The sequence below is a fragment of the Alishewanella sp. HH-ZS genome (assembly GCF_001704375.1).
GTDB lineage: Bacteria > Pseudomonadota > Gammaproteobacteria > Enterobacterales > Alteromonadaceae > Alishewanella > Alishewanella aestuarii.
In genome coordinates, this window is record NZ_LZEJ01000021.1 from 1 (window position 1) to 55,783 (window position 55,783).

Genomic DNA, 55,783 nt, shown 5'->3' on the forward strand with positions numbered 1-55,783 from the left:
CCCGTCTGTGGATGCGCATTATAGGGAGTTTAGAACAGCCTGCAAGCAGTATTTTTGAAAATGCGTTTGTTCGACTGTTTTTTGCACAAAAGCTTGATTTGGATCGTCTGGCGGCCGTTAACAGCCGCTGTTAAACGGCCAAATCGTAGCAACCTGCAGCGGAACGGCGGTTATTATAGTCAGTAACCATTTGCTGCATCAGACTTTCATCATAAGGTTGCAGGTTACTTAGGATCATTTTCTTGGCTCCCTGCCCGATAACGACGCCTTGCTCGGATAGTGTAAAGCTTAATGTCACATTGCCGCGTTTACCTTCGACCTCTAATTTACTGCCTGACAGCGCCAACTTAACTGGAGAGGTTGGCAGTTGTTGAAAAGACAGCGACATACTTTCATAAATGACTAAAGGTCGCTGCGGGTTAATCATCACGCCCTGCTCCGCCATCAGCGGTTGCAGAATGTCGGGAAAGTTCTTACCGGAAAATCGGACATAGTCCTGAAACAATGGCTCGATAACGCTCAGGTCGTGGCGATGCTCGCCGCTAAATTGAATGGTCAGATAAACCCGGTCCTGCTCGTCACAGACCTGGATTTGACCTGCAATGATCTTACAGTGCAGTAACACATCCGCGCTGACCATACCCGAGAACTGGCAATTTAATTGTTGGCTTACACCATACCGGCTCAGCAGATAACTGAACAACAGATCGCCTGGCACACAGAAACGCTTGGCGTCGACATCATGAATAGGATTAAAGTCTCCTGCGACTTGCTTGGCGAAGGTACAGGAATGTTGCCGGCTAAAGCTAAAAGCCTCTCCCTGCCGACTGACAAAAGCATCTAACAACATCTATTGCTCTCTGTTGCTGGTAAAAAGGCTATATTAACGTAAATCAGGCAACAGATGGTCCAGCCAGTACATTTATATGTTGCCGCTCAGGTCCGCGACGGCGTGAAATAAACACCGTATTGCCGCCGAGACGCTTTGCTTCCTGCTTTGCGGCAGCAGACAGCGCCGCGACATCGTGATGGCTAAAGCATTGCGCCGGATCAGGAAGGGCGATACCAACTGCGAGAGATAATAGTGGATAAAAGCGGGAATCACCGTTACGGCTTAACGCCGTGATACCCCCCAGACGCAGATCCTCTTGCCGATAGTACAACGCGATACGCTTAGCAAAAAGCTGCACAACTTGCCGGCAAAGCGTTTCGCATTCGTCAGGCTCAGCAATCAGCACAAAATCATCACCACCAATATGACCAACAAAGGATTGCGACGAAATATGCTGTTGTAATAGCTCGGCGACCAGTAATAACACCGCATCGCCTTTACTGTAACCGTAGATATCGTTGTAAGGTTTAAAATGATTCAGATCCAGATAAGCAACCGCAAAATTGGCTTTTTGTCGCAGCAATTTATCAATACGCTGGTAAATAGGCACATTACCCGGTAATAACGTTAACGGGTTGGCATAGCGAGCTAATTGTAGCTTGCGTTCACTGATTTGTTTAAGCAGAGCCCTTACTGAACCCAGACCACGATATTCACCCTGACGGCAAATAATAAAAAACCAGCTGGCGGCATTGTGCTCATCGTCAGCGACACGCTGGCTTACCTCCTCGAGCGTGGCACTGATCTCAACCACTACCGGTTGCCGGTTCATCACACTGGCTAAAGATTTCTTTTCATAGAGTGCCCGGCCAAAAGGCTGCGCCAGCAAGGCTTGCAGATCAGTGCGGCAAATCAAACCAACAGGTCGGCCCTGTTCAACTACCGGTAAACTTTGCAACTGACTATCTGATTGAAATAGGGCTGCTGCCTGGGCAACCGTCTGCTGTGGACTGACAGCGGCCACCTCAAGCAACAAGGCTTCGACTTGTTCAGAACTGATTTCACTGTGAAGTTCAGTGCTAAACAGCGTCCGACAACGTTGCGGATCGGCAAAACTGGCTTGAGGCCGTCCTAACAAATAGCCCTGTCCCAAATCGGCGCCCAGTTCACGACACCATCTTAACTCTTCAGCGGTTTCTATTCCTTCAGCCACTACGGTTGCGCCAATCGCTTTGGCCAGACTAACAATATTGCGCACGAAAGCTTGTTTGGTAAGGTCTTTGTCCAGTTCGCTAATAAAATGCCGATCAATCTTCACAATATCAGGCTGTAATTCAGACCACAGTTTCAAACCTGAAAAGCCGCTGCCTAAATCATCAATCGCAATTTGAAAGCCCAGCTCCCGATAATGCTGCACAGCTTTAACCAGTAAACCGGCATCTTCCACCTGATACTGTTCGGAAATTTCGATCACCACTTCCGAGGGGTCAATCTGTGCCGCCTTTAACAGTTGTTTGGTCAAACCGCTGGGATGGTCTGCCGTCAGTAAGATAAGTGGATTGACGTTAAGAAAGAGTTTGCTATTCAGTTCTGCTTTAGCAAAGCTCTCTATACTCAGCTCACGGCACAGCATCTCTAATTGCTCCAGCTGACCACAGCCCAGAGCAGTTTTAAATAATTGTAGTGGCGAATGTAACGGGCTATCAGAGGGGCCACGGATCAGCGCTTCATAGGCAATGACAGTACCGTCCTGCAAATTCAGAATGGGTTGAAACACTGGCTGTAACGCCCGTTTATGTAAAATTTTATCCAGTTCTGTGCAACAGAGTTCAGAAACCGCCATCTTTTGGCTCCGCCAGCAATAACTGGCGAATAGTAGAACCTTAAAATGACAGTTGCATGACAGGCGACTGCAAAATTGCCTGCAGAAAAGCACTTGCTTTTTATTTAAACAGCAACTACTGTATATGCATACACTGTACAAATACACAGATAGAGGTTGCCATGTTTGTATCTAACCATTCTTACCAAACTGAATCGAGTCAGCATCAAGCTGCCAGCAGCACAGCAAATCACTGGCAGCAATTGCAACAACACAGCAGCGAGTTGCAATTACTTAAGCTGTTACAACAGTATCGCCAAGCGAGCGGCTGGATTGTTCTAATCGCCCCTGGTTTTAAACCGGCAAAAGCATTCTGGCAAGCTTGTCAGTTGCCATTACAGCATATTCTCGTGGTTCATACTCAAGCAACAGCCGACTTGTCACAGCTGATCCAAGCGACATTACAGAACCCGGATTGCCAGGCGGTGATCTGTTGCCAGAAATTACCGTCTCAGCAACAGCAGCTACTGCAGACTTTTGCCATACAGCAACAATGTAGCTTGCATATACTGCCTACAGATACGACGGCGGCTCACTAATAACAGCCGCTGCCCCTGGGCTATCAGCATTGCAGCAAAGTCGTTAAACTAATAGCGTAATACCCTCGCAACCAATGACATGAAGAGTACGGTAACGCGTGCGGAACAGGTCGGCCCGGAGAGATAAGATGTTATGCTATTGCTGTTCAGGTAAGGCTTTTGCAGAATGCTGCCAACCCTATTTAAGTGGGCAGGCTCAACCTGATAGTTGTGAACGCCTGATGCGTTCTCGGTATAGTGCCTTTTGTGTTGCCGACAGTCAGTATCTGCTTGCCACCCTTGCCGCAGAGCAACGGGCCAGCGAATCTGCTGCCGCGCTGGAAGCTTTTGCCAAAGCGGTACATTTTTGCAAACTAGAAGTGAAACACACCATATCCGAGCCGAAGCAGGGACAGGTTAGTTTTATTGCCAGCTTTATTCAGCACAACAAGCTGGAGTTTATCGCGGAAGTCTCGGACTTTATCTTTCAGGATCGTTGGTATTATACCAGCGGTAAGCTTACTGCGTTGCCGGCGATTAAATTGGGCGCTAATGATCCCTGCCCCTGTGGTAGCGGTAAAAAATTTAAGCGCTGCCAAACTCATTTGCCTAGTGGTCAATTGCGATAGAACGGCAGTAGGATAAAGGATGCACTAGAGAAAGGGCAGGATCGAGCATGCTGTGCTTTATCGGGTGATTTTGTGGTTATCAGCACGGGTCGCTACAGCTCATCAAACCTGCGTCGCTGATAACTGTTCCAGGATCTCGTAAAGTGCAGTTTCATCACTGACAGAGGGGGTCATTTTATCCCCAGCCAACCGACGGCGACAGTGCAAATCCAGGTCGGCAACCACCTGAGGTTCGAGTTTACGCTTATCTTCCTGCCACACCCAGGGCTGTTCCTGTAGATAACTGTACAGCTTTAATTGCGCCAAACCTTGCTGCGCGGCCTGGCTCTGTTGCAATAAGGCCAGCTCGTCTGTGGTTTGATAAGCGAACGGGCGACGTCTACTGACCGCTAACTGCTGGTACAGATCATGTTTGGGTTGCTCAGCCTGATTTACTGGCGTTTGAAATTCTGCCATCTCCTCAACTGCAGGAGACAAGAACGCTAACCACAGGGCAAAATCAGCCCGTTGCTGATGCTGCAGCGCCTTACCTAAACGATCCCCTAACTGCCATTCATTGATAATAGGCTGCATACTGATGCCATCAGACAACGACTGTTGAGTTAATCGGCAAACGGTCAAAAAACTTTAGCAAAATGCTTTACATCAAACTTCAGTTTGATAAGATGCGCGCACTCGTGGAGGGGTTCCCGAGTGGCCAAAGGGATCAGACTGTAAATCTGCCGGCACTGCCTTCGAAGGTTCGAATCCTTCCCCCTCCACCATTCTTCTTCTGAGCACCAAATTCCTAAGTTAAACCACTCTTAGCAAATACTACTCAGGGGAAGGTGAGAACCTTCGTCAGGTTCGACAATGCGTAGCATTGAACAGCGGAACATAGTGACGCTGGCCTGTAAGGCGAGCGCAGCGAGTAATCCTTCCCCCTCCACCATTCTCCTTCTCAGCGTCAAATTCCTACGTTAAACCACTCTTAGCAAATACGACTTAGGGGAAGGTGAGAACCTTCGTCAGGTTTGACAATGCGTAGCATTGAACAGCGGAACGCAGTGACCAATACTATTGATTCTGGAACAGCACCGCACGGCAAGCCGAACGGAGCTGCCCTACTTCACTTAACGGGGTAACAGCTGTAATAATTCAGTTAATAAGCTGCTGGCACCAATGCGCATACCTTGCCTGGTCGCCGTCAGTCCGGTGATCTCTTCATACAGTTCCAGTAATTGCAATGCCTGTTCAACTGTCTTAACACCACCGGAGGCTTTAAAGCCCACCGGGCGCTCTGCTGCCGCAATACTGGTCAAAATGATCCTGGCCGCTTCCAGTGTACATCCCACTGGTACCTTACCGGTTGAGGTTTTAACGAAGTCGGCGCCACTGGCAATAACCAGTTCGGTAGCCTTAGTCACTTGCTGCGCCGTCAGTAACTCACCTGATTCAATAATTATTTTCAGCCCCAACCCCAGGCTGGCCTCTCTGACCGCGGTCAGAAAAGCACTCACCTCAGACTCGTTACCTGCCAGTAATTGTGAGTACGGCAACACACAATCAATTTCGGTGGCGCCCAAGGCCCGGCAGCGTGCAATATCAGCCAGAACCTGTGCCAGCGGCTGGTCACCGCCGGGAAAATTAACAACTGTCGCCAACTCGGTTGCCTTAGCGGCTGCGGCCAGATAGTCCGCCGTCTGAGACAAAAACTCCGGATAAACACAGAGCGCGGCAACAGGTGCAGGCAAAGCCGGGATGGCATTCAGCCAGGCGGCCATCTCAGCCTGACTATCTGCTTCAGTCAGCCGGGTGAGATCAAGTAGTTTCAACAGTTGTAATAAACGTAACGGATTGGTCATTGTCGGGTACTCTGTCTGAGCTTATTATTGAGTTTTGTTGCTGTAGTGACACGGTTTAGGCGCTAGTGCTCTTTCCAGTTAATTATGAATGATTCAGTCGGAATTAAAATGCCCTCAGGCAAGGCGCTTGTTTGCAGGTTTAGTGGCGCTAAATCAAAAACAAGCAACGACGTCTGAGGGCATTTTAAACCGACCCTACGGGCGTTTGCCAGGACTTCCAATGCCGCGTTGTCTCGTCTCGACAGAGCGCCACTATGCCTTCAACGAGTCGCCTTGCCTTGAAAGCCCTGGCAAACGCTGAACACGTCATAATTAACTGGAAAGAGCACTAGTTTAAACCAGAACTGGTAGCCTAATGCCAAAATGTTTTAAAAAAAATCGCTACCAGCGGGAATTTTTTGCTGCGCGCAGAGTCTGATTAGGTGAAGTAAAGCTGGTGAACATCTCTCCTTTAATCGATGTCCTTATGTTGCCGACCTGATGGTCGGCTTTTTTTACCCCTAATTCAACAGTTCGGCTTGGTGTTGTTTAAGCCAGGCTTTCGCTTCTCTATACTGTGGACAATGTTGCTGCACCAACTGCCAGAATGCGGGTGAATGATTCATATGCTGCAAATGCGCCAGCTCGTGGATCACTACATAGCGCCGGACCCAGAGCGGCACTTGCATTAACCGCCAGTTAAAGCCCAGCTCGCCGTTTTGTTTACAATGCCCCCACCGGCTGCGCCAGTTACCGACAACAACCGGACCTAATGTCTGCCGTAACCGCGCGGCAAGCTCGTTTGCCAACACGGGCAACTCCAGTAAGGCTTGCTCAGTAAAATGCTGTTGTATCAATTTTCGCGCATAATGTTCATGTCGCTCCGCGGCGATCTTTGTTGATAGCCTGAGCTCAAGCCCGTTTGCGTCAACATTGACGCTACTTTTTGCCGCCAGTTGCCAGCGAAATGGCACTGCCTGTCCCGAGACCAGGATCCTATCCCGCTGTAACCACGGCAGTATCGGCGGTGTTGTAATGCGCGCCAGCGTTTGCTGAACCCAGAGTTCTTTCTGCTGCAGCCAGGCACTTAGCCAGTGCCGGCAGATCGTGGCCGGAGCTCTGACATAAACCTCACCATTACGGATCGCCAGCTGCACCGTACGCCGCCGCTGACTATAGGAAATCTGGTATTTAATGTGCTGCATGTTGTCTACTTAGTCGTCACTATTACGGAACTAACGGTCACGGCGTTTCGCCGCTTGTCTGATGCGTGCTATTATCGAGCCAGCCTATTCGCGCAACGAAAAAATTATCTGGAATAACAATGAAGATCATCTCTTTTAATATTAACGGCATTCGCGCACGCCTGCATCAGCTGCAAGCGCTGATCGACAAACATCAGCCCGACATTATCGGCTTGCAGGAAATAAAAGTACAGGATAGCGAGTTTCCGCTGGCCGAGGTACAGGCCATGGGATATCAGGTATATCACTTTGGTCAGAAAGGGCATTATGGCGTTGCCATCTTAAGCAAAGTGCCAGCATTGTCGATGCAGTATGGCTTCCCTACTGACAGTGAGGACGCGCAGCGGCGCATGCTGATTGGCCAGTTCGCACTGGCTGACGGTAAACAGCTCACGGTATTAAACGGCTATTTCCCACAGGGAGAGAACCGTAGCCATGAAACCAAGTTTCCCGCTAAAACCAAATTTTATGCCGACCTACAGGCATATCTTGAGCAATACCATGACAGCAGTAAAGACTATCTGGCGGTGATTGGTGATATTAATATTTCACCAATTGACCTTGATATCGGCATTGGTGAAGCCAATGCCAAACGCTGGTTACGGGAAGGCAAAACATCCTTCTTACCGGAAGAGCGGGCCTGGTTACAACAATTGAAAGACTGGGGTCTGGTCGATACGTTCCGCGCGCTACACCCAACGCGTGACGCCCAATATAGCTGGTTCGATTATCGCTCTAAGGGTTTTGATGACAATCGTGGCCTGCGCATCGATGTCGTCATGGCCACGCCCCCCTTGGCTGCGCTTTGTACCGAAGCTGAAATCGATTATCAGATCCGCGGTTTGGAACGCCCTTCAGATCACGCACCGGTCTGGTCTGTATTTGCACTCTAACCAAGATCTGAACAGCACGCAGTAACGTCAACCTCGACCACCGGGCCTTTTTTAACGGCCCGGGTGATGTTAAATCCAGCGCCGCATCACAGTTTTATCGAGCTGCTGATAAGCTAACTGCAACAAACGGGCAAGATCGAAGTAATTCTTAGGGCTGCCCGGCAAAGCGGTGGTTTTTGCGTGTTGCTGGATCTGTTCACGGATCTCATTACCCCAGTTGATTAGTGCCGGCGGTAATGCGCTGTTAGCTCTGATCCCAAGCCAGTACCAGCCTTGCAGTGGCATTGAAGCCAACAGCAACATCATCGCCACTGCCGGCCCAAGAAAGCTAACACCTAATAATTTAATCTGCAGTATCGCAGTGACTATCGCCAGCACCGGCAAGTAGCGGGCAGCTTGCTTAGTCAGAAAAATAACTTTGTTTTCCGGGAAGATAGCATTAAGCTCAGGTTTCGCCGGCCAGGTATGGCTGTACTTCCAGCCGGTATTCAGAGTTGCAAACCAGGTAATCCGCATTACATCTCCCCTCTCTAACGACCATTACTCAGGATTAGACTCTCTTTACTCTAGCATAGTTGCCAGCTGATAGCTGCCGGCTTTTTCGGTCATGCGTTCCCGCCAGCGCATTAAACCAGATACATTTTTGTTACAACGGCATTTGCTACTATTCAGAAATCGAAAGCTTCATTTTTGTCGCTTTTTTACAGAATTCTTGCCCACTAACAGGCTATCAAAATTCATGCCATCGAATAATACAGATTAAATACAATAACATGGCGATTAACAGCAGAGGTTTTCAACAAAGTTATCCACAGAAACTGTGGACAACCTTTGCAGGATAAATTCAGACCCCGCTAGCCTCTGGTCTATTTTTAACTATCAAAAACAACCTATTTCGACGCTAATTTTTATCAAAGCGTTGAAACACTCTATTTTCGCTAAAACACCTTACCTTGACTCACGGATTTCAGCACAAACTACTGCATCTGTTGATCCTTTACGTTATTATCAGCACATCAGATTGATGGAGTTACGGTGATACTGTGATCAGTTGGCAGCAAGACTGGCGAAAAATAACAGGCGCCCCGATCAAAAGCCCGTTCACCGGGGCTGTGTTGCCGGCAGAGCAACATCCCGAACCATTATACCAGCAGAACCTGTTACCGGTTGCGATTACGGCAAAGCTACAGCATGGCCTGATCGTCGCCCCCTTTGCCGGTCTGTTCACCACCCAGCTTGATACCGAACGCCGCTTAGTATTGCGCCATGCTTCCGGGCTGCGGTTATTATTAGAGTTACCGTCAAATATCATTGATTTGCACGGTCGCGGCTTGCATTGGCTAAGCAATCGGCAATTGCAGGTGAATGCCGGCCAACCATTACTGCAGCTGGATCTGGCATTTCTGGAATTAGAACTGGAACTGGATGCTCTGTACTGTGCGCTGGTGCTCGATTTGCCCAAACCGGCAGAGAGCAAAGTATTTTGCCGGCAAGCCAAGGTCAACGCTGCCCAAGACCCTCTTTTTATTATTCAAACGAGCAGAACCTCAGCATGATGACATTATATGGTATTAAAAATTGTGACACCGTAAAAAAAGCCCGCCGCTTTCTCGAACAACGCAGCCAACCCTATCAGTTTCACGATTACCGGCAGGATGGGTTAACTGCAGAACTGTTAGAACAGTTTGCTGCCCAGCTTGGTTGGCAATCGTTGCTGAATACCCGCGGTACCACCTGGCGCGCCCTGGACGACGCTGACAAAGCGGAGCTGGACGAGCAAAAAGCGCTAAGTCTGATGCTGGCACAGCCCGCCTTAATCAAAAGACCACTGCTGGTAGCGGGCGAGCGCTATTTACTCGGTTTTTCCGAGCAGAGTTATCAAGATATTACTAACTAATCCTAAGGCAGCAGTATGAGTAATCTAGTAGATCCAGCCGCAAATCCAACCTTAGCGCTGGCAATGGATCTGATGGCCCGGCCGTCAGTCACCCCGGAGGATGCGGGATGCCAACCGTTAATGGCAGCGCGCCTGCAACAACTTGGTTTTCAGATTGAGATGTTGCCCTTTCACGATACGTTAAATATGTGGGCTCGCCGCGGCCAGGGTAAGCCGCTGTTCTGTTTTGCCGGACATACTGATGTGGTTCCTGCTGGCCCGCTGGAACAATGGCATACTCCTCCTTTTACGCCAACCATTATCGGTGACACCCTGTTTGGGCGGGGCGCGGCCGATATGAAAGGCAGCTTAGCGGCGATGGTGGTCGCAACAGAGCGTTTTATCGATGAATATCCGGAGCCTGCCTTTGATCTGGCCTATCTGATCACCAGTGACGAAGAAGGCCCCTTTATCAATGGTACCGTGAAAGTAGTGGAAACGCTGGAAGCGCGACAGGAGAAAATCCGCTGGTGTCTGGTCGGTGAGCCGTCCAGTGGTAAGCAACTTGGCGATGTCATTAAAAATGGCCGCCGCGGCTCCTTAACCGGCCATTTAACGGTTAAGGGTATTCAAGGCCATGTTGCCTATCCGCAACTGGCGGATAATCCGGTGCATAAAGCCGCTCCCGCTTTAGCGGCACTGGCGGCAGAGATCTGGGATCAGGGTAATGCCTTCTTTCCGGCTACCAGTTTCCAGATTGCCAACATTCATGCCGGTACCGGTGCGTCAAATGTGATCCCGGGTGAACTTAAGGTGATGTTTAACTTTCGCTACAGCACTGAGGTCACGGCCGATATTTTACAACAGCGGGTCTACGCCATTTTGGATCGCTTCGGCCTGAACTATCAGCTGGACTGGACGCTGAACGGTCTGCCATTTTTAACTGCCAGCGGTGATTTAGTCGCGGCGACCGTCGCGGCGGTAGAACAGGTTCGTGGTATAACACCACGTTTGGAAACCACTGGCGGTACCTCGGATGGCCGCTTTATTGCACCTACCGGGGCTCAGGTAATAGAACTCGGCCCAATTAATGCCACTATTCATAAAATCAATGAATGCGTGGCTATAGCCGATCTGACGCAGCTGACGGATATTTATCACGCCCTGCTGGTTAACCTGCAACAACGGCTCAGCCATGCAGTTAACTGAACTGAGCCCGGCGCTTCTGACCGGGCAGGATGCCGGCCCGATGCAACTGGTCGAACATAACCAGCAATTGCATCAGGCCGTGATACCCGCTTACCGGCAAATGCAGCAGGCAGCCGCGCAGCAGGGGATCGCAATCAGATTGGTATCCGGTTGGCGCAGCTTTGAACGCCAGGCCGCGATCTGGCAAGCCAAATGCGAAGGTCGCCGCCCGGTATTTGACCGCTGGCAGCGTCTGCTAAAGATTGAACACTATCAGGGTCTGGCGAAGCTGGAAGCCATTATGCTGTACTCTGCACTGCCCGGCGCCAGTCGTCATCATTGGGGCAGTGACCTGGATATTTATGATGCCGCTGCGGTCAGTAACGACTACCAGGTACAACTGCAACAGAGTGAATATAGCGCCGGCGGCCCCTTCTATCGCTTAAGTCAATGGCTGACGCAGCATGCTGCGCAGTATGGTTTTTTTTTACCGTATCGCGAGTTTCAAGGCGGGGTCGCGGCTGAACCCTGGCATCTGAGCTATCAACCGCTGGCGGCACGCTGCCAACAGGCACTGACGCTGGAACAACTGCGCTTAGTGCTGCAACAGCACCCTATTGCCGAACAACAGACTGTACTGGCACATTTACCTGAGCTGTACCGGCGCTTTATCTGTAACATTTGCGAGGCACTACCATGAATTGGCCATTATTCTGGGCGCTGTTACTGGCCTTTGGTTTTATTATCGGCAATGTGCTGTTGGTTAAGCACTCGGCCAAAATGAAAATGCCGGCGTTAAAAGCCCTGCCAGAAGCCTTACCGAAACAACCGACGCCAGCCGATACCACAGCGGCGGCATCAGACTCAGCCACCTCTGCTACAGCACCGGCGGCAGCCGCTACGACTGCTCAAAAGCCGAATAGCCCTGAAGAAAGCGCTGCAGCTGATCGCGCAGATTAGGCGGAGTGCCTTTGATCACCAGGGTATCGGTTCTCAGATCATAACTCACCCGCTCACCGAGCAGCTTTTCATCAAAGCTGAGCGATAAGCCACCGCCGGTACCGTTAAACTTTACCAGCTTTTTAAGCTCTTTAACTTCTACCGGGAACTGCTCCGCTACTGCCAGCTGTTGCTCGGCACAATAGTGTAGGAAGCCGTTTTCCTGCTCCGGATCGACCACGGCAGACAGCTCAGCTAACACTACTTCTTGTCCGGCTTTCGCACGCTCTTCACAATAATCAAATACCTGGCGCCTTGCTGCGGTTTTTTCTTCCGGCGCAAATTCTGCCGCCCCCAGATATTCCTCCACCGAAGCTAATACCAGTTGACTGTTTGCTTTGGCATCAGTGCCTTCGGCACAACCCAGAAAATCCAGAAAGAAATCCGCGACCTTACGTCCGGCGCGGCCGCGGATAAAACTGATGTAATGCCCCTGCTCACGGTTTACCGCATATTCGGTCAGATCCAACCGCGCTGCCAGCTGCATCCGGCTGATATCCAAATGGCGGGAAGTTGCCAGCTCCAGCTGCTCAGTTAATTCAAAGTGATCTTTGCTGCCCAGCAGGCAGATCAATAAAAATTCGCTGGCCAGGTAGCGGTAATGTGCCAGCAATAAATAACCGGTCTCCGGCAGTTGATGCTGGGATAACTCCTGCACCAGCGCGTCGGTGGTAGCACGGCTAAACCCCAGATAATCACTGTTGCCGCTCTGCCAGTCAGCCAGCGCCAAAGCCACCTTGGGTGACTTTTCAGTTTCAAAGGCAGCGTAGCCTTTGGCCGGCTTGCCGTTATAAGCCAGGTGAAGCTGCTCGACCAAATTTGCTACGGCGCCGCTACGCCCAATCAGTGCCTCCCGATAGTGGGCCTGGTGCTCACCACTGTCTGTTAGCGCAATATAATTAATGGCCAGATGCTGCATCTCTACCGACATAAATTTTCCTGTTTATTCTGAATTCTGTTACTATTCTATCTGTTTATGCGTCTTTAATCTGAGTAATCCATGCCGATTGTATCAAAATATTCCAGTAGCCAGATTGAAAAGCTGGTCAATCAACTGCTCGACACCCTGCACCAGCAACACGCCACCACTGAGCTAAGCCTGATGTGTTTGGGTAATGCGGTTAGCCATATTATCAATACCTCTGTGCCGGCAGCGCAACGTACCGCCGTCGCCAGCAGCTTTAGCCAGGCTCTGGCTGACGCCATTCAAAGCGACAAGCATTAAGCCTTATGGTGCTGGAACAAAACCTGTCCTTAGTCAAAAAAGTTAACCGGTTACTAAACTGGGGGCACTGGTTTACCTTTTTCAATATATTGCTGGCACTGTTGATAACCAGCAGTTTCTGGTGGTCAGAGCCCCTGCCACAAACGGTGTTGGGCAGTGTGTATCTGCTGGTTAACTGGTTGGGACATACTGCATTTTTGTGCTTTATGTTCTTTATTCTGACCATATTCCCACTGTCGTTGATCTTTCCTTATCAAAAACATGTCCGCGGCCTGGGTGCAACTCTGGCCACCATTGGCATGGTACTGCTGATTTTTGATGCCTATGTCTATAACCAGCTTGGTTATCATCTTGGCAGTGCGTCCTATGACCAAACGCTGGCCTTACTCAGGGCGCAGGTGGTCACCAACTTGCGCAATTTTGTATTAATTGTCACGCTGGTCGGTGCGCTGTTGCTAACGCTGCAGATCTGGTTAAGTAACTTTTGCTGGAAAAAAATCAGCCGCCTTTCCGCCTCAGGTATCGGTCAACCGGCTTTGGCTCTGTTCTTTGGTAGTTTTATGCTTAGCCATCTGCTGCACATCTACGCCGATGCCCGCTTGAATTTCGATATTACCCGCCAGGATAATGTGCTGCCTTTCTCCTACCCGGCCACAGCGAAAAGCTTACTGGCTCGCTATCAGTTGGTAGATTTAACCGCTCGCGCCAAACGCCAGGCCGATAAGCTGAGCCTGGAACATGCCAATCGCAGCAGCCAGCTGTTAAGCTGCCAGGCCGGCGCTACCGAATCGACCTTATTATTAGTTACAGCCAGCATCACAGCGGAACAATTAGCTTTGTTACAGCAACAGGGCCTGCGCAGCCATGATCAGCATTTCGCCCCAAACAATGCTGCTGAAGCGCTGTTAAACCTGCTGTACGGTCAGTTTAAAGCGACAGCAGATGCCGCCAGCGCACTGCAGATGATACCGGCCTGGCTTAACAGCGTTAACGCTACTGACATTCAAGTGGTTAACCGCACACCAGAGCTGAATTCGTTACTACCCTGGGCCAACACAGAGCTTAGCCCTGCCAGGCTAAATATCGTATTTGATGCGGACTTTTCCCGGCATTGGTCAGAATACCAGCAATTTAGCCGGCTAATCGTCGTGCCGTTACATAGTGAAAATGCCAAGTTTCAGCTGGCGCCGGTTACAGCCTATCTGCGCTGGCCGGCGCTGTTAAGTCAGGCCCGGCAACATGGTAGTCAGCAACTGGACTGGTTACCGACCTTATTGGGCAGTATTGGCTGTGAAACGGAAAACCGCTGGCTGGGAGACAATTTATTTCAGCCGGAAACCCTGCCCAAACTGAATATCAGTCAGCAGGATATTATCAGTATCCGCAAAGATAAGATGATGATCTTGCGCCAGGACGGCAGCTACGGCGTCTGGTCGGCAGGTACCCTGGTGCCACTTAACGATCCGCTCAATGTGCCTATGCTGGTTGACGCCTTAAAGCGACTCGAGGAATAAGCCGTTACTGTAACGAGGTCGGAGCCTTAATTCTTGGCCGGCGCCCCGCCAGTTCTAATTCAGCCAAGTGATACAGGTTGGTTAAGGCGATTGGCGGTGGTGGCTCGGCAAAGCATTCAATATAAGCGACTTCCGCTTCTTTGGTAATTTGCTGAAACAGTTGGTCGTAAAGGCTAAAGCCATCATAGCTATAGGGCTCATTTAGCTCCGCTACTTTCAGCTCCTGCTGGCGGCGCATAAAATAATTCATCAAAAACTCGTACTGCTTAATATCCAGCAATTGCCGACAATCCACCTTGCCACCTTTTTCTCTATTGCACGAACCTGCGCGAACTTTGCCATTTTACGCTGCCAAAGCACGAAAGATTCATCACATTTTCTGATTAACACAATTTTATTTATTCACTTTAATTAATAATGAGAACCGCTATCATTTACTTAAGCAGATGATTCGGGAGACCCGTTATGATTAAAACCATTACCTTTGCCATTATGCATTTTAGTATTGCCTTTGGCGTAACTTACCTGATCACCGGTGATTTGGTGTTAGGCGGTCTGGTGGCCATTATCGAGCCAGCCGTTAACACTGTGGGCTACTTCTTTCACGAGAAAATCTGGCAGAAGTTTGATCGGAAAAAAGCACCCGCAACGCCGTTATTGACTAAAGGTTTTATCAAGTTATAGCCCTGCTGCTGCGATTATGCAGCAGCAAAGCGTTAAAACCGCTATACTAGCCGCTATTTGATTGTAATAAGGCAAAAATAGCGATGATGTCACTGGGTACCCTTAATACCCTAACCGTAAAGAAACAGGTTAAGTTCGGTTTTTATTTGGATGGCGAAAGCTGGGGCGAAATTTTACTGCCCAACAATGTCGCACCGGCGGGTTTACAGCCTGGTCAACAACTGAATGTGTTTCTGTATCTCGACTCCGAAGATCAATTAATCGCCACTACCGAGCGTCCGAAAGTGATGGTGGGCCAGGTTGCCTATTTACCGGTCGTCGCCAGCACTAAAGTCGGTGCTTTTTTAGATTGGGGCCTGAAAAAAGATTTGTTGGTGCCCTTTAGTGAACAACAAATTCCACTAAAAGTCGGCCAGCACTATCTGGTGTATTGCTATGTTGATGTCAGTAACCGCATTGTCGCCTCAACCAAGCTGGATCGCCATCTGCATAAAACCGCGGCGCCCTATAAAGAGGGTGACAAGGTAGAAGTGATTATCAGTGAGCAGACCGATCTCGGTTACAAAGCCGTCGTTAATCATCAGCATTTTGGCGTGTTATATAACAATGAAGTATTTAAGCCGCTGCGCCGCGGTGACAAGCTGACCGCTTATGTGGTGAAGGTTCGTGATGATGGTAAGCTCGACTTACGGCTGAACAAAGCAACCTTTGAGCAAGCTAACGTGCTGGGTAACCAGATCTTAAAGCAGTTAAAAGCGAACGGCGGTAAACTGGCGTTAACCGATAAGAGCGCACCGGAGCTGATTTATCAGCAATTTGGTGCCAGCAAGAAAGCCTTTAAACAGGCTATCGGTACCTTATATAAAGAGCGCAAAATTGTGATCACTGAGCAAGGTTTGCTGTTAGTACCGGAACAACCGGCTGCTGACGCGTGACGGTATGCTGCAAACAACAACGCCGGCAAAATGCCGGCGTTGTTGTTTTGATGCTTCTTTAAAGTGGGTTAAAACACACTGCGGTTCTGTGGTTTACTGAGCACCAAATGCACCGCACTGGTGGCGCGCTCACGAAAGCCGCCTTCGCAGTAACACAGGTAAAAGTGCCACAACCGAATAAAATTATCGTCATAACCCAGCTGATGCACCGCATCACGCTGTGCCATAAAATTATCACACCAGTCTTTTAACGTTCTGGCGTAATCAAAACCAATATCCTGTACCTGACGGATCACCAGATCAGTTTTATTGGCTACAGCACTGGCCATCCGGCTAATTGAGGGTAAACAACCGCCCGGAAAAATATAGCGTTTAATAAAGTCGACCTCACGCACATACTGTTGATAACGGTGATCGACCATCGTAATCGCTTGCAGCACCATAATGCCGTCCGGCTTTAACAGGCTGCTGCACTTTTCGAAGTAGTTATCCAGAAAATCATCGCCGACGGCTTCGATCATTTCAATGGAGACTAACTTATCGTAGGTACCGGTTAGTAAGCGATAATCTTCAAATAGTAAGGTGATTTTATCCTGCAGGCCAAGCTCAGCTACCCTCGCCTTAGTATAATCATATTGTTGCTGTGAAATCGTGGTGGTGGTGACTTTACAACCATAGTGCTGGGCGGCATAGATCGCCATACTGCCCCAACCGGTACCAATTTCAATAAGATGATCAGAGGCTTTTAACTGCAAACGTTCACAGATCTGCTGCAACTTATGCTGTTGTGCCTGCTCTAGTGTACTGTCTGCTGACGGATAGACCGCACTGGAATACATCATACTCGGGTCCAGAAACAGCTGATACATGGCATTACCCAGGTCATAATGGGCAGCAATATTGCGTCTGGACTGTGAAATCGTGTTGCGGTTACGGAAATTCAGCAGCTTAAGCATTGGCCGGCTCAAGCGCGCCCAAGTCGAGTCCATCTTATCCAGCACGTCGAGGTTACGAGCGAAAATTTGCACCAGCGCGGTTAGGTTATCGCAGCGCCAGAAGCCGTGAATATAGGCCTCGCCCCCACCCACTGAACCAGCCAGAACTAGTTTTTGATAAAAGGCTGGATCGGTCACTGTAATAGTGGTTTTTAGTTCGGCATCAGCATCACCAAACTGCTGCGCTTCACCGGCTTCTATTACGGTAATACTGCCATGGCGTAACTGACTTAAAAAATTCAGGGTAAATTTGCGACACAGCCGGTCAAACCAGCCTAAATTATCAAACACCGCTTTTTCGCTTAGCGATAAACTCATGACTCAGAACCTCGGGATTTAGGGTGGGCATACACCGGAACGCGTTTTATCAAAAGCTTCAATGCCTGCCAGTAGATACGACTCATAATCTGTACGCTTTGCCACGGCTGCCGGATCAGGATCCGCCGGCGTACCGCCTGGGTCAGCGCAAAGCGTTGTAATTTAAACCAGGCGCTAAATACCGCCTGCTGCTGCTTTAAATTGGTAATACTGCAAAACAGCTGCTCAGTGGGCTCCTCAATCTGCCAGCGATATTCCATATCCAGCGGATTAAAGGGCGAGACATGAAAGGCTTTTTGATGCTGATACTGCTGCTGTTCGCTACTTAGCGTTTGCAAATAATAGTGCCGCTCATTCCACGGCGTATTGGTAACTTCACAGAGCAAATAACGCAATTCACCACTGTCGTTATAGCAGTAGTACAGCGTCAGCGGACTAAAATAAAGCCCCCAACTGGCCAGTGGTGACAGTATAAACACCTTGGCGATTGGCTCTGTACCACCCAGCAGTTGTACCTTATCGCGTACCGCCTGCGCTAAATCAGCATCACCCGCCAGATAATCGGCACGGCGAAAACTAATAGCGCCGAAACGTTCAGCCTGAATACCCACCGCGGTTAAGCTGGCAGGGGTCAGTTGGCTGCAGTCCAGCCAGTAGGCAGCATAGGGGTAATCAAAGCCATGCTGCTTTGGCAAAAAGCGCTTATGACCGACCCGGCCACAATAGACAGCGTGACCGGGCTGCATCAGTAGTCCACTCCCAACAGGGCGGCAACATCAACTGCGCTACGGGCGCCATCTTCATGAAAGCCGTTATACCAGTAGGCACCGCAGAAATAGCTATGCCGCTGACCGTTAATTTGGCTGCGTTGCTGCTGACAAGCTAAGGTCATATGGTTATACACCGGATGGGCATAGTGATAGATCCCCAAAATCTTATCCTTAGCAATACGTTGGGTATTGTTCAGCGTAACACAAAAGGTGACAGGTGCCTGCAAGCGCTGCAGCATATTCATATTGTAAGTCAGGGTGGCGCGGTCACTGTGCTGGCTGTCCAGGTTATAGTTCCAGGAGGCCCAGGCGGCTCTGCGCTCTGGCAACAAAGAGGTGTCGGTATGCAACACCACCTCATTTTCCTGATAGGCAATACCGCCGAGAATTTGCTGCTCCGCGTTACTCGGATCCTGCAACAGCTTTAATGCCTGATCGCTATGGCAAGCAAACACGACTTTGTCATACTGCTCGGTATGACCGTCCGCAAATTGAATGGTCACGCCCGTCTCGTCACGGCGTACACCGCTGATCTGCTGATTTAAGCGAATGCTATCAGTGCCCGCCTTTGCCAGCAGCGCGTCAACATAGCTTTGGGAGCCACCTTTAATGACCGCCCACTGTGGCCGTTCATTGACATTCAGCAGACCATGATTGTTAAAGAAGCGCAGGAAAAAGCGCACCGGAAATTTTGGCATTTCGGTCAAACCGGCTGACCAAATCGCCGCGCCCATCGGCATTAAATAGTTATCGCGAATACCTTTACCAAAGCCATGTTTATCCAGAAAGGTACCGAGATCCAAATCCAGATCCGCATGATCTTCGGCAACCAACTGCTTACCAAGCTTGTTAAAGCGCACAATCTCCAGCAGCATTTTCCAGAACGATGGCCGCAGGATATTTCGCTTCTGCGCAAACAACGAGGCGAAGTTATTGCCGTTATATTCCAGATTATGTTGAGTATTTTTAACGGAAAAGCTCATCTCAGTAGGCAGCGATGCCACACCCAATTCGGCAATAAACTTATTAAACACCGGATAGGTCCAGTTATTAAATACTATAAAACCGGTATCGATAGGATAGGTTTTACCCTGATATTCCACCAGCTTGGTCGCGGTATGGCCGCCCAGATAATCATTGGCTTCCAGCAAGGTCACCTGGTATTTTTGCTTCAGTAAATACCAGCTGAGCATACCGGCGATACCGCCACCTATTACTGCTATACGCATAAGATCCCTTATGAAATACTTATCATTAATTTAAGCGACATAAGCTGCGACTATTAGCTCGCAGCGATTTTTTGTTTAACCTGCCGGGTAAACCAGCCCAACAGCGGAATATGCTGATAGACCATTTCGGTCAGATCATAGTAATCGCGGTGATAACAAATCCGCCCATCCTGCCAGGCCAGCTCGGTGCTACCGTGCACCAGAATTTCCTGCCCTTTGGCAAAGGCCGGGTGACTAAAGCGCATCTGCCAGCTCAGAAAGCCCCGCTCGCCCTGACACAGGCCGCTTACCGGCGTAAAGCGGGCATAATTTAAGCGCTGATAACCATGAGCCAGATAGTGTTGTAACGCCGAGCGGCTATTAATTTCATGCACCGGATCAATAAACTGTACCTGTTCCGCATAATAGTCAGCGATGGCATCCAGACCATTCGCAGATAGACTGTTATAAAAATCTAAAAACGCTTGTAGTTTAGGGTCAAGCATCGACTGCCTCCGCCGCCTTACCTTTTACTGCTGCAAACAGCACCAGCGTCTGTTTACGGGCCTCATTATGATCAACTATTGGCTTTACGTAGCCTTTGGGGGTAACCAGCCGGTGCGGCCAATGTAAATCCTTGCCAGTTTTCGCCGAGAGCTCTGGCACAAATTGCCGGATAAAGTCACCGCTAGGGTCAAAACGCTCACTTTGGGTAACCGGATTAAAGATCCGGAAATAAGGTGCCGCATCCGTGCCGGTAGACGCGGCCCACTGCCAACCGCCATTATTGGCTGCAAAGTCACCATCGAGCAGCTTTGACATAAAATATTGCTCGCCCCAGCGCCAATCAATATGTAAGTCCTTGACCAGAAAGCTGGCAGTAATCATCCGCAGCCGGTTATGCATCCAGCCGGTTTGATTCAGCTGGCGCATGGCGGCATCCACGATCGGATAACCGGTTTCACCGCGACACCAGGCAGTAAAGCGTGCCTGCTCGTTTGGCCATTGGATCAGATCGGTCTCTGCCTGAAAGGCGCGGTGTTTGATTAAGTGAGGAAAGGCGACCAGGATATGCTTATAAAAATCACGCCAAATCAGTTCAGACAACCAGACCGCCGCGCCGCTTTTCTCCTGCCACAGTGCCTCTTTGGCCTCCAGTTGCAACCGGGCGACGCACTGCTGTGCTGATATCACGCCGATGGCTAAATAAGGCGATAACTGTGAGGTACCATCGATCGCTGGGAAATCCCTATCCTGCTGATAAGCGCTGACCCGCTGCTGACAAAAATTGCGCATCTGCGTCAGGATCTCCGCTTCGCTAACCGGCCAGTCGCCTGAGCTCTGATCCGGCGCTTGCATCGGCGCTAATGCCGGTAGCGACAATGCGTGTTCCATCTGCAGCGCTGGCTTCGGATAACACTGAATACCGTCAGACGCCAGGCGCTGTAACCAGTTGCGCTTAAAGGGGGTAAAGACCTTATAGATCTCGCCTTGCTGGGTGCGGATACTGCCAGGCGGCATAATGCAAAGCCGGTCAAACCAATGTGCGGCGACACCCTGCTGTGCTAATAAGGCGCTAACCTGCTGGTCGCGGCGCTGCTCGCGCAGTTCATATTCAACCTGCGCATACAGCGCCTTAACACCAAGTGGCAATAGCGCTGCGATTAATGGCGCGCAGCTGGCATAGTCACTGCCTTCCACCGCCAGCAGCGGAATATTCAACGCCGCCAGCTCTGTTTGCATCGCCTGCACGCGACGGCGCAGCAGATCCTGACGCAGCGGTGCCATCTGATGCGCGTTCCAGCTTAGTGGTGTGGCGATAAACAGCGCCAGCACAATGCCCTTGTCATGCGCTGCAGCACTGCAGGCGGTATAGAGTGCCTGATTATCATAGACACGCAAATCATGTCTCAGCCAGACCAGATGTACAGGTGTTTGCATCAGGCGCGTAATCCTAATTGTTCCGGATAAGGGGCAAAGTAACTTTGCTGTTGTAAGTATTGGTTTGGATAGCGCCGCAGATGATGCTGTAATAAGGTCACCGGCGCTAACAGTGGTACGAAGCCGCGGCGGTAGCGATCAATCAGTTCGCTTAATTCAGCACGGCTGGCTGGCTCCAGCACTTTCTTAAAAAAGCCCTGTAAATGTTGCAGCACATTGGTATGTTGTTTACGGCTGGCAATTTGCCGCATCGCCTGCATTAACTCCGTCAGATAGCGCAGTTGCAACTCTTGCGGCTGAAATAACTTAGCTTCAGCGACCAGACGCCCCAGCTGCCGGTATGCTTGCGGACTATGCGCCAACAGCTGGAATTTATAGCGGCTGTGAAACGCCACCAACTTACCAATACTAAAGCCATCGCGCATACTTTGCTGGTAGTCATAACAGGCAAAAATCCGGGCGATAAAATTCTCCTTTAACGCCGGATCCAGCAAGCGGCCATCTTCCTCCACCGGTAACCAGGGATAATGCTGCATCAGCTGCCGGGTATAAAGCCCGACCGCTTGTTTCCCCAGGTTATTACCTTCCGCATCATAAAGTTTTACCCGCTCCATGCCACAGCTTGGTGACTTGGCGCAAACAATATAACCACTTAAATCTGCCAGCTGCGGCAGCAGCTTAGCGGTGAAGCTCAGCATCTGCTCGGTGTAATCCAGACTATTATCGCGGGTTTGTACTAAACGGATCTGCTGCTCAGCATTATACTGCAGGCGAATTGGCGGTCGCGGCACACTCATGCCAATGGCTTGCTCCGGACACACCGGCACATACTCCACCAGGGGCTTTAACTGCTGCGTACAAAAGGTTGAAGCTTTATGCCCGCCGTCAAAGCGCACTTGCGCGCCCAGCACACAGGCACTGATGCCAATTTTTACTGCCATATTCTTTAACCCATAACTGACTTGTTTTCTTTACAGCACCGTAGTGCAAACGGATCAATCATCTTGAAAAAAAGCAAAAAAAAACGGTAGTTAGTTACCTAACTACCGTCTCTGTCGAAGATACAGCCCTACTTCTTACTGGTGCCTGTCTCAACCCGCGACTTTAATTTCTGTCCCGGGCGGAAAGTCACCACGCAGCGGGCCGAGATCGGAATGTCTTCACCGGTTTTCGGATTGCGTCCCGGTCGTTCATTCTTCACCCGCAGGTCGAAATTACCAAAGCCGGAAAGCTTAACCTGTTCGCCCGACTCCAGTGCCGTCCGGATTTCTTCAAAAAAAGCTTCCACTATCAGCTTGGCATCGCGTTTGCTCACGCCAAATTTGGTAAACAGACGTTCTGCTAAATCAGCTTTGGTAAGCGCCATCTTTAATCCCTCAACGTTGCGTCGAAATCATCTTTAAGCACGCTAACCACTTGATTTACCACTTGTTGGATATCTTTATCCTCAAGGGTACGCGCCTTATCCTGCAAGGTCAGCGCGATCGCCAGTGACTTAAAGCCGTCTGCGACACCCTGACCGGTGTATACGTCAAACAATTTTAGGTCAACTAACTGATTTACGCCAACTTTTTTTATACTAGCAACAATATCGGCAAAATGCACATCAGATTTCACGACAATCGCCAGATCGCGACGGTTCGCCGGATACTTCGACAGCTCCTGCGCCTGTACTATATGCCGCTCGCCAAGTGCAGCCAGTTCTAATTCAAACAGATAGGCTTTGCCTTTAATGCCCAGCTTGCGCTCGGCTTCCGGATGTAAGGCCCCCAGATAACCTGCCGCCAGATCATTGACCCACACTTGCGCGGTTTGCCCCGGATGAAGTGCACTGTGCTCAGCGGCGCTAAAGCGTACCTGATCATTGGCTGACAGCAAGCCCAATAAGGCTTCTACATCGCCTTTGATATCAAAGAAGTCTACTGGCCGCTCAGCGATACTCCAGTGCTCATTGGCCAGTGAACCAACAATCACACCGCCAATCACCGGTACCTGACGCACGCCACCTTCTGCTGTCGCATCCGGAATAAACTTCAGGCCATATTCAAATAAGCGTAACCGGTTTTGCTGCCGGCTTTGGTTATATTGCACCGCCTGCAGTAAACCTGGCCACAGGTTAAGCCGCATCGCCGACATATCGGCTGAAATTGGGTTAGGCAATACCAACGCATCTACGCCCGGGAACAGGCTTTGCTGGACCTTAGGATCGACAAAGCTGTAGGTGATGGCTTCCTGATAACCACGGTCAACCAGTAGCTGGCGCATGGTGTCAACACTTAAGGCTGCTTCTTTAAAGCTGCGCATTTTCAGGGCGGCTACCGGCGCGACATTCGGAATATTGTTATAGCCATACACCCGCGCCACTTCTTCAATCAGATCTTCGGCGATACTGATATCAAAGCGATAGCCCGGTACCAGAACCTGCCAGCCGTCCGCTGTTTCAGTAACCTTTAAACCCAGCCGGCTCAGAATATCGCTGACTTCTGTTTTCGCGATCTGATGCCCCAGAATACGGTCAAGCTTAGCTTCCGTTAACAGGATCGGGGCTTTTTGTGGTAAATGCTCAGGCGCCACCGCTTCGACCACCGGACCGGCTTCGCCACCGACAATTTGCAGTAACAGCGCCGTTGCCCGCTCCATAGCAGTACGTTGCAGCTCAGGATCAACACCGCGCTCATAACGATGTGACGCATCGGTGTGCAAACCGTATTGCCGTGCTTTACCAGCAATCAGCTGCGGTGCAAAGAAGGCGCTTTCGAGGAAAATATCCGTCGTTTCCGCCGTTACACCACTGTGCAGGCCACCGAAAATACCGGCCATCGCCAGTGCTTTTTGCTGGTCAGCAATCAGTAAGGTATTGTCTTGCAGCGTGACCTCGTTGCCATCGAGCAACGTCAGTTTTTCACCGCTGTGGGCAAAGCGCACCTGAATATCACCGTCCAGCTTCGCCAGATCAAAGGCATGCATCGGATGACCGAGCTCCAGCAGCACATAGTTGGTGACATCCACTACCGGATCAATACTGCGGACACCACAGCGGCGCAGTTTTTCGGTTAACCACAGCGGACTTGCGGCACTGAGATTAACGTTACGGATCACCCGGCCTAAATAACGTGGGCAAGCCGCCGGTGCCAGTAACTGAATGGCTTTGCTGTCACTAATAGTGGCTGGCACCGCGCTAATTTCCGGCTCACAGACGCTCAGTTTATTCAGTACTGCGACTTCCCGCGCCAGCCCCTTAATACCCAGGCAGTCGGCTCGGTTTGGTGTTAGGTCTACTTCGATACTCAAATCATCCAGCGCTAAATATTGGCGCAGATCCTGACCAATGGGCGCATCGGCCGGTAACTCAATAATACCGTCTGAATCATCCGCCATGCCAAGCTCAGAGAACGAACACAGCATGCCATGTGATGGCTGACCGCGTAACTTAGCCTGTTTAATTTCAAAGTTACCCGGTAACACGGCACCAACGGTAGCGACAGCCACTTTAAGACCAAGACGGCAGTTTTTGGCGCCACAAACGATATCCAGCAGCTCGGCGCCACCGATATTTACTTTAGTTACCTGCAGTTTATCCGCTTCCGGATGCTTACCACACTCGACGACTTCGCCCACTACCACACCGTGGAAATCACCAGCAACCTTGTCCATGCCGTCCACTTCCAGACCGGCCATCGACAACTGTTCAGATAAGGCTGTGCTATCCAGTGCCGGATTCACCCATTCCCGTAACCAGGATTCACTAAATTTCATTGCTTGCTACTCCGCTTATCTGAACTGCTTTAAGAAACGAACATCATTTTCGAAGAAGGCGCGCAGATCGGTCACACCGTAGCGCAACATCGTCAGCCGCTCTACACCCATACCAAAGGCAAAACCGCTATACACTTCAGGGTCGATGCCTACCGAGCGCAACACATTCGGGTGCACCATACCGCAGCCCAATACCTCCAGCCATTTGCCATTCTTACCCATCACATCCACTTCGGCGGATGGCTCAGTAAAGGGGAAGAACGACGGCCGGAAACGGATTTTTAAGTCTTCTTCGAAGAAGTTATGTAAAAAGTCATGCAGGATACCTTTGAGCTCGGTAAAGCTGACATTTTTATCCACCATCAAACCTTCCACCTGGTGGAACATCGGGGTGTGAGTCATGTCGTAATCGTTACGATACACGCGGCCGGGTGAAATAATCCGCAGTGGTGGCTGTTGCTGCTCCATAGTACGGATCTGCACACCCGAAGTCTGGGTGCGCAACATCAGCTTCGGATTAAAATAAAAGGTATCATGATCGGCCCGAGCCGGGTGATGCTCCGGAATATTCAGCGCATCAAAGTTGTGGAAATCGTCTTCAATTTCCGGGCCCTGCTTGGTTTCAAAACCCAGCTCAGCGAAAAAGCTTTCGATCCGCGCTATAGTGCGGCTGACCGGATGTAAACCACCTTGCTCCAGGGTGCGGCCTGGCAGGGTAACATCAATTTTTTCCTGTGCCAGTTTGGCCAGTAATTGGGCTTGTTGCAGCGCATCACGCTTTTCGTTCAGCGCATCCTGAACCTGCTGCTTTAGTTCGTTAATATGCTGGCCGGCCAGCTTACGCGCTTCCGGATCCATCGCGCCTAAAGATTTCAGCAGCTCAGTGATGCTGCCTTTTTTGCCCATAAAGGTTACGCGAACCTCTTCCAGAGCCGGAATATCGTTAGCCGCAGCTACTGCGGCCAGCGCTTCTTGTAATATCGCTGACAGGTTCATGGTTATCCTCAGTGTCACCAGGATTGACAAATTTTAAAGCCGCTAATCATACAATAAAAAGCGGCCGGCACGCAGTGCACGTTAAGGATTTTTTTGGACTTTTTCAGTAAAACGCGTTTAACCGGCTTGCAGGGTTTCGCGGATAAAGGGGATGGTCAGTTTACGCTGATGCACGATGGAAGCTTTATCCAGCCGATCCAGGATACTGACCAATGAGCGGATATCCCGATCATGATGATTCAGCAGATAACGCGCCGCTTCATCCGGCAACTCAATACCGCGCAAGCGGGCCTTTTGTTGCAGCAGTTTCTGTTTATCGTCATCACTTAATAACCGCAGCTGAAAGCTGGTGCAGGCATGTAAGCGCGACACCAGATCCGGCAGGGTAATCCCCAGCTGTTGTGGTGCCTGATTACCGACAATGATCAGGGCTTTGCCTTGTTCCACCAGGCGGTTGTAGAGATCAAAGATCGCGACCTGCCAGTGCAGCTCGCCGGCGATGGCCTGAATGTTATCCAGGCAGACCAAATCCAGCTGCTCCAGATTATCCAGCAACCGCGGGCTAAGCTCTGCCATATTCTCTAATGTCAGTAGCTGACTGGTTAGGCCTTGCTCCTGCGCCTGCACACAAGCGGCATACAGCAAATGCGATTTGCCGCTGCCACTGGCACCGAACAGATAGACCGGTGCCTGGCCAGCGGGTTGGCGCAGGTAATGCTTTAAAAAATTGACCGCCGGGCTCTCTGCCGCCGCATAGAAGCTATCCAGGGTTTCATCCTCTGGCAGCGTCACCGCCAGCGTAAACTGCAATGGCTGCATTCAGGGACGGGTTAGCTGATAAACGGCCAGGGGCGCATCTGTAACCACCGGCGCCGGGTTAGCCCAGTCAAAAGCTGGCGGCGCACTATTGTCGGTTAACAGCTGCAGGCTGGGTTCAAAGTTAAGCAGTTGCAGTAATTGCGCTGGTGATACCTGAATCGTCAACTGCAGCTCGGTTTGTTGCTGGCCCTGACTGAGCAGCTTTACCTGTTTAATGCCCAGGGTTGCAGCCAAGGTTCGCTCCAACAGCACTACATCTCGCAAACTGCTGGTACCCTGCACCCGGATCCGCACCTGCTGCTCGGCCGCCGGATCCAATAAAATGGCATATTGCCGCGCCAACTGCTGACTGAGCAAGGCGGCATAATCACGCAGTAAGCTCTGTTGATCGGTGCCGGTTAGCTCATCGCGCTGTTGCTGGCCAGCCTGCTGACGGATCGCTGTCAGGCGCCATTCGGTATCGCTGCTCTGCTCCAGTAATAACAGCACCACTTCATTAACCCGATAACGACTGCTGGCCAATAAAATCGGCTCCCAGAAGCCGCCCCAGACGTCATTTTCGGTTAGGTTTAATAAGTCATCGATATCATAAAGCGGCAAGGTTAAAGGTAGTGCGTGCTCAGCCATCACCTGGGTCAGGGCTTGCAGCCAGGGATCATCACTCTGCCGCACAAAACGGCGCTCGCTGCCGGCTTGCTCAACGATCCAGAACAACATTTCCGGCCGCTGACCGCCCCAGATCGGGATCTGAAGTTGCTGCAGCAAAGTACGGATCCGCTCGGCGTCCAACAGTACCCGCACCCTGTTACCGGCTTCGCCTCTTACTGCTTCAAATTGCTTAACATAGCTGCTGGCATTGTTTAATTCGGCACGTAGCTCGGCACGCTGCATAATATCCGGGTTACCAGTGACCCGCACCAGGATCTGCGTCAGTGCTTCCCGTTGCCATTGTTGCTGAGTTTGCTCGGCACTCACTTCAGCCTGATACAGCTCAGGCTTAGCCATTACAGCGCTGCTGAACAGCAACCAACTGCTTAACAGCACACACCAAATTTTCTGCACCATGCCCACTCCTGTTTTCTTTACTTCAGCAACGGTGTTACCGACTCGCTAAAATAAAGCCACCTGACGGTGGCTTTATTCTGACGGTATTACCCGAGATTCACGCCTAAGCGTTGCGCCACTTCCTCGTAGGCTTCAACTACGCCGCCAAGGCCCTGGCGGAAGCGATCTTTATCCAGTTTTTTGCGGGTTGCTTTATCCCACAGCCGGCAACCGTCTGGTGAGAACTCATCACCCAGCACGATTTGGCCGTTAAACAAACCAAATTCCAGTTTAAAGTCAACCAACAGCATACCGGCCGCATCAAACAGCGCAGATAATACTTCGTTAGCTTTGTAGGTCAGACGCTTCATTTCTGCCAGTTGTTCCGCCGTGGCCCAACCGAAGGACACCGCCAGTGACTCATTGACCATAGGGTCGTGCAGCGCGTCGTTCTTTAAAAACAGCTCAAAAGTCGGCGGCGTCAACTGCTGCCCTTCGCTGACACCCAGACGGCGCACTAAAGAACCGGCAGCATAATTGCGGATCACGCACTCTACCGGAATCATCGTTAATTTTTTTACCAGTACTTCATCGTCACTCAGTAACTGCTCGGCTTGCGTCGGGATCCCGGCCTGCTCCAGCTTTTGCATGATAAAGAAGTTAAACTTATTGTTGATCATGCCTTTGCGATCGAGCTGCTCAATACGCTCACCATCAAAGGCTGAGGTATCGTTGCGAAAGTGTAATACCAGCAGATTCTCATCTGTGGTGTGATACACAGTCTTGGCTTTTCCACGGTACAGCTCTGTTGTCTTTTGAACCATTTTTTACTCCGGACGGCGGGCACTGAAAATCAGGCGCAAAGTATAATGGGCTTTGGCCTGTTCGCAAATGACTTTTTCACCGCAGCTTAGAATTCTAAGCCGGCAGCTCGGATTGCCGCCACCATAGGTTCATACAACGCGGAAACCAGTGCCGGCGGCAGTGGCTCGCCACTCTTATCCTGCCAGGAAATCGCCGTACCTGTGCCGTTGTGGCGACTCAGCACTAACTGATATTCGCCATCCTCCAGCGGCAGGCTCAGCGGCGCATCCCGGAAGGTAATAGTGCGCCAGATGCCGCGTGTTGGTTTGGTATAACTGACATAATAGGTCAGCACCGAGCGGTCAAAATCCGTTACCGTCAGGTTTAATTCCGGGAATAACAATTCCAGCTGCGACCAGGTCACATCTGTTGGCTGACGTGTGATCAGCGCCGGGTTACCCGCCTGATCCAAGCCCGGCTCCAGCGATACTTCCGCTACGGCCAGACGTTGCTCACGGGCCGCTTGCACTTCGGCAATCGCAACCTGGTTAATAATGCGGTTTAACACATTCACTTCGTTAGCCTTGGCGTCCTGGGCAGTTAACTGTTCACCAGCGACAAAATATTGGTGCTCAAGCAACGTTGAGGTCATACTCAATGAGCGGCCATGTGGTCGCGGTGCCAGTTCAATTTGGTAGCGAACCTGATCAACCGGATTCTCGCTCTTCCATAGCCAGAAACCTGAGCTACGTGAACGTTGGATCCAGCCGGTTTCATAACGTAAACCGGCATCGTCAAGTTGGGTCAACTCAACCTGTTGTGCTGCGAAAAAATCCCGTAACTGTTGCTGAATAAAGGGCAATAAATCGCCGGTAAGATCGTTACGCTCAAACCAAACCCGCGACAGTTTTTCTTCCTCTTCCAACCGGCTGCTGCTGGCGGTAGCCAGGATCAAGGTGGGTGGTTTCTTGTTAGCGATCTGACCCGATACCGGTGCCACCGCAGGGATATCAAAAGCAGCAGGTTGATTCGGTTTGGCTAAACCTTCAGGAATACGCAAATTAACCTGCGAGGTACTTGGGGTTTCTGTTGTTTCTTTGTCAAAAAAGGCACAGCCGCTTAACAGCACGCTGACCGCTACACATCCTTTAGCCCACTTTTGCACCTATACTACTCCTGCTTCTCAATACCGGCTTGTTGTAATGCCTGTTCGATTGTACTTTGATAAATTGGTTCCAACTGCGTCAACGGCAAGCGCAGAAAATCTGACTGGATCAGCCCCATCTGCAGCAACGCCCACTTGGTTGGGATCGGATTGGATTCGATAAAAAGATCGCGATGTAACGCCTGCAGCCGACTATCCAGTGCTTTAGCCGTTGCAGCATCACCCTGCGCAGCAGCACGGCAAATCGCCGCCATGGCCGCTGGTGCGACATTGGCAGTCACCGAGATCACGCCATGACCACCTTGTAACATAAATTCGGCGAAACTGGCATCATCACCGCTGAACAACAAAAAGTCGGCCGGACACAGGGCCTGCAACTCAGCCAAACGGGCCAGCGAGCCCGTTGCTTCTTTAATACCGACGATATTAGGCACCTTCGCCAGCTCGGCAACCGTTTCGGCTTTCAAGTCGACACCGGTCCGCCCTGGCACGTTATATAAGAAAATCGCTTTATCAGTAGCCGCAGCTACCGCCTGAAAATGCGCCAGCATGCCTTTTTGGGTTGGCTTATTATAAAAAGGCGTAACAGTAAGATAACCGTCTATCGGTAGATCAGCAAAAAACCGGGTTTTCTCAACCGCCTCTGTGGTCGCCATAGCGCCATTACCAACCAACACCGGGATCTGTCCGGCAACCTGCTGACACACCTGCTTTAATGCTGCATGTTGCTCTGTCAGACTCAGCGTCGCGGCTTCACCTGTGGTTCCCATAATGACCAGACCATCGCTACCCTGCTTCAAGTGAAAATCGACCAGTGTGTGTAAACTGTCATAATCTACCTGCCCCTGTGCGGTCATGGGGGTGATCAGTGCAACGAAACTACCTCTGAACATCTTAAGTTGGCTCCACGAATAAATTTACGGCCGCCTATGTTAAAGACAGAACCCCGGAAACACAAGGAGACTGTTTACCGGCTTGCATTGCCGCTTCGAGCAGTGACTTTAGATGACACTATGCTAAACTGCGACACCTTTATTTCCAGCGACACCATAGGAAAACTATGCCCCAACAACTGGTTGTGACCGCCATTGGCCCAGACCGCACCGGCATTGTCAGTAAACTGGCGCGACTGGTTACCGAATGTAACTGCAATATTATTGATAGCCGGATGGCGATCTTTGGTAGTGAGTTTACCTTTATTATGCTTCTGGCCGGCGATCTGGCCGCCATCAGCCGCATTGAGCATTTATTACCCGCTCTGGGTTTAGAGCTTGATCTGACTACCATGACCAAACGTACAACTGGCCGTCCGCGCACCCAGGTGGTGGCGCATTACGTGTTGGACTACAGCGGGCCAGATCGAGTTGGTACACTCGGCGCCATTACCGGTTTGCTGGCCAGCCACAATATTTATATCGGCTCACTGCAATCTGAAACCTTTACCGGGCAAGATAAAATAATGATGCACACCCAGATGACGCTGGAACTACCCGAAGGCGTGAACGCCAGCATTATCGCGACAGAATTAACCGGTTTAATGCAACAACTTGGCCTGAGTGGACACTTTCAGGCCCAACAATAAGGATACATTATGCAAACACTGACTGCCGGCCAGCAGGCGCCAGATTTTACTCTGCCCGATCAACAGCAACAACCAACCAAGCTGTCAGCCTTACTGCAACAAAGCAGAGTGTTACTGTATTTTTACCCGAAAGCGATGACCCCAGGTTGCACAGTACAAGCTTGTGCGCTGCGCGACAGCAACGCCGAACTACAGGCGCTCGGTGTCACTGTGGTCGGTATCAGCACTGATGCCCCCACCAAACTTGCCAAGTTTGCCCAGCGCGATCAGCTTAATTTTCTGCTGCTCGGCGATGAAACGCATCAGGTTGCCGCAGCCTTTGGTGTTTGGGGACCCAAGAAGTTTATGGGCAAAGAGTATGATGGCCTGCATCGTGTCAGTTTCCTGATCAATCAGGACGGCAGCATCGCTAAGGTATTTGATAATTTCAAAACCAGTAATCATCACCAGGTGGTGCTGGACTACCTGAAGTCTTAATTCGCCGCTAAACCGGGTCAAGTTACCGGATCTTGCTTGGGCAGCAGTTCACCCTGCTGCTAGTATCTGAAACGATATCAAATGGCAGCCTGGCTGCTCGCAACAGGAGCTGAATATGAACAAGACGCTACGTCTCTCACTACTCTCTTTAGGTTTACTCGTCACCTCACTAAGCGCCCTGGCGCAACAGCTGAACACCGAAAAGGCCACACTGCAAATGGATACCGTAGCAACGGGTCTGGAACATCCGTGGGGATTAGCCTTTTTACCAGACGGTCGCATGCTGGTCACCGAACGTAACGGCAATCTTCGTTATGTCAGCGCCAATGGCGAGCTGAGCAAGCCGTTAACGGGTGTTCCTACCGTACTGGCCGCTGGTCAGGGTGGTTTACTGGATGTGATTTTACATCCGGACTTTGCGACCACCCGGCAAATTTATCTTAGCTATACCGAGCCAGGCGCCGAAAACACCAGTAGCACAGCCGTAGCGCTTGCTACCCTCGGTGAGACGGGCCTGAGTGATGTTAAAGTCGTCTTTAGTGCCCAGCCAAAATTCGCCAGCCGGCATCATTTTGGCAGCCGTCTGGTGGTAACACCGGATCGTAAGCTGTTCGTGACCTTAGGTGATCGCGGTGCCCGGCGCCATGATGCCCAGACCTTTGATACCCATCACGGCAAGGTAGTACGCCTGGAACTGGATGGCCAGATCCCGGCGGATAACCCTTATGTAAAGGACAGCGCGGTGTTGGATGACATCTGGTCTTATGGTCATCGCAATATTCAGGGCGCAGCGCTGCATCCGACGACCGCCGAGCTTTGGACCCATGAGCATGGTCCTCAGGGTGGCGATGAAATTAATATCGCCCGGGCAACACTAAACTATGGCTGGCCGGTGATCACCTATGGTGAAGAATACGGTGGCGGCAAAATCGGCCAAACCGAGAAAGACGGTATGGAACAACCACTGCATAAATGGACACCCTCGATTGCACCAAGTGGTATGGCGTTCTACTTAAGCGACGCCATTCCGGGCTGGCAAAACAACCTGCTGGTAGGCTCGCTGCGTTTCGGGCAACTGGTGCGCTTAGAGCTGGATGGCGACAAAGTCAGTCATGAGGAACGTATTATGATCGGGCAGCGGATCCGCGATGTCCGTCAGGGTCCCGATGGCGCTGTTTATCTGTTAACCGATCAGGCCAATGGCCAACTGTTACGGTTACGGGCTGCCACTAACTGATGCCGGGGCCGCGTCTAAAACCTGTTACCGCCAGCATTATGCTGGCGGTATCATCTGGCGCCCTGGCTCAGACGCCTGAAGTCATTGTTATTACCGCCAATGCCCAGCAGCAACGCTGGCAGGATGCCGCAGCCAGTATCGAAGTCCGCGCTCTGCCCCGCAGTGGCCTGTTAATTGATAGTGGCCAGTTACTGCAGGGTATTCCGGGCTTACAGGTCGACAGCCGGGCGAACTTCGCGCAGGACACCCGGCTGAGTATTCGCGGTTTTGGTAGTCGCAGTGCTTTTGGCGTGCGCGGGATCTATTTGTCACAGGATGGTATTCCAATCTCCGCGCCCGATGGTCAGGGGCAATTATCCAGTGTGTTACTGGATAATATTGCCGAAATCGAGGTGTTACGCGGGCCACTGGCAGTACTTTATGGTAATGGCGCCGGAGGGGTCATTGCCTTACGCACCACAACTGAGGCCACGGCACGCGCCGGGACAGCGCTGGCAGTCAGTCAGCAGCATCAGCAATACCAGTTAGCGGGCCGACAACAGCTCGGCCAGCATCAGCTTAGCCTGGCGGCAAAGCACTTTGAAAGCGATGGCTTTCGCCCGCATTCTGCCGCCCGCAAGCAGCAACTGCAGGGACTCTGGCAAACACAGCTTTCAGACTCGCTAAGCGCCAGTCTGCGACTGGACTTCGCCTATGACCCCTTATTACAGGATCCGCTCAGCCTCACTCCGACACAGTGGCGCGCCGATCCGAAACAAACCGTGAGCCAGGCACAACAATTCGATACCACGAAAAGTACCCGGCAACGCCAGCTTAGCCTGGCACTGCAACAAAGCGGTCACAGCCCCTGGCAACTGGCGCTATGGCGCGGTGAGCGTGAAGTCACGCAACGCCTCGCCTTTACCGGGGCAGCCATTACCTCAGCTGGCGGTGATATTGCACTGGATAGGCAATATCAGGGGGTGAATGGTCAATATAGCTGGCACCTTACAGACGTCCTGCAAAGTACTGTAGGTGGTGCCTGGGTGAGTAGTGATGATGAGCGCCAGGGTTTCGTCAACAATTTTGGGCAACGTGGTGATTTGCGCCGCGATGAAACCAATCTGGCAGAGAATCGCGATCTGTTCTGGCGTTTGCACTGGCAAGCGACAGCAAAGCTAAGTGTTGATGCTGGTTTGCGTTATACCGAGCTGAGTTATCAGATCCGGGACCGTTTTATTCAGGGTGCTAACCCGGATGATAGTGGCCGTAAAAATTACTATCAACAGGCGGCCGCTATGGGCCTGAATTACCGGCTCAATGACGCCTGGTCCTGGTTTATCAGCACAGGTCTGGGGTTTGAAGCCCCGACACTGGCAGAGCTGGCATATAAACCTGAGGGGAGTGGCCTGAATCTGGCACTGCTGGCCAGCGAAAATCGCCAGTGGGAGAGCGGTGTCAAATATGCTGCCGGCAGAGCGCGTTTTAGTGTTAGTGCCTTTAGCATCCGCAGCAGCGATGAGTTACTGGTTGCCAGCTCAGACAACGGCCGTACCAGCTTTCGTAACGCCGGTGCGACCGCCCGCCAGGGACTGGAGTTTTACTGGCAGCAACAACTTACACCGGCCTTATCACAGCACGTCGCCCTAACCTATCTGGATGCACAATTCGATAGTGCCGAACTTGCCGGCAAGCGTATTCCCGGTGTCGCCCGGCTGGATAGCCACTGGCAATTAAGCTGGCAACCCTGGTTAACCAGGCCGCTGTTTCTGGAGTGGACCAGCCGTTACCGCGATCAGATCGCGATTAATGATCAAAACAGCGACTTCGCCCCGGCAAGCCTTAGCTTCGATCTGTCACTGCTCAGCACGCAGCAACTGGGGCAATGGCAAATACGCAGCTGGCTGCAACTGCAGAATCTGACCGACCGCAATAATGTCGGCGCTGTGGTGGTGAATCAGAGCAATGGCCGGGCTTTTGAAAGTGCACCTGGCAGACAGCTCAGTGCCGGTATCAATCTGGATTACTTGTGGTAAGTCGTGGCAGGTCGTGGTAAGCACTTTTTGCTAGGTCGCGTGATGAAACCTCAGGTTATGATAAGGCTTAGCAACGCATCATGAGCATAAGCAGTGCCAACGCACTGCTTATGCTGCGACAGGAGCTTGTCAGGCGGCAGATTCGGTCGGATGCAGCCGCTCAGACCAGGCTTTGGCCGTCGCTTTGACCAAAGACGCCAGCGGGATAGCAAAGAATACGCCCCAGAAGCCGAACAAGCCGCCGAAAAACAGCACCGCCACGATAATATAAACCGGATTAAGATCGACCACTTCTGAGAACAGCAAGGGCACCAGTACATTACCATCCAGCGCCTGAATAATGGCATAGGCCAGCATCAGATAGCCAAATTCCGCGGTGAAGCCCCACTGAAACAGCGCCACCACTGCCACCGGTAGGGTAACGACGGCAGCACCGATATAGGGAATAAGGACGGATAAACCAACCAGGATCCCCAGCAATAGCGCATAGTTCAGCCCAAATAAGTAAAACACCAGATAACTGACGGCGCCGACAATCAGGATCTCCAGCATCTTGCCGCGGATATAGTTCATGATCTGCACGTTCATCTCATGCCAGACCTGGCCAATCAGCTTACGCTCGTTTGGCAGAAACTGCACAAAACCGCTGATTAGCTGCGCTTTATCTTTTAACATAAAGAACACCATTACCGGCACCAGCACCAGATAAATCAGCAACGCTACCAGATTCACCAGTGACGCCAGTGACATCGACAGCATCTGACGGCCAAAAGCCATCACCCGCTCTTCAACCGAGTGCATCAGTAACAGGATTTGTTCATCACTGACCATGCCAGGCAGTAACTCTGGCAGCTCGAGCAAATAGGTCCGGCCCAGCTCAATCATCTGCGGCAAGTCTTTCAGTAAATTCCGGCCCTGATACCAGGCCAGCGGCACTATCCACATTAATACTAATGTCAGTACCCCCATAAACCCCAGCACCACAACGGATGTACTCAGAGTACGGCTAAGCCCCATGCGGCATAATTTTGAAACCGGCCACTCCAGCAGATAAGCAACAGCAATGGACACCAGCACTGGCGCCAGCATCCCGCTTAACCAGTAGATGCCAAGAAAACCCAAAACCAGGATCAGAAATAAGGTCACAACCTGCGGATCAGAAAACTTATTGGTGTACCACTTTTTTAGCCAGTCGAGCATAATCGCCAAAACCTGTAAGTTAAGTGCCTGCCAGTATAACAAGTTCCGCTAAGAATACATCGCTCAGTGTTAACAATTCAACGCAGCCATTTTGCGTTCCAACCACCAGCACTAGTAATAAAATTCGTTAGCCGCCGGCCAGCAAGTGATTGAATAAGATAAAGTAGGCAGGTTAGTATGCCCCCTGGTTTTTTGTTGCCGAAGCCGCGATTACACTGAACTTAACGCCGGTGACATTGCCAAAGCTTCAGCTTGTAGCAGCATTCTCCGGAGAAAGGGTTGCCTTATTATGCAAAACCCCGCAGTAAAAATGTTTTTTGCCATCTGTTTACTCAGTCTGAGCTCATACGCCCCTTTTGCGCAGGCGCAAAGTCAGTTGCCGGATATTGGTGGTAGCGCCTTCTCCACTCTGACTCCGGAGAAAGAAAAGCAGCTAGGTGATGTCCTGATGCGGCAAACCCGCGGCCGACTGCCGATGGTTTATGACCCGCTGCTCGATGAATATATTAATGCATTGGGTAACCGCCTGGTGGCACGGGCTAATGATGTCAAATTCCCGTTTAAGTTTTACTGGGTTAATAACCGTCAAATTAATGCTTTTGCTACGCTGGGTGGTAATATCGCCTCTCATACCGGCACCCTGGCAGTGGCGGAGAGCGAGAGTGAATTTGCCTCGGTGATGGCGCATGAAATTGCTCACGTTACCCAGCGTCATATTGCCCGCTTTGTCGAAGCACAAAATCAGCGGGCGCCGTTAACCATTGCCAGTTTGCTTGGCGCCATAGTGCTGGCAACCGTTAACCCGGAGGCGGGGATGGCAGCGATGGTAGCGTCACAGGGCGCAGCGCAACAAAGTGCCATTAACTTTACCCGCAGTAATGAACAGGAAGCGGACCGGATCGGCATGACGATCCTGGCAGAAGCGGGCTTTGATCCCAATGCGGTACCGGCATTTTTTGGCCGCCTGGCTGAGCAAAGCCGCTTTGCCAACCAACAGCTGGCATTTTTACAAACGCACCCGCTGTCGCAGGCACGGGTGGCCGATACCCGCTTACGCGCCCAGCAGTTCCCACAGCGTTTTGTACCCGATAGCATGGACTTTACGCTAAGCCAGGCCCGGGTGTTAGCCCGTTATCATCACAATACCCAGGATGCGCTGGTAATTTTCAAGCGCCGGCTGGCTGAACCTGGGGGAAATACCCGGGCGAACCGCTATGCCCTGGCCATTGCCTTACTGGACGGCAAAGACTATGCCGCCGCGCTGGAGATGCTAAAACCTTTAATGGAACAAGATCCGCATAATCTCTATTATCTGGACGTTTACACCGATATCTTAATTGGCCAACAGCGTTTTGATGAGGCGCTGGAGCGCTTACAGCAGGAGTATCTGCTGCGCCCCAACAACCAGGTTGTGACGCTAAATTACGCTAATGTCGCGGTTAAAGCCGGTAGCTATCCGCTGGCCATCCATCTGCTTCGGAATTTGTTGTATCATAAAGACGATAATATTCTGGCCTATGACTTATTAGCTGAAGCCTATAAAAAGCAGGAAGATTTCGCCCGTTACTATGAGGCACGAGCCGATCTGTTCTATCAGATGGCCAATTATCCGAAAGCGATTGACGATTTGAACGAGGCGCTAAATCATCTTAAGCCGGAAGCCCGGTTGGAGAACCGGCGCCTGGAAGCCAAAAAGCGCCAGTGGCAGGCTGAATTTGAGCGCTTACAACGGATGTGATCGCGGTTATCCCGTTAACTGTAATTTGAATAAAAAGAGTATCCTATGATTACCCTCTACCATAACCCACGCTGCTCAAAAAGCCGCGATGCCCTGGCACTGCTGGAACAAAGCGGCAAAGCCTTTACGGTGGTTGAGTATCTGAAAAACCCGCTGACGCTGGCTGAATTGACTACTTTACTGCAGAAATTGCAGCTGCCGGCCCGCGCCTTGCTGCGCAGTAAGGAAGAAGAATTCCAGGCACTGGGTCTGGCTGATCCCAGTCTCGATGATAAGGCGCTGCTTGCCGCCATCGCCGCTCATCCGCGTTTGATGGAAAGACCGGTGCTGGTCGTGGCAGAGCGTGCCGCTATCGGTCGGCCACTTGAGCAACTTCAGGCCTTGCTGCAATGAGTGCTCAGGTTCTGGTTTTGTATTATTCACGCCATGGCTCAGTCGCTGCCCTGGCAGAAAAAATCGCCATCGGCGTGCAGCAAGCCGGCGCCGAAGCGCTGCTACGCAGTATTCCTGGCTTCGGGCAGCAGGACAGTGCACGACACCCACAGGTGCAAGCCAGCGAGCTGACACTCTGTGATGGCCTGGCCTTCGGCAGCCCGGTGCGCTTTGGTAATATGGCGGCTGAAGCCAAAGCCTTTTGGGATGGCACGACCGCCAGCTGGCTGAAAGGTGAGCTGATTAATAAGCCGGCCGGTGTCTTTACATCGTCCGGCAGCTTACATGGTGGCAACGAAGCCAATTTGCTAAGTATGATGTTGCCATTATTACATCACGGTATGCTGCTAATGGGGATCCCCTATTCCGAACCCGAACTGCATAAAACGCAAAGTGGTGGCACCCCTTATGGTCCAAGCCATGTCAGCGGTATGCAACACGATACCCAACTGACCGTTGACGAGCAGCGGCTGGCTCTGGCATTTGGCAAACGCCTGGCGCAGCTGAGCCTGGCGGTAAAACAACAAGGATTAACCTTATGACAGCACCCGCTGCCATCCCGATGGCTGCTGATACGCAGCGTTATTTATTACTAGGCCGCCTGGGGTATTGGGGGCTTTGGCTGTTGATCCCGCTCTGGCAAATTTGGCTCTCCCCGGTCAGCTATGGTGACGATCAGGCATTAAAACCAAGCCTGCTTAGTACCTTACTGTTACTGTGGTTGCCGCTGTGGTTACCGATGTGGGGTATTATCAAAGGCCATGCCTATACCTTTGCCTGGGCCAATTTTATTGTCATGTTGTACTTTCTGCACAGCCTGACCAATTTATGGGTCAGCACTGGTAGTTATTTCTGGTTTTCGCTGCTGGAGCTGTTGCTGGCTTGTCTGATGTTTTATGGCTGTACTTATTATGCCCGCAATAGAGGCAAAGAACTGGGGCTGAAAATTCCGAAACTAAAAGACGATCCGGTACGGCGCAGTTAATTTAACCGGCCTGCGATCTGCAGGCTGCTGCAAAGCGTAATAGATGCAGTGTCTCATTATTAAGCTATTACGATGAACGAACAACTGGCTCTGTTTCCTTTAGGAAGTTTTCTGTTGCCACGCGGCAAAATGAAGTTGCGGGTGTTTGAGCCGCGCTATGTGCGGTTAGTAAAAGAGGCCGTCAGTGGCAAACGGCCTTTTGCCATGGCCACGCTGAATCCGCTGGTCAGTCAACAGCATCCGGATCGGATCCTGCCACTGGTCTGTAAAGTCAGCGTTGATGATTTTGAAACCCTGCCCGACGGCTTACTGGGGATCACCATCAGTGGTATCAGCCGACAGCGTATCATCCGGCGCTGGCAGGAAGAGGATAAACTGCATGTGGCCGAAGTAGCGCCGGAAACAGACTGGCACAGCGTTGAACTTAGCACTGAACTGAACCAATTATCTGCCGCCTTTGCCGAGTTGTTGCAGGAGTATCCGCAGCTAGCCGCACTCTACCCACAGCCGCTGCTGACCGATGGCGCCTGGCTGGCTGGCCGCTGGCTGGAGTTATTGCCCATGCAGCCGGCGCTGAAGCTGAAGTTGGCGACTCAGGATCCGCAAAGCTGTCTACAACAATTACAGCACTGGCTGGCTCATAACGCCTGAGTCTTACTCAATACCCAGATATTTATGGACCTGCACACTGAGCTGCCAGTTATTGGCAATGCAGCTGGCGATGGCCAGTTCAGTGGCGCGTTTTTGCTGACTAATGGGCTGCAGATAGACCAGCTTGTCCTGCAACTGATGCTCAGACAGTAAGGCTTGCAACTCCTCGATATGCTTTTGCATCGCCACCGGATGTTTAATTTCATTGGCACGCGCTAACGCACTGGCGAGTACCTTATAACCGCCCGGCATATTAATTTTCGGCGACACTGTGACCCAGGTGCTGTCAGGCGCTTTCACCTCAAAGGTGCCGCTGGTTTCAATCTGAGTGCTGTAACCAGCCTGATGCAAGGCCTCACAGAGCGGATATAAATCATAAAGACAAGGCTCACCACCGGTAATCACCACGTGCCGGGCCTGATAACCTTCAGCCGCAAACAACGCCAGCAACTGTGCCGGGCTCAGCTCAGCCCAGGCGGGTGTATCGCTGCGTTTTGCCAGCATAGCCTCAGGGCTGGTTTTCAGTTCCGGATCCAGGGTCCAGGTATGTTTGGTATCGCACCAGCTACAGCCTACCGGACAGCCCTGCAGCCGCACAAAAATCGAAGGCTTACCGGTATAGCGGCCCTCGCCCTGAATGGTCTGAAATACTTCGTTTACCTGATACACCCTACCCAACCTTGTGTTAATCCGCCACAGCTGATGCAGCCACAGCATTCTTCAGCTATACTACGCGGCCCGATTTTCCGGCATTATACAAGAGAGAGCTGCTGATGACGCAAAAAGTTGTAGTGATTTATTCCGGTGGTATGGACTCCTACACGGTGTTACATAGGGCGCTGCGGGATGGTCATGACGTCTATGCGTTGTCCTTTAACTATGGTCAGCGTCATGTCAAAGAGCTGAAATGTGCTGAACAGGTCTGCCGTGAGCTGGGCGTGAAGCATAAAATTGTCGATATTTCAGCAATTAACCAGCTATTAAGCGGCTCCTCGCTAACCAGTGATATCGAAGTTCCGGAAGGCCATTACGCCGCCGATAATATGAAGTCGACCGTGGTGCCAAACCGCAATATGATCCTGTTATCGCTGGCCGTCGGTTATGCTGACTCTATTGGTGCCCGCGCTGTTTATTATGGCGCTCATAGTGGTGACCACTTTATTTACCCGGACTGTCGGCCGGAGTTCGTGCAGAAGATGAATGATGTTTGCCAGATCGCCAACTATCAGCCGGTCGATATTGTCAGCCCGTACCTACATCAAACCAAGATCGAAATATTAAAAGACGGCTTGGCGATGGGCCTGGATTACAGCAAAACCTGGACCTGTTATAACGGCCGCGAGAAAGCCTGCGGCAAGTGCGGTTCCTGTCAGGAGCGGCTGGAAGCCTTCGCACTGAATCAGGCGACTGATCCACTTCAATATGAATAGCTTATAACTTAGAGCAAAACGGCCTTGTTAGGGCCGTTTTTCATTTTATACTGTGTCGTTTTTAGCTGACTTGAGGTCAATGATGTTTAAATTCTGGTTTGCGATCCCTTTCTGGCAACGGGTATTAGGAGCGCTGGTGCTGGGTGTACTGGCCGGCGTCGCCCTGGGCGAGCAGGCTACGCTGTTTAAACCGCTGGGAACGCTGTTTATCAACGCCATCCGGATGCTGGTCGTGCCGCTGGTGTTTTTTGCACTGATCAATAGCATTACCTCGTTAGCCGATCAGCACAAGATGCAGCGGCTGGCACTAAAAACTGTTGCCTTATTTCTGACAACGGCCTTGGTCGCCAGCTTAATTGGCCTGACAGTGGGTAGCCTGATGCAATGGGGCTCAGATCTGCAACTGACCGCGGTTGAAGTACGCGAGCGGGTGATCCCGCCGGTATCTGAAGTAATCACCAGCCTGATCCCCACTAACCCGGTAGCGGCACTGGCGGAAGCCAAGGTATTACAGATCATCGTATTTGCGGTGCTGTTTGGTATTGCCATCAATCAGGTGGGCGAAAAAGCCGAACCGATGAAAAAACTGGTTAATGCTGGTGCTGAGATTATGTACGCCATTACCCGGATGGTACTGCAACTGACTCCCTTTGGCGTCTTCGGTCTGATGGCCTGGGCCGTCGGTAGCTTTGGTTTAGCCACCCTGCTGCCACTAACCAAGTTTATTGTCGCTATCTATCTGGCCTGTCTGCTACATATGGCCATCGTTTACGGTGGTTTGGTCAAGCTATACGGCGGTATGGGCTGGCGCGCCTTTTTTAAGGCGGTTTTACCGGCGCAGCTGGTCGCGTACAGCAGTGCCAGCAGTTATGGCACCTTACCAGTGAGCTTTAAAGTCGCAACCGAAGATTTGAAAGTATCCAAAAATTACGCCAGCTTTGTACTGCCGCTGGGCGCAACCATCAATATGGATGGCTGTGGCGGTATTTTCCCGGCCATTGCCGCGATCTTTATTGCCCATCTGTATGGGATCCCGTTACAAACCACCGACTACCTGCTGATTGCCGGTACCGCAACCCTGGCATCGGTTGGTACTGCCGGCGTGCCGGGTACCGCAATGGTGATGCTGACTGTGACGCTGAGTGTGGTCGGTCTGCCACTGGAAGGCATTGCCTTTATTGCAGCTGTCGATCGGATTGTCGATATGATGCGCACCGCCACCAATGTCACCGGCGATCTGATGGTGGCCAGAGTGATTGGTCAGCAAGAAGGCCTGCTGGAAGCAGACGATGCAGCCACCAATTCCGCAGAGCCAGCCTAATGAGAGTTAGTGTTGGCATTAAGTCGCTAAGCCGACTACCGTACCAAGCCGCCGCCGTGCTACGAAACAGCAGCTACCCCGGCCTGTCTAGCCTGATCATCGACGCTGATGAAACTGAGCTGGACCAGCTGCAACAGCAACAAGAGCAACAACTGCCAGTGCTGTTAACTCTGAGTTTGTGGCAGGCTGAACTTGCTGCGACTAAAAGCTTACCTGAGGACGCCGCTACTCCGTACCAGCCACTGGCGGCGTTACCTGAAGTCTGGCTGCAAGGCCGGGTGGCCGAGCAACTCAGCGCCGACAGTGTCCTGCTGCAACTTGAGACAGAACAGACGCCGCTTATGGTCTGGTTTAGCGCGCCGATTGCGCTGGAACAAGGTAGCTGGCTTTGCGTGAAGGGCGAGCTACACGCAACACCGGTATTTGCACCAAACTAAATAACAGCACCAAACTCAATAAAAACGCCGGCACTTGCGCCGGCGCTATCTTTATTTGCGGCTAAGTTATCAGGCGGCAAATAAGCGCTGATGCAGTTGTTTCACCACACCCGGCCCATCGCTGTCCTGGACCAGAAAACACAGGTTATGTTTTGAGGCACCATGGCAAATCAGCCGCATATTAATGCGTTCCAGTGTACTGAACAGCTCACCCGACACCCCTTTGCTGCTGTGTAAATGATTGCCAATAACCGCGACCAGACTCAGGCCGGTTTCCACACTGACTTCACAAAAGGTTCTGAGCTCATCCAGAGCCGGCTCCAGATTGCTGCTAAATGCACTGGTCATGCCGCCCTGATCTAAGGTAAGCGCCACGCTGATTTCAGAGGTCGTAACCAGATCCACTGAGATCTGATGCCGGCTCAGCGTGTCAAACACCCGGGTCAGAAAACCGGGCGCATGCAGCATAGCCGGGCTTTTTACCGTAATTAAGGTTTGTGATTTACGCAGCGCTATCGCGCGGTACGGTGGTCGCTGTTGTACCTCTTTCGCGATCCAGGTGCCCCCTGCTTCCGGTTCCCGGCTGGAGCCGACAAAGACCGCGATATTCTGCCGCATCGCCGGTAACAAAGTTGCCGGATGCAGCACCTTGGCACCAAAGGTCGCCATTTCAGCTGCTTCATCAAAGCTGATTTCCGGGATACAACGGGCTTCTGCAGTTAGGCGCGGATCCGTTGTAAAGATACCAACCACATCGGTCCAAATCTGTACCGTGACTGCCTGCAAGGCTTCGGCCAGCAACGCAGCGCTATAATCAGAGCCGCCACGACCCAGGGTCGTCGTTTGTTCAAACTCGTCGGCACCAATAAAGCCCTGAGTCACGATCCGCTGCTCCTGTAACAGTGGTGCCAGATGCACCGCGGCTAAGTCAGCCAGAGCGCCGATTTGCGGCTCCGCCTTACCAAAGCGGCTATCGGTGCGCATTACCCGGCGCACGTCAAAACACAGCGCTGCCTCACCGCGCTCGATGAGAACCTGAGCAAACAGTACCGAACTTAAGCGTTCACCAAAAGACTGGATTAAGTCTTTGTGGGCACTGCTATAAACTGCACCACCGTTTTCAATCAGAGCTTTTAACTCGCCCAGTAGCAGCTCAATCTGAGCGGCAACGGCTTGCGGCTGCTGCAGGCGGTTTAATACTTTGAGCGTGATCTGTTCAATACCGGCGTAAGCATCGTAGCGCTGCTGTACCTCGGTAGTCTTGGTTATATCCACCAGTAGGTTGGTCACGCCAGAGCTGGCACTGACTACCACGACACGGATATGCTCGTTGGCAAGAATAATATCAGCACAGCGCGACATCGCTTCGAAATCAGCTACGCTGGTACCACCAAATTTGGCAATAATGAGTTTGGACACGGGGGTCTCTCCTTAACAAAACAGATAAGCAGAGCATGGCATTTGCTAACGAGCAAAACGAGAAATGAAACAGACCGTTGCTGTAACTAACAAAGGCCAGAAGCTCTCCACCAAAACATCAGGTGACAGTCCTAAGGATTCAGCCTTAGCAACCGGGTGCACAACCACTATCTGTTGCTTACCCTCGGCGCTAAACCCCCTCTTCTATGCTACGAGTGATAGTGCTCTGACATAGAATACCTGGCTAGCGCGCCTCTTCTGGTCTATCGAATACGATTGACGGTGCGTACTTTAACGCGTTCTGCAACTAAAAGCAAACAGCCTTTTAGCCATCTAAACGTAAAGATGCCTTTTATTTTGGATGCCGTCAAGTGTAATCAGTAAATAATTTGTATCCTGGCGCCAGCAGGGTTAACAACAGGCGATAAAACAAGCAAAAAAGGTTGGCGCTTTTACCTTTGTCTTTAGCAAGGGCCTGGCTCGACCTAGGTATACTGCTTTTGGATCTGTTGCAAACGCGCTAAAAAGCGCTCCATCTGCTGCTCATCTGTCGCGTCGGCATGCCATTTATTATGAAAACCCAGCGTCAGCTGCACTACGCCATCCGAGAAATAGGCTTCATAGCCGTCAAAGCCCTGGCTGACGCTAATACCATCCAACACAAAGCCGGCACCATGTGCCGTTTGCTGGGGCTGGCCATACTTTTCAATCTTGGCATACAGATTAAGTAAAAACTTTCCATCTATCTCATTTTGCATGGTCATGGTCCTGAGTCGGTCGTTGCGGTTTGAACCCAATACGCATCCGCGGTATAGTTTGGCCCGTATTATAAGGAGAATAACATGAAAAAAACCTTACTCGTGGTTGCCCTGACCACGACCTTTGGTGCACAGGCCCAGCTCGTGCAACCAGCGCCGCTGGTGTCAATTCCCACCCATGATGCCTTTTTTGACAATTTGAAAGCGCTGTGTGGTAAAGCCTTTGCTGGCAAGCTGGCGGTGGATAACCCACCGGCACCGGGTTTCGAAGGCGCATTGATTATGCATGTGCGTCGCTGTACCGACACTGAATTACAGATCCCTTTTCACGTTGGCGATAACCACTCCCGCACCTGGATTATCACCAAAACCGGTTCTGGCTTGTCATTAAAGCATGATCACCGTAATAAAGATGGTTCGCACGATGACCAAACCATGTATGGCGGCCATACCGTCGATGCCGGCTGGCCAACAGCGCAATCTTTTCCGGCCGACCAGTACTCAAAAGAGTTATTTGCCGCCCGCGGCATCCCACAATCTATCGGTAATACCTGGCAGATGTTTATCCATCCGCAGCAATTCAGTTACCGCTTGGTGCGCGAAGGCCGCGAATTTCGGGTAGACTTTGACCTGACCAAGCCGGTCGCACTGCCGCCAACGCCCTGGGGCTATGCCAACTAAGTTACCCGGCGCTGGCTAATGCCAGCGCTTTTTAACATCACACAACACCAAGGAAAAACCGATGTTGAACCTGAAACACCCTGCACTGCTGCTTGCTGTATCTGCAGCTGTTGCGCTGTCGGCCTGTGGCAAACCGGCAGAGCCGCCAACCAAGGCCGTGCAACCTACCGTCGCGGAGCTGGTCGATACCGACTTTAACCCCAAGCTGGCGGAATATATTAAAACCTTGTCTGATGATAAATTCCAGGGCCGGGCGCCCGCTACCAAGGGCGAAGAGCTCACCGTCGCTTATCTGGAAGAAAACTTTAAGCGGATCGGCTTAAAGGGTATCGATGCTGACAGCTACAAGCAGCCGGTATCCCTGGTACAGATCGATCCGAAACAGGTTTCTGCCATGACCTTAAGCGGTGGTGGTGAAGCTTTGCCTGCCAGCCTGGCCTACCGGGATGACATGTTTGCCTGGACCACCCGGGTAACGGAAAATATCAGTGTTACTGACAGTGAGATGGTATTTGTCGGTTACGGTATAGTGGCGCCGGAATATAACTGGAACGATTACGAAGGCCTGGATGTCGCCGGCAAAACCGTAGTGATGTTTGTCAACGATCCGGGCTTTGCCACCCAGAACCCGGAGCTGTTTAATGGCAACGCCATGACCTACTACGGCCGCTGGACCTATAAATTTGAAGAAGCGGCCCGTCAGGGTGCGGCGATGGCGTTAATTATCCATGAAACTGACGCCGCCAGCTATGGCTGGGGCGTCGTCGCCCACGGCTCACCAGTAAAATTTGATTTAATCAAAGAAAACAAAAATATGGACCGTGCCAAGGTTGAGGGTTGGGTAACCACCGAAACGGCGCAAAAACTGTTTGCCAATATTGGCAGCGATATTGAGACCTTGCGTAAACAGGCATTGTCTGGCGAATTTAAACCTGTGCCGTTAAACGTTAAGGCGTCAATCAGTGTTGAAAATAATCTGCGCGAGCTGCAGTCCAGCAACGTGATTGGCTATATCGAAGGCAGCAAATATCCGGATGAGTACATTCTGTATATGGCGCATTGGGATCACCTGGGCATGGACTTCTCCAACCCGACCAATAAGGTATTTAATGGCGCTCAGGATAATGCCAGTGGCACCGGTGCAGTCATTGCGCTGGCTGAGTACTTTGCCCAGCAACCGCAGCCTGAGCGTTCCGTGGTCTTTATGTTGGTGACAGCTGAAGAGCGTGGTTTACTCGGCTCGGCCTGGTATGCCGAAAACCCGGTATTCCCACTGGAGAAAACCGTCGCCGCCATTAATATGGATGTGATGAATGTGTACGGCCCAATGAAAGATATGGTGGTGGTTGGTCTGGGCAATACCGATTTAGAGGAAATCCTGGTTAAATATACCGAACAGCAAGGCCGCTATGCGGTAAAAGAGCCCAATCCGGAAGCCGGTATTGCTTACCGCTCTGATCACTTTAGCCTGTCGAAAAAAGGCGTGCCTATTCTGTATGCCAAAGGCGGTAATGATCATTACCAGCATGGCGCTGAGTGGGGCGCAAAACAGCGGGCCGAGTTTAACAGCTGTTGTTACCATAAAGTCACTGACGAATGGGACGACAACTGGGATCTGCGCGGTGCACAGCAGGACCTGTTCCTGTATTTCCGGGTCGGTCATGAACTGGCAAACAGCCGGCACTGGCCAAACTGGTATCAGGGCAATGAGTTCCGCGCCATCCGTGACGCCTCAGCGGCTGCCCGGCAATAACACCTTTATCCAGCAGGCAAAGCAGCGCAAGCTGCTTTGCTATCAGTTCAGAGCAGATTCAGTTAGCATTACCTAAAGTCTAAAGACGCCTCTGTCAGGGAGTTACTATGCGTCGTCTGCTAAAATCCGTTTTGTTGTTGCTGTTAGGGTTACCGCTGCTGGCGGCGCTGGCGTTCGCCTATCTGCAATGGCAACTGGATAAAACCGGCGTGCGAGATCTGTCTTTTCAGCTCCAGAAGGTATCGCTGCATCAGCTGCACCTGTCTGAACTTAGCTTTCGACTCGACGCCCCCCAGACCGCGACACTTCAGCTACAGGATGTGCAGCTCAGCTGGTCCTGGCCCGCTTTTTTCCGGGTGCAGGCTGAAAGTGTCCATATAGCTGAAACCCGCTTACAGCTGTTTGCCCCGGCTAGCCCCGCAACACCGCCTCAACACCCGTTTAGTCTGAATACAGATTGGCGGCTACCTGCCTGGTTACCAAAGCAGATCACCCTGCCAGATATCCAACTGCTGCTACCCTGCCCGGCGCTACAATGTGAAGTCAGTGCAGCCGCATCGCTCAGTAATACGGACAACGAACAGTATTTGCTGCAGGTACAGGCCAGCTCACCAGAGCTCGCTCAGGCGCTGCGGCTCGATGTGCAGTATCAACAGCAAGACAACCAGCAAGCACTGCAGGCTACACTGCTGTATCCCGAGGTACTGGCCCTTAGTCTGAAACAACAACTCGATAGCGCACGTCAGGCGAACACTGAACTGGCACTGGCCATCTCGCCACTGCCAACAGAGCTACAACACTGGCTGGCCAGCTGGCAACTGTTACCTCCGGCAGAATGGTTGGCCGAGTTTACCCAGCCACTGCAATTTTTTGTGAACGCAAACTGGCAATTACCACAACAGCTGCAGCGCAATAGCGGAATACCGCTGCAAGATGCACAGGTCAACGCCCTGTTAAGAGCGCCAAGTGCCTTTGCCCTGCCATTTGGCACAGTCCAGGGTGAGGCCGGGCTTGCGCTGGCTATTACGCAGGGGGAAATCGAGAATTGGCAGCTCACTGGCGATCTCCAGCTGAGTCATTATCTGCCACCGGCGCTGCAGGCTGCCCTGCCAGAAACGGCGGCACCGCTGTATATCAGGCTAAACACCTCAGGCGACTCCGCCAGCCTGGCGTCATTACCGCTGCAATTGACGCTGAGCGCTGCTGCACCGCTGGCACTTGATGCGCAGCTCACGGCAGAGCTTAGTTTAAGTCCTGAGCTTAAATTAAGTATACCTGAGGCGGAGTTGGCTATGGCACTGGCACAATTCACGCCCTCGGCTGAGCTAAAGTTAGCCGGCACAGCGCTTAAAGGACGCTTCAGTCTGCTATGGCAAACCGATAACTGGCAGCTTCGCAACCTGACACCTCTCAGTCTGCACAGTCAGCTGGATTACGCCGATATCCAAAGCCAGCTTGAGCTTAGTGCCAGTGAACTCAACCTGAGTCAGCATGGCAACAACACGCCGCTTAATCTGAACAGTCAGCTTAGCGTAAAGCTGGGACAACTCGTTCATCCCTTATTACAGCGACAGGACTGGCAGTGGGAAAGCACGCTCAGTGGTAACAGCAATAATCTGGTGCTTAACGGCAAGCTGGAAAATAGCGCCGGCTTAAGTGCTCAACTGCAAGCACAGGCTGCTTTTATTAGCGACGCGCCGCAACTGCAGCTGCACTGGCAGTTAACCGATATTTTTTTACTGGCCGGCAATCCATTAGCAGCAACGCTGAAAGATTGGCCTGAGCTATTAAGCCTGCAGCGCGGCCGGATCCTGGCGTCCGGCGAGCTGGCGGTCACAGCGCAACGACCGCGGTTGCAGCTGCAAGCAGAATTACGCGAGCTAGCCGGGCTTTACGATCGTACCCTGTTTAATGGTCTAACCGCCCGTTTAACCGCGCAAAGCGACGCGGACTCGCTACAGCTGCACTTACCGCAGCTGAGAATTGCGCAATTAAATCATGGTATTGAGCTCGGACCGCTGCTGGCCGCAGCCGACTATCAGGCAAGTTTGACGGCACCTGGCGCCGGCACGCTCAGCCTGCAACAGTTTGAAACCGATTTTTTACTCGGCAAAGTCCAAATCCGTCCGCAGCAGTTTCAGTTGGCGGCAGACGAGCAACAGGTGGTGCTGCAACTGAATCAGCTCGATCTGACGGAACTGCTGCGCCAACACCCAAGCACTGAAGTAAAAGCCCGCGGTAAAATCAGCGGTGAAATTCCGCTACGCTGGCAGCAACAGCAATTTGAAGTTGCCGCAGGCGTGTTGGCGGCCGAGCAACCCGGTGGCTGGCTGCAATACAAAAATCCGGCAGCAGCCGCCAGCAACAACCCCGGCATGAAGCTGGTTTTCGAAGCACTGGATGATTTTCATTTCAGTGAGTTACAATCTGAGGTCAGTTACAGTGGTAGCGGCCGGCTTCAGCTGGCGTTAAAACTTCAGGGCTATAATCCAGCAGTACAGCAAGGTCGCGCTATCAACCTGAATATCACCCTGGAAGAGGATTTACCAGCGATGCTGGCCAGCCTGCAGCTGGCAAGTAAACTTAATGATACCCTGACTAAAAGAGTGCAACAGTATATTCAACAACAACAGGCAGCCCGCAAGGCGGCAGGAGACAAACCATGAAGAGGCAAGCGCTGCCAGCGCTGATACTACTGGGACTGGCCACAGCCTGCACCCCAAGAGTTGAGGTTGCACTGGCCAATGAACCGATCAACATCAACCTGAATGTAAAAATTCAGCATGAGATTTTTATCAAGGTCGACAAGCAACTTGACGAGTTGTTTAGCGATGCCAGTGGCTTATTTTAAGGAAACCTGAAGATGCAAGTGCATAAGTTAATAACGAGAGCGTTGCAACACAGCCGGTTACTCTTCCTCAGCCTGCTGCTGGCCTGTAGCTTGCCAGTACTGGCGATGAATTTGCAACAGGCGATGGCGGCACTGCCTAATGCTAAGGCGCAGGGCCTGGTTGGCGAGCAACCGAATGGCTATCTGGGCGTGGTACAGGCTGGCACTGATACAGAGCTGCTGGTCAAGCTGATTAACGATGCCCGCCGCGCTGAGTATAACCGGCTGGCCCGTGAAAATAATATTGCGGTCAGTGATGTGGAAGCGATGGCCGGTCAAAAAGCGATAGAGCGCACCGTGCGCGGTCACTTTATTTTGCTGGATGGCAACTGGATCCAAAAGCGCTGATTTTTGCGCCAGATCAAACTCCCGGCAGAAAAATGCTGCCGGGTATTCGACTTTAGTCGCATATTTGCCCTGCCGCTTATGCTGTACCATGCTTAGTTGGTCTTAAACCCACTAAGAGGTAGTAGCATGAATGCTATTTTCTTGATGTTAATGGGCCTGGGTGCCATGGCACTTGGCTATTTCGTCTATTCAAAATTTATCTGCGAAAAAATATTTAAAGTCGATCCGAATTTCCGTACGCCAGCGCATGAAATGCAGGATGGCGTGGACTATGTACCCACCAATAAATATATCCTGTGGGGTCACCATTTTACCTCTGTTGCCGGTGCAGCGCCTATTATCGGCCCGGCTATTGCCGTGATCTGGGGTTGGGTGCCTGCATTCCTGTGGGTGGTATTTGGTACTATCTTCTTCGCCGGTGTGCATGATGCCGGAGCTATCTGGGCCAGTAGCCGCAATAAAGCTAAGTCGATTGGCGCTTTAACCGGCGATATCGTTGGCAACCGTGCCCGCAGTATTTTTATGATTGTGATCTTCCTGGTGCTGCTGATGGTCAACGCGGTATTTGCCGTCGTAATCGCCAACCAGCTGATCAATTTCCCCAGCGCTACGGTGCCGGTTTGGGGTGCGATAGTGGTCGCGCTGATTATCGGCCAGCTGATTTACCGTAAATTAATTGGCCTGCTGATGGTGACAATCATCGGTGTCGTTGCACTCTATGCCATGATTTATGCCGGTCCGATGTTCCCGTTGGCCTTACCCACTGAAGTGATGTTTGGCCTGAATGACCGTCAGAGCTGGATTATCCTGTTATTTGTCTACGCTGCCATTGCCTCGCTGTTACCGGTTTGGGCCCTACTGCAGCCACGGGATTATATTAACGGTATTCAACTCTTTATCGGTCTGGGTCTGCTGTATGCAGCGGTTATTTTCGCCAGCCCGGATATTGTCGCGCCTGCGTTTAACACCGAGGTACCGGAAGGTACGCCGTCTCTGATCCCGCTGCTGTTTGTCACTATTGCCTGTGGTGCCATTTCCGGTTTCCATGGCCTGGTTTCCAGCGGCACCACGTCCAAGCAACTGGATAAAGAGCCGGATGTGCGTTTCGTTGGCTACTTCGGCGCTATTGGTGAAGGTTCATTAGCTCTGGCTGCCATTATTGCCGCAACCGCTGGTTTCGCGACCCTGGCAGATTGGCAGGCAATTTATCACAGCTTCGGTCAGGGTGGCGTCGGCGCCTTTATCCGTGGCGGTGCAAATATTTTACAGGACGGTATCGGTTTAGACATGGTGCTGGCGCAAACGCTGTTGACGGTAATGGTCGTGCTGTTTGCCGGTACCACTATGGATACGGGTCTGCGCTTACAGCGCTATATCTTCCAGGAATGGGGTAGCATCTACAATATCAGTTGGATGCAAAAGGCCGCTCCTGCCACTCTGTTGGCTGTCGGTAGCTGTTTACTGCTGGCCTTTGGTGCCGGTGGTGATGGCTCAGGCGGTATGCTGATTTGGCCTTTATTCGGTACCACTAACCAGTTACTGGCCGGTCTGACCCTGTTGGTGATCACTGTGATGCTGGTCAAGCTGGGACGTCCGATGTGGTACACGCTAGCGCCACTGATGTTCCTGCTTACCATGACCACCCTGGGCTTATTAATCCAGTTAAAAGCCTTCTATGATAAGGGCGATTGGTTCCTGTTTACGCTGGATATTATTATCCTGGTGGCCGCGATATTGGTGATCCTGGAGTCAGGTTCAACCCTGACTAAACAGATCAAAGCCAACAAAGCCGCGAAAGCATGAAACTGGATTTAAAGCTGGACAACCTTAAGGCCTGGTTCCGCCAGGCCAACTTCTACGTCGAGGAGGTTTACAATGCCCCCTACCGCTCGGCGATCGCCCGGGCGCAACGGGAGCAGGATGACCTCTTTATGCTGCTGATCTTCTCTGAAATGATGGGTGTGCCCAACCCAGCCAGTTATTACACGCTGGAGCTGCAACCTTTGTTATTGGAGCGCTTCCATGACTGGCATCTGCGGATGGGTATGGAACACTCGCCACTGGATAATTTTAAATGCTGTTAACCGATAAAAAAGTCCTGCTGGTCGGCGGTAAAGGTGGGGTTGGCAAAACCACGGTATCCTCTGCGCTGGCCGTATTGGCCAGTGAACGTGGCAAAAAGGTGTTGTTGGTCTCGACCGATCCGGCGCATAGCCTGGCCGATGCCTTTGGCCGCGAGCCTTTTGGTGACCGCATCACCCGCCTGGCCCCTAACCTGGATGGTCTGGAACTGGACCCGGATCGGGAAGTCGAGCAACATCTGGCGAAAGTGACCGCGCAGTTAAAGCGCTTTACCCGGCCAGAAATGTTTAGCGAGATTGAGCGACAAATGCGGCTTACCCGTCAATCGCCCGGCGCACAGGAAGCGGCAATGCTGGAGCGGATTGCGCATACCATTGAGCTTGGCCTGACCGACTATGATTTACTGATCTTTGATACAGCCCCAACCGGCCACACGCTTAGATTACTTAGCTTACCCGAAGCCATGGCGGCCTGGACTCAGGGTTTACTGAATGCCAATCAACGTTCCGCCAAGCTGGGCGAAGTACTGGGGCATCTGACACCTAAAGGCGGCCGCGATATCACCAACCCACTGGCCGATCCGGCTGAACATGCCACGGCCGGCATGGATGAACGTAATAAAGCCATTACCGAAACTTTATTAAGCCGGCAACGTCTGTTACAACGCACCCGCGAATTACTGCTGGATAAACAACGTAGTGCATTACTCTTCGTATTAACGCCGGAAAAATTGCCTATTCTGGAGACTGGCCGCGCAGTAAAAACGCTGTTGGATGAAAAATTACCGCTGGCAGGTCTGGTGGTGAACCGCATCCTGCCAGCGCATGCTGATGGTGAGTTTCTGGCGCAGCGTCGTTTACAGGAACAGCAGCATCTGGCGCAAATCGAGCAACAATTTAGTCAGTTACGCCGTTATAAAGTGCCGTTACAAGCCACCGATATTCAGGGTATTGACGCCTTAAGCCGCATGGCCACCCTACTGGCAGCTGCTGGGCTTTGACTATAATTCAGGCCCATAACACACTTAATACCAGCAGGCTGATAAAACCAAGCAGCGCCATACTGTTATAGATGGTAATTGTCAGAACATATTTCAGCAGGGTTTTGGCCCAGCCCTGCTGATAGTAGATCTTTTGGAACAAAAACAAATACAGCGGGATCCAGCACAGTAACAACCAGATCAGCTTGTTACAGATTGTCGTTAACAAGGCCCAGCTGCTATAGTCAGCGGCCAGTTGTAACAAGACTATTGCCGCCAGCATATGCAAAATAAAGCTATGGCTGTGTAAGGCGACAATCAGGTGCTCCATATAAAAGCGACCGGAACGCCAGTAAAGCAGCTTTAGCATTAACGCAAACAACGGCAAGAACAACAGCATCATCTGCGGTGCTAATGAAAAAAACTTATTAATCGCCAGCTTAGGCTGATTGGCCAGTTGTTGCATCTTTTCGTTATAGGCTTGCTGTTGCGCTAACGTCAGAAACGGCAGACGGAATAGTTCCAAATCATGGTCTTCCTGCCAAACACCCTGCTCTACCAGCTGTTGTTTAACGTCAGTCATCACCTGTTGTTGCTGAGCCACACTCTGTGCATCTTGCGGCTGGTTTACCACCACATTGTTGGAAAATAACGATGAAAACAGCAGAAAGGTCAGCACTGATGTAAATAAATACAGCCGCAGCGGTGGCACATAGGGTACCCGGTGGCCATTTAAATAACGCTTACTCAGATAGCCGGGCCAGAACCACAGTGGCAATAAGGTTCGCCACAACCGGCTATCCCAGTTACTGAACTCACCAAAAAACTCAGTAAGTACCCCGCTCAAATTGCGGATATAACTCTTTTTTTCCTGGCCACAGTGGTGGCAAAACGCCCCCTGCAAAGGTTGCGCACAGTTATCACAACATCCTTGTTCCGGCATAATTTCAGCAACAGTAATGAAAAATTGAATAGCAGCTAAGGGCGTGTTGACGTTTACTGCTTAGATTTTGTTCGCACTGGCGGCGCTTTGGTCGCGAAACGAGGAACGCAGTTTAGTCATTCTAAATAAGTGACGAGTGACAAAGAGCAAAGCGTCGCCAGCGCGAACCCTACGGGCAGCGTTTGGCTGGCGTTTCTACTGCGTTATCGCTTGTTCATGTAGAATAACTACACATCACAAGCTCTGCCTTGTATAAACACCAGCCAAACGGCTGCAAAAACAAGCAGCAAACGTCAACACGCCCTAGTAAATCACTTTTAGATCACAAGCTTCCGCGACTTTATCGCAATTAGCACACCGTTCAACG

The 55,783-nt window shown here is 51.5% G+C and carries 59 protein-coding genes, 1 tRNA gene, 1 other RNA gene and 1 riboswitch; of the genes, 34 read left to right on the plus strand and 27 right to left on the minus strand.

Annotation, left to right across the window (positions count from 1 at the left end):
- Positions 1 to 130: 130 nt before the first annotated feature.
- Together A9165_RS09740 and A9165_RS09745 are read right to left on the minus strand one after the other, a co-directional pair.
- Positions 131 to 850, minus strand: coding sequence for a DUF3581 family protein (locus A9165_RS09740; RefSeq protein ID WP_065955734.1), 720 nt, complete (start codon positions 848 to 850; stop codon positions 131 to 133).
- Positions 851 to 893: 43 nt separating this feature from the next.
- Positions 894 to 2,675 (minus strand): phosphodiesterase, encoded by a 1,782-nt coding sequence (locus tag A9165_RS09745; protein WP_065955735.1) that lies wholly within the window; start codon positions 2,673 to 2,675, stop codon positions 894 to 896.
- Between the two features lie 161 nt (positions 2,676 to 2,836).
- Between A9165_RS09745 and A9165_RS09750 the strand changes: the two genes are divergently transcribed.
- Entirely contained in the window at positions 2,837 to 3,253 is a 417-nt protein-coding gene (locus A9165_RS09750) for a SulA-like leucine-rich domain-containing protein (protein ID WP_065955736.1), read from the plus strand.
- Positions 3,254 to 3,474: 221 nt separating this feature from the next.
- Positions 3,475 to 3,861 (plus strand): YchJ family protein, encoded by a 387-nt coding sequence (locus A9165_RS09755; protein WP_255365692.1) that lies wholly within the window; start codon positions 3,475 to 3,477, stop codon positions 3,859 to 3,861.
- A gap of 102 nt (positions 3,862 to 3,963) precedes the next feature.
- Here A9165_RS09755 and A9165_RS09760 read toward each other — a convergent pair whose 3' ends face one another.
- Positions 3,964 to 4,434 (minus strand): VC2046/SO_2500 family protein, encoded by a 471-nt coding sequence (locus A9165_RS09760; protein WP_065955738.1) that lies wholly within the window; start codon positions 4,432 to 4,434, stop codon positions 3,964 to 3,966.
- A gap of 106 nt (positions 4,435 to 4,540) precedes the next feature.
- Here A9165_RS09760 and A9165_RS09765 point away from each other — a divergent pair.
- Positions 4,541 to 4,625 (plus strand) — tRNA-Tyr (locus A9165_RS09765).
- 43 nt (positions 4,626 to 4,668) lie between these two features.
- A non-coding RNA gene (locus A9165_RS09770) (RtT sRNA) lies at positions 4,669 to 4,792 on the plus strand.
- 181 nt (positions 4,793 to 4,973) lie between these two features.
- On the opposite strand, the gene deoC is transcribed toward A9165_RS09770, so the two are convergent.
- Together deoC and A9165_RS09780 are read right to left on the minus strand one after the other, a co-directional pair.
- The gene (deoC, locus tag A9165_RS09775) at positions 4,974 to 5,705 is read right to left on the minus strand and encodes a deoxyribose-phosphate aldolase (protein ID WP_065955739.1); all 732 of its coding nucleotides are present in this window, start codon (positions 5,703 to 5,705) and stop codon (positions 4,974 to 4,976) included.
- A gap of 500 nt (positions 5,706 to 6,205) precedes the next feature.
- A complete protein-coding gene (locus A9165_RS09780) occupies positions 6,206 to 6,889 on the minus strand; it encodes a M48 family metallopeptidase (RefSeq protein WP_065955740.1) in 684 nt (227 codons plus the stop codon).
- 119 nt (positions 6,890 to 7,008) lie between these two features.
- Between A9165_RS09780 and xthA the strand changes: the two genes are divergently transcribed.
- Positions 7,009 to 7,821: an exodeoxyribonuclease III gene (gene xthA, locus A9165_RS09785; protein WP_065955741.1), complete on the plus strand. Its 813-nt coding sequence runs from the start codon at positions 7,009 to 7,011 to the stop codon at positions 7,819 to 7,821.
- Positions 7,822 to 7,890: 69 nt separating this feature from the next.
- Here xthA and yfbV read toward each other — a convergent pair whose 3' ends face one another.
- The gene (yfbV, locus tag A9165_RS09790; protein ID WP_065955742.1) at positions 7,891 to 8,337 is read right to left on the minus strand and encodes a terminus macrodomain insulation protein YfbV; all 447 of its coding nucleotides are present in this window, start codon (positions 8,335 to 8,337) and stop codon (positions 7,891 to 7,893) included.
- 527 nt (positions 8,338 to 8,864) lie between these two features.
- Between yfbV and A9165_RS09795 the strand changes: the two genes are divergently transcribed.
- Genes A9165_RS09795 through A9165_RS09815 form a run of 5 tightly spaced genes read left to right on the plus strand, consistent with a single transcriptional unit; the run spans position 8,865 to position 11,845 of the window.
- Positions 8,865 to 9,377, plus strand: a complete 513-nt coding sequence (locus A9165_RS09795) for a PTS glucose transporter subunit IIA (protein ID WP_065955743.1) — start codon at positions 8,865 to 8,867, stop codon at positions 9,375 to 9,377.
- Positions 9,374 to 9,718 (plus strand): ArsC family reductase, encoded by a 345-nt coding sequence (locus A9165_RS09800; RefSeq protein ID WP_065955744.1) that lies wholly within the window; start codon positions 9,374 to 9,376, stop codon positions 9,716 to 9,718. Before A9165_RS09795 ends, A9165_RS09800 begins: the two co-directional genes overlap by 4 nt.
- Positions 9,719 to 9,733: 15 nt before the next feature.
- Positions 9,734 to 10,906: a succinyl-diaminopimelate desuccinylase gene (gene dapE / locus A9165_RS09805; protein WP_065955745.1), complete on the plus strand. Its 1,173-nt coding sequence runs from the start codon at positions 9,734 to 9,736 to the stop codon at positions 10,904 to 10,906.
- Positions 10,893 to 11,585, plus strand: a complete 693-nt coding sequence (locus A9165_RS09810) for a M15 family metallopeptidase (protein WP_065955746.1) — start codon at positions 10,893 to 10,895, stop codon at positions 11,583 to 11,585. The genes dapE and A9165_RS09810 overlap by 14 nt, the downstream gene beginning before the upstream one ends.
- Positions 11,582 to 11,845, plus strand: a complete 264-nt coding sequence (locus tag A9165_RS09815; RefSeq protein ID WP_065955747.1) for a DUF2897 family protein — start codon at positions 11,582 to 11,584, stop codon at positions 11,843 to 11,845. The genes A9165_RS09810 and A9165_RS09815 overlap by 4 nt, the downstream gene beginning before the upstream one ends.
- Here the strand turns inward: A9165_RS09815 and yejK are convergent.
- The gene (gene yejK / locus A9165_RS09820; RefSeq protein WP_065955748.1) at positions 11,784 to 12,815 is read right to left on the minus strand and encodes a nucleoid-associated protein YejK; all 1,032 of its coding nucleotides are present in this window, start codon (positions 12,813 to 12,815) and stop codon (positions 11,784 to 11,786) included. The two genes, A9165_RS09815 and yejK, sit on opposite strands and share 62 nt — an antisense overlap.
- A 69-nt stretch (positions 12,816 to 12,884) precedes the next feature.
- On the opposite strand from yejK, the gene A9165_RS09825 reads away from it, so the two are divergent.
- Both A9165_RS09825 and A9165_RS09830 read left to right on the plus strand, forming a co-directional pair.
- Positions 12,885 to 13,109, plus strand: a complete 225-nt coding sequence (locus tag A9165_RS09825) for a DUF1414 domain-containing protein (RefSeq protein ID WP_008952008.1) — start codon at positions 12,885 to 12,887, stop codon at positions 13,107 to 13,109.
- 5 nt (positions 13,110 to 13,114) lie between these two features.
- On the plus strand, positions 13,115 to 14,623 hold the full coding sequence (locus tag A9165_RS09830) for a DUF3413 domain-containing protein (protein WP_065955749.1): 1,509 nt from the start codon (positions 13,115 to 13,117) through the stop codon (positions 14,621 to 14,623).
- Between the two features lie 4 nt (positions 14,624 to 14,627).
- Here A9165_RS09830 and A9165_RS09835 read toward each other — a convergent pair whose 3' ends face one another.
- Positions 14,628 to 14,918: a hypothetical protein gene (locus A9165_RS09835; RefSeq protein ID WP_065955750.1), complete on the minus strand. Its 291-nt coding sequence runs from the start codon at positions 14,916 to 14,918 to the stop codon at positions 14,628 to 14,630.
- Positions 14,919 to 15,088: 170 nt separating this feature from the next.
- Here A9165_RS09835 and A9165_RS09840 point away from each other — a divergent pair, with 170 nt between their 5' ends.
- Complete coding sequence (locus A9165_RS09840; RefSeq protein ID WP_008610476.1) at positions 15,089 to 15,307, plus strand: DUF2061 domain-containing protein; 219 nt, start codon at positions 15,089 to 15,091, stop codon at positions 15,305 to 15,307.
- Between the two features lie 83 nt (positions 15,308 to 15,390).
- Complete coding sequence (locus A9165_RS09845) at positions 15,391 to 16,242, plus strand: S1 RNA-binding domain-containing protein (RefSeq protein WP_065955751.1); 852 nt, start codon at positions 15,391 to 15,393, stop codon at positions 16,240 to 16,242.
- Positions 16,243 to 16,310: 68 nt separating this feature from the next.
- Here A9165_RS09845 and A9165_RS09850 read toward each other — a convergent pair whose 3' ends face one another.
- From A9165_RS09850 to dapA, 14 genes are all read right to left on the minus strand, one after another.
- Positions 16,311 to 17,555 carry a cyclopropane-fatty-acyl-phospholipid synthase family protein gene (locus A9165_RS09850; RefSeq protein ID WP_065955752.1) on the minus strand — a complete coding sequence of 415 codons (1,245 nt, stop codon included), beginning with the start codon at positions 17,553 to 17,555 and terminating at the stop codon, positions 16,311 to 16,313.
- Positions 17,552 to 18,301 (minus strand): DUF1365 domain-containing protein, encoded by a 750-nt coding sequence (locus A9165_RS09855; RefSeq protein WP_065955753.1) that lies wholly within the window; start codon positions 18,299 to 18,301, stop codon positions 17,552 to 17,554. Before A9165_RS09855 ends, A9165_RS09850 begins: the two co-directional genes overlap by 4 nt.
- On the minus strand, positions 18,301 to 19,554 hold the full coding sequence (locus tag A9165_RS09860; protein ID WP_065955754.1) for an NAD(P)/FAD-dependent oxidoreductase: 1,254 nt from the start codon (positions 19,552 to 19,554) through the stop codon (positions 18,301 to 18,303). Before A9165_RS09860 ends, A9165_RS09855 begins: the two co-directional genes overlap by 1 nt.
- Positions 19,555 to 19,607: 53 nt before the next feature.
- Complete coding sequence (locus A9165_RS09865) at positions 19,608 to 20,039, minus strand: nuclear transport factor 2 family protein (RefSeq protein ID WP_065955755.1); 432 nt, start codon at positions 20,037 to 20,039, stop codon at positions 19,608 to 19,610.
- Positions 20,032 to 21,474 (minus strand): deoxyribodipyrimidine photo-lyase, encoded by a 1,443-nt coding sequence (phrB, locus tag A9165_RS09870; protein ID WP_065955756.1) that lies wholly within the window; start codon positions 21,472 to 21,474, stop codon positions 20,032 to 20,034. Before phrB ends, A9165_RS09865 begins: the two co-directional genes overlap by 8 nt.
- The gene (locus A9165_RS09875; protein ID WP_065955757.1) at positions 21,474 to 22,415 is read right to left on the minus strand and encodes a DUF523 and DUF1722 domain-containing protein; all 942 of its coding nucleotides are present in this window, start codon (positions 22,413 to 22,415) and stop codon (positions 21,474 to 21,476) included. Before A9165_RS09875 ends, phrB begins: the two co-directional genes overlap by 1 nt.
- A gap of 128 nt (positions 22,416 to 22,543) precedes the next feature.
- Positions 22,544 to 22,840 (minus strand): integration host factor subunit alpha, encoded by a 297-nt coding sequence (ihfA, locus tag A9165_RS09880; RefSeq protein WP_008610466.1) that lies wholly within the window; start codon positions 22,838 to 22,840, stop codon positions 22,544 to 22,546.
- A 2-nt stretch (positions 22,841 to 22,842) separates the two neighbouring features.
- Entirely contained in the window at positions 22,843 to 25,230 is a 2,388-nt protein-coding gene (gene pheT / locus A9165_RS09885) for a phenylalanine--tRNA ligase subunit beta (protein WP_065955758.1), read from the minus strand.
- A gap of 15 nt (positions 25,231 to 25,245) precedes the next feature.
- Positions 25,246 to 26,226, minus strand: a complete 981-nt coding sequence (pheS, locus tag A9165_RS09890; protein ID WP_008951997.1) for a phenylalanine--tRNA ligase subunit alpha — start codon at positions 26,224 to 26,226, stop codon at positions 25,246 to 25,248.
- 117 nt (positions 26,227 to 26,343) lie between these two features.
- The gene (gene hda / locus A9165_RS09895) at positions 26,344 to 27,045 is read right to left on the minus strand and encodes a DnaA regulatory inactivator Hda (protein WP_008951996.1); all 702 of its coding nucleotides are present in this window, start codon (positions 27,043 to 27,045) and stop codon (positions 26,344 to 26,346) included.
- Entirely contained in the window at positions 27,046 to 28,110 is a 1,065-nt protein-coding gene (locus A9165_RS09900) for a DUF2066 domain-containing protein (RefSeq protein ID WP_065955759.1), read from the minus strand.
- 86 nt (positions 28,111 to 28,196) lie between these two features.
- Positions 28,197 to 28,913: a phosphoribosylaminoimidazolesuccinocarboxamide synthase gene (purC, locus tag A9165_RS09905; protein ID WP_008951994.1), complete on the minus strand. Its 717-nt coding sequence runs from the start codon at positions 28,911 to 28,913 to the stop codon at positions 28,197 to 28,199.
- Positions 28,914 to 28,999: 86 nt separating this feature from the next.
- Positions 29,000 to 30,058 carry an outer membrane protein assembly factor BamC gene (gene bamC, locus A9165_RS09910; RefSeq protein ID WP_065955760.1) on the minus strand — a complete coding sequence of 353 codons (1,059 nt, stop codon included), beginning with the start codon at positions 30,056 to 30,058 and terminating at the stop codon, positions 29,000 to 29,002.
- A 5-nt stretch (positions 30,059 to 30,063) separates the two neighbouring features.
- A complete protein-coding gene (gene dapA / locus A9165_RS09915; protein ID WP_065955761.1) occupies positions 30,064 to 30,951 on the minus strand; it encodes a 4-hydroxy-tetrahydrodipicolinate synthase in 888 nt (295 codons plus the stop codon).
- Positions 30,952 to 31,118: 167 nt separating this feature from the next.
- On the opposite strand from dapA, the gene A9165_RS09920 reads away from it, so the two are divergent.
- The 4 genes from A9165_RS09920 to A9165_RS09935 all read left to right on the plus strand — a co-directional run bounded on the left by A9165_RS09920 (position 31,119) and on the right by A9165_RS09935 (position 35,369).
- Complete coding sequence (locus tag A9165_RS09920; protein ID WP_065955762.1) at positions 31,119 to 31,640, plus strand: glycine cleavage system protein R; 522 nt, start codon at positions 31,119 to 31,121, stop codon at positions 31,638 to 31,640.
- Between the two features lie 9 nt (positions 31,641 to 31,649).
- Complete coding sequence (gene bcp, locus A9165_RS09925; RefSeq protein WP_065955763.1) at positions 31,650 to 32,117, plus strand: thioredoxin-dependent thiol peroxidase; 468 nt, start codon at positions 31,650 to 31,652, stop codon at positions 32,115 to 32,117.
- Positions 32,118 to 32,232: 115 nt separating this feature from the next.
- Complete coding sequence (locus tag A9165_RS09930) at positions 32,233 to 33,354, plus strand: PQQ-dependent sugar dehydrogenase (RefSeq protein ID WP_065955764.1); 1,122 nt, start codon at positions 32,233 to 32,235, stop codon at positions 33,352 to 33,354.
- Positions 33,354 to 35,369, plus strand: a complete 2,016-nt coding sequence (locus A9165_RS09935; protein WP_065955765.1) for a TonB-dependent receptor domain-containing protein — start codon at positions 33,354 to 33,356, stop codon at positions 35,367 to 35,369. Before A9165_RS09930 ends, A9165_RS09935 begins: the two co-directional genes overlap by 1 nt.
- Before the next feature lie 129 nt (positions 35,370 to 35,498).
- On the opposite strand, the gene A9165_RS09940 is transcribed toward A9165_RS09935, so the two are convergent.
- Positions 35,499 to 36,569 carry an AI-2E family transporter gene (locus tag A9165_RS09940; protein ID WP_008951990.1) on the minus strand — a complete coding sequence of 357 codons (1,071 nt, stop codon included), beginning with the start codon at positions 36,567 to 36,569 and terminating at the stop codon, positions 35,499 to 35,501.
- 289 nt (positions 36,570 to 36,858) lie between these two features.
- Between A9165_RS09940 and A9165_RS09945 the strand changes: the two genes are divergently transcribed.
- From A9165_RS09945 to A9165_RS09965, 5 genes are all read left to right on the plus strand, one after another.
- Positions 36,859 to 38,307: a M48 family metalloprotease gene (locus tag A9165_RS09945; RefSeq protein ID WP_065955766.1), complete on the plus strand. Its 1,449-nt coding sequence runs from the start codon at positions 36,859 to 36,861 to the stop codon at positions 38,305 to 38,307.
- Between the two features lie 45 nt (positions 38,308 to 38,352).
- Positions 38,353 to 38,700 (plus strand): arsenate reductase (glutaredoxin), encoded by a 348-nt coding sequence (gene arsC, locus A9165_RS09950; protein WP_008610449.1) that lies wholly within the window; start codon positions 38,353 to 38,355, stop codon positions 38,698 to 38,700.
- The gene (wrbA, locus tag A9165_RS09955; RefSeq protein WP_065955767.1) at positions 38,697 to 39,281 is read left to right on the plus strand and encodes an NAD(P)H:quinone oxidoreductase; all 585 of its coding nucleotides are present in this window, start codon (positions 38,697 to 38,699) and stop codon (positions 39,279 to 39,281) included. Before arsC ends, wrbA begins: the two co-directional genes overlap by 4 nt.
- Positions 39,278 to 39,724 (plus strand): DUF2069 domain-containing protein, encoded by a 447-nt coding sequence (locus A9165_RS09960; RefSeq protein ID WP_008951987.1) that lies wholly within the window; start codon positions 39,278 to 39,280, stop codon positions 39,722 to 39,724. The genes wrbA and A9165_RS09960 overlap by 4 nt, the downstream gene beginning before the upstream one ends.
- A 72-nt stretch (positions 39,725 to 39,796) precedes the next feature.
- Entirely contained in the window at positions 39,797 to 40,375 is a 579-nt protein-coding gene (locus A9165_RS09965; protein WP_065955768.1) for an LON peptidase substrate-binding domain-containing protein, read from the plus strand.
- Between the two features lie 3 nt (positions 40,376 to 40,378).
- Here the strand turns inward: A9165_RS09965 and queE are convergent, their stop codons facing one another.
- Positions 40,379 to 41,044, minus strand: a complete 666-nt coding sequence (queE, locus tag A9165_RS09970; RefSeq protein ID WP_039925736.1) for a 7-carboxy-7-deazaguanine synthase QueE — start codon at positions 41,042 to 41,044, stop codon at positions 40,379 to 40,381.
- A 104-nt stretch (positions 41,045 to 41,148) separates the two neighbouring features.
- Here queE and queC point away from each other — a divergent pair, with 104 nt between their 5' ends.
- The 3 genes from queC (at position 41,149) to A9165_RS09985 (ending at position 43,563) form a co-directional block, all read left to right on the plus strand.
- On the plus strand, positions 41,149 to 41,805 hold the full coding sequence (gene queC / locus A9165_RS09975; protein ID WP_008610444.1) for a 7-cyano-7-deazaguanine synthase QueC: 657 nt from the start codon (positions 41,149 to 41,151) through the stop codon (positions 41,803 to 41,805).
- Between the two features lie 82 nt (positions 41,806 to 41,887).
- Positions 41,888 to 43,126 (plus strand): dicarboxylate/amino acid:cation symporter, encoded by a 1,239-nt coding sequence (locus A9165_RS09980; RefSeq protein ID WP_141686146.1) that lies wholly within the window; start codon positions 41,888 to 41,890, stop codon positions 43,124 to 43,126.
- A complete protein-coding gene (locus A9165_RS09985; RefSeq protein ID WP_065955770.1) occupies positions 43,126 to 43,563 on the plus strand; it encodes a hypothetical protein in 438 nt (145 codons plus the stop codon). Before A9165_RS09980 ends, A9165_RS09985 begins: the two co-directional genes overlap by 1 nt.
- A 69-nt stretch (positions 43,564 to 43,632) precedes the next feature.
- Here A9165_RS09985 and lysC read toward each other — a convergent pair whose 3' ends face one another.
- Together lysC and A9165_RS09995 are read right to left on the minus strand one after the other, a co-directional pair.
- Positions 43,633 to 44,982: a lysine-sensitive aspartokinase 3 gene (lysC, locus tag A9165_RS09990; RefSeq protein ID WP_065955771.1), complete on the minus strand. Its 1,350-nt coding sequence runs from the start codon at positions 44,980 to 44,982 to the stop codon at positions 43,633 to 43,635.
- Between the two features lie 92 nt (positions 44,983 to 45,074).
- Positions 45,075 to 45,248, minus strand: a riboswitch (Lysine riboswitch).
- A 219-nt stretch (positions 45,249 to 45,467) separates the two neighbouring features.
- Positions 45,468 to 45,740, minus strand: a complete 273-nt coding sequence (locus A9165_RS09995; RefSeq protein ID WP_065955772.1) for a DUF3081 family protein — start codon at positions 45,738 to 45,740, stop codon at positions 45,468 to 45,470.
- An 84-nt stretch (positions 45,741 to 45,824) separates the two neighbouring features.
- Here A9165_RS09995 and A9165_RS10000 point away from each other — a divergent pair, with 84 nt between their 5' ends.
- The 8 genes from A9165_RS10000 (at position 45,825) to A9165_RS10035 (ending at position 54,494) form a co-directional block, all read left to right on the plus strand.
- Positions 45,825 to 46,421 (plus strand): hypothetical protein, encoded by a 597-nt coding sequence (locus A9165_RS10000; protein ID WP_065955773.1) that lies wholly within the window; start codon positions 45,825 to 45,827, stop codon positions 46,419 to 46,421.
- 61 nt (positions 46,422 to 46,482) lie between these two features.
- Positions 46,483 to 48,174, plus strand: a complete 1,692-nt coding sequence (locus tag A9165_RS10005; protein WP_008610438.1) for a M28 family metallopeptidase — start codon at positions 46,483 to 46,485, stop codon at positions 48,172 to 48,174.
- 107 nt (positions 48,175 to 48,281) lie between these two features.
- On the plus strand, positions 48,282 to 50,840 hold the full coding sequence (locus tag A9165_RS10010; RefSeq protein ID WP_065955774.1) for a YdbH domain-containing protein: 2,559 nt from the start codon (positions 48,282 to 48,284) through the stop codon (positions 50,838 to 50,840).
- Positions 50,837 to 51,025 (plus strand): YnbE family lipoprotein, encoded by a 189-nt coding sequence (locus A9165_RS10015; protein WP_008610433.1) that lies wholly within the window; start codon positions 50,837 to 50,839, stop codon positions 51,023 to 51,025. Before A9165_RS10010 ends, A9165_RS10015 begins: the two co-directional genes overlap by 4 nt.
- Before the next feature lie 12 nt (positions 51,026 to 51,037).
- Positions 51,038 to 51,412: a YdbL family protein gene (locus A9165_RS10020; protein WP_008951979.1), complete on the plus strand. Its 375-nt coding sequence runs from the start codon at positions 51,038 to 51,040 to the stop codon at positions 51,410 to 51,412.
- Positions 51,413 to 51,538: 126 nt separating this feature from the next.
- Positions 51,539 to 53,215, plus strand: coding sequence for a carbon starvation protein A (locus A9165_RS10025; RefSeq protein WP_065955775.1), 1,677 nt, complete (start codon positions 51,539 to 51,541; stop codon positions 53,213 to 53,215).
- Positions 53,212 to 53,496, plus strand: a complete 285-nt coding sequence (locus A9165_RS10030; RefSeq protein ID WP_008951977.1) for a cory-CC-star protein — start codon at positions 53,212 to 53,214, stop codon at positions 53,494 to 53,496. Before A9165_RS10025 ends, A9165_RS10030 begins: the two co-directional genes overlap by 4 nt.
- Entirely contained in the window at positions 53,487 to 54,494 is a 1,008-nt protein-coding gene (locus A9165_RS10035; protein WP_065955776.1) for an ArsA family ATPase, read from the plus strand. Before A9165_RS10030 ends, A9165_RS10035 begins: the two co-directional genes overlap by 10 nt.
- A gap of 7 nt (positions 54,495 to 54,501) precedes the next feature.
- Here the strand turns inward: A9165_RS10035 and A9165_RS10040 are convergent, their stop codons facing one another.
- A complete protein-coding gene (locus A9165_RS10040) occupies positions 54,502 to 55,320 on the minus strand; it encodes a DUF3667 domain-containing protein (protein WP_255365694.1) in 819 nt (272 codons plus the stop codon).
- Between the last annotated feature and the right edge of the window lie 463 nt (positions 55,321 to 55,783).

Coding starts and splice junctions, on each gene's coding strand:
- A9165_RS09740 (WP_065955734.1), bottom strand. CDS start 850: ATGTTGTTAGATGCTTTTGTCAGTCGGCAGGGAGAGGCTTTTAGCTTT.
- A9165_RS09745 (WP_065955735.1), bottom strand. CDS start 2,675: ATGGCGGTTTCTGAACTCTGTTGCACAGAACTGGATAAAATTTTACAT.
- A9165_RS09750 (WP_065955736.1), top strand. CDS start 2,837: ATGTTTGTATCTAACCATTCTTACCAAACTGAATCGAGTCAGCATCAA.
- A9165_RS09755 (WP_255365692.1), top strand. CDS start 3,475: ATGCGTTCTCGGTATAGTGCCTTTTGTGTTGCCGACAGTCAGTATCTG.
- A9165_RS09760 (WP_065955738.1), bottom strand. CDS start 4,434: ATGCAGCCTATTATCAATGAATGGCAGTTAGGGGATCGTTTAGGTAAG.
- deoC (WP_065955739.1), bottom strand. CDS start 5,705: ATGACCAATCCGTTACGTTTATTACAACTGTTGAAACTACTTGATCTC.
- A9165_RS09780 (WP_065955740.1), bottom strand. CDS start 6,889: ATGCAGCACATTAAATACCAGATTTCCTATAGTCAGCGGCGGCGTACG.
- xthA (WP_065955741.1), top strand. CDS start 7,009: ATGAAGATCATCTCTTTTAATATTAACGGCATTCGCGCACGCCTGCAT.
- yfbV (WP_065955742.1), bottom strand. CDS start 8,337: ATGCGGATTACCTGGTTTGCAACTCTGAATACCGGCTGGAAGTACAGC.
- A9165_RS09800 (WP_065955744.1), top strand. CDS start 9,374: ATGATGACATTATATGGTATTAAAAATTGTGACACCGTAAAAAAAGCC.
- dapE (WP_065955745.1), top strand. CDS start 9,734: ATGAGTAATCTAGTAGATCCAGCCGCAAATCCAACCTTAGCGCTGGCA.
- A9165_RS09810 (WP_065955746.1), top strand. CDS start 10,893: ATGCAGTTAACTGAACTGAGCCCGGCGCTTCTGACCGGGCAGGATGCC.
- A9165_RS09815 (WP_065955747.1), top strand. CDS start 11,582: ATGAATTGGCCATTATTCTGGGCGCTGTTACTGGCCTTTGGTTTTATT.
- yejK (WP_065955748.1), bottom strand. CDS start 12,815: ATGTCGGTAGAGATGCAGCATCTGGCCATTAATTATATTGCGCTAACA.
- A9165_RS09825 (WP_008952008.1), top strand. CDS start 12,885: ATGCCGATTGTATCAAAATATTCCAGTAGCCAGATTGAAAAGCTGGTC.
- A9165_RS09830 (WP_065955749.1), top strand. CDS start 13,115: ATGGTGCTGGAACAAAACCTGTCCTTAGTCAAAAAAGTTAACCGGTTA.
- A9165_RS09840 (WP_008610476.1), top strand. CDS start 15,089: ATGATTAAAACCATTACCTTTGCCATTATGCATTTTAGTATTGCCTTT.
- A9165_RS09845 (WP_065955751.1), top strand. CDS start 15,391: ATGATGTCACTGGGTACCCTTAATACCCTAACCGTAAAGAAACAGGTT.
- A9165_RS09850 (WP_065955752.1), bottom strand. CDS start 17,555: ATGAGTTTATCGCTAAGCGAAAAAGCGGTGTTTGATAATTTAGGCTGG.
- A9165_RS09855 (WP_065955753.1), bottom strand. CDS start 18,301: ATGCAGCCCGGTCACGCTGTCTATTGTGGCCGGGTCGGTCATAAGCGC.
- A9165_RS09860 (WP_065955754.1), bottom strand. CDS start 19,554: ATGCGTATAGCAGTAATAGGTGGCGGTATCGCCGGTATGCTCAGCTGG.
- A9165_RS09865 (WP_065955755.1), bottom strand. CDS start 20,039: ATGCTTGACCCTAAACTACAAGCGTTTTTAGATTTTTATAACAGTCTA.
- phrB (WP_065955756.1), bottom strand. CDS start 21,474: ATGCAAACACCTGTACATCTGGTCTGGCTGAGACATGATTTGCGTGTC.
- A9165_RS09875 (WP_065955757.1), bottom strand. CDS start 22,415: ATGGCAGTAAAAATTGGCATCAGTGCCTGTGTGCTGGGCGCGCAAGTG.
- ihfA (WP_008610466.1), bottom strand. CDS start 22,840: ATGGCGCTTACCAAAGCTGATTTAGCAGAACGTCTGTTTACCAAATTT.
- pheT (WP_065955758.1), bottom strand. CDS start 25,230: ATGAAATTTAGTGAATCCTGGTTACGGGAATGGGTGAATCCGGCACTG.
- pheS (WP_008951997.1), bottom strand. CDS start 26,226: ATGAACCTGTCAGCGATATTACAAGAAGCGCTGGCCGCAGTAGCTGCG.
- hda (WP_008951996.1), bottom strand. CDS start 27,045: ATGCAGCCATTGCAGTTTACGCTGGCGGTGACGCTGCCAGAGGATGAA.
- A9165_RS09900 (WP_065955759.1), bottom strand. CDS start 28,110: ATGGTGCAGAAAATTTGGTGTGTGCTGTTAAGCAGTTGGTTGCTGTTC.
- purC (WP_008951994.1), bottom strand. CDS start 28,913: ATGGTTCAAAAGACAACAGAGCTGTACCGTGGAAAAGCCAAGACTGTG.
- dapA (WP_065955761.1), bottom strand. CDS start 30,951: ATGTTCAGAGGTAGTTTCGTTGCACTGATCACCCCCATGACCGCACAG.
- A9165_RS09920 (WP_065955762.1), top strand. CDS start 31,119: ATGCCCCAACAACTGGTTGTGACCGCCATTGGCCCAGACCGCACCGGC.
- bcp (WP_065955763.1), top strand. CDS start 31,650: ATGCAAACACTGACTGCCGGCCAGCAGGCGCCAGATTTTACTCTGCCC.
- A9165_RS09930 (WP_065955764.1), top strand. CDS start 32,233: ATGAACAAGACGCTACGTCTCTCACTACTCTCTTTAGGTTTACTCGTC.
- A9165_RS09935 (WP_065955765.1), top strand. CDS start 33,354: ATGCCGGGGCCGCGTCTAAAACCTGTTACCGCCAGCATTATGCTGGCG.
- A9165_RS09940 (WP_008951990.1), bottom strand. CDS start 36,569: ATGCTCGACTGGCTAAAAAAGTGGTACACCAATAAGTTTTCTGATCCG.
- A9165_RS09945 (WP_065955766.1), top strand. CDS start 36,859: ATGCAAAACCCCGCAGTAAAAATGTTTTTTGCCATCTGTTTACTCAGT.
- arsC (WP_008610449.1), top strand. CDS start 38,353: ATGATTACCCTCTACCATAACCCACGCTGCTCAAAAAGCCGCGATGCC.
- wrbA (WP_065955767.1), top strand. CDS start 38,697: ATGAGTGCTCAGGTTCTGGTTTTGTATTATTCACGCCATGGCTCAGTC.
- A9165_RS09960 (WP_008951987.1), top strand. CDS start 39,278: ATGACAGCACCCGCTGCCATCCCGATGGCTGCTGATACGCAGCGTTAT.
- A9165_RS09965 (WP_065955768.1), top strand. CDS start 39,797: ATGAACGAACAACTGGCTCTGTTTCCTTTAGGAAGTTTTCTGTTGCCA.
- queC (WP_008610444.1), top strand. CDS start 41,149: ATGACGCAAAAAGTTGTAGTGATTTATTCCGGTGGTATGGACTCCTAC.
- A9165_RS09980 (WP_141686146.1), top strand. CDS start 41,888: ATGTTTAAATTCTGGTTTGCGATCCCTTTCTGGCAACGGGTATTAGGA.
- A9165_RS09985 (WP_065955770.1), top strand. CDS start 43,126: ATGAGAGTTAGTGTTGGCATTAAGTCGCTAAGCCGACTACCGTACCAA.
- A9165_RS09995 (WP_065955772.1), bottom strand. CDS start 45,740: ATGCAAAATGAGATAGATGGAAAGTTTTTACTTAATCTGTATGCCAAG.
- A9165_RS10000 (WP_065955773.1), top strand. CDS start 45,825: ATGAAAAAAACCTTACTCGTGGTTGCCCTGACCACGACCTTTGGTGCA.
- A9165_RS10005 (WP_008610438.1), top strand. CDS start 46,483: ATGTTGAACCTGAAACACCCTGCACTGCTGCTTGCTGTATCTGCAGCT.
- A9165_RS10010 (WP_065955774.1), top strand. CDS start 48,282: ATGCGTCGTCTGCTAAAATCCGTTTTGTTGTTGCTGTTAGGGTTACCG.
- A9165_RS10015 (WP_008610433.1), top strand. CDS start 50,837: ATGAAGAGGCAAGCGCTGCCAGCGCTGATACTACTGGGACTGGCCACA.
- A9165_RS10020 (WP_008951979.1), top strand. CDS start 51,038: ATGCAAGTGCATAAGTTAATAACGAGAGCGTTGCAACACAGCCGGTTA.
- A9165_RS10025 (WP_065955775.1), top strand. CDS start 51,539: ATGAATGCTATTTTCTTGATGTTAATGGGCCTGGGTGCCATGGCACTT.
- A9165_RS10030 (WP_008951977.1), top strand. CDS start 53,212: ATGAAACTGGATTTAAAGCTGGACAACCTTAAGGCCTGGTTCCGCCAG.
- A9165_RS10035 (WP_065955776.1), top strand. CDS start 53,487: ATGCTGTTAACCGATAAAAAAGTCCTGCTGGTCGGCGGTAAAGGTGGG.